Origin of the sequence: Marinospirillum sp. (assembly GCF_035271045.1) — a bacterium.
Taxonomy (GTDB): domain Bacteria; phylum Pseudomonadota; class Gammaproteobacteria; order Pseudomonadales; family Halomonadaceae; genus Marinospirillum.
In genome coordinates this window covers 1-55,811 of record NZ_DATESC010000003.1, presented here as the reverse complement: position 1 = coordinate 55,811, position 55,811 = coordinate 1, and the positions used below count along the sequence as shown (strand labels likewise).

Sequence of the window (55,811 nt, the reverse complement as noted above, 5' to 3'; positions counted from 1 at the left end):
TGGGATAGAGTTAACGACTATTTAACTGAACAAGGTCGTTTTGTATCAGAGTTACACGTTGGTTCTGATCCAAAACACTACTTACCCGTGCGTGTTAATACTGAAACTGCTTGGCATAACCTGTTTGGTCGTACGCTGTTTATTCGTCCTAATACCTATAACCAAGATTCTAAAGATGAGTGGGAAGTTCTTAACGCCGCTAATTTTGTTTGTGATCCATCGCGTGATGGTACTAACTCTGATGGCTGCGTTATTCTTAACTTTGCTAAGCGTCGCGTTATTTTGGCAGGTATGAAGTACGCTGGCGAAATGAAAAAAGCCATGTTCTCCGCGCAAAACTTCTTATTACCTGCTGCTGATGTCTTGCCAATGCACTGCTCAGCCAACGTGGGTGAAGACGGCGAAACAACATTGTTCTTTGGTCTTTCTGGCACAGGCAAAACCACCCTTTCTGCTGATCCATCACGCTACCTTATTGGTGATGATGAACATGGCTGGGGTGTTGGTACCGTATTTAATATTGAAGGCGGCTGCTACGCTAAGTGCATCGACCTATCACAAAAGAATGAGCCCATTATTTGGGATGCCATACGCTTTGGTTCAGTGCTAGAAAACGTCGTACTCGATGACCGCCGTTGCCCTAATTATGCTGATGATAGCTTAACGCAAAACTCACGCGCAGCTTACCCTTTAGAACACGTTGAAAAGCGTGTCGCTAAAAACCTTGCAGGTGAGCCTAACGCAATTATTTTCTTAACCTGTGACATGAGCGGTGTATTACCCCCCGTTTCTATTTTATCTAAAGAAGCAGCGGCTTATCACTTTTTGTCAGGTTACACCGCTAAAGTAGGCTCTACAGAAATGGGTTCTACTTCAGGTTTAGAAGCAACTTTCTCAACTTGTTTTGGTGCGCCTTTCTTCCCACGTCCAGCGCGTGTTTACGCGGACTTATTAATTAAACGCATTGAAAGTTTTAATTCACGCGTTTACCTAGTAAATACCGGTTGGACGGGTGGTGCTTACGGTGAAGGCGGTAATCGCTTTAGCATTCCAACCACTCGCGCCATTGTTAATGCTGTGCAGCACGGTACTTTGGTCGATGCAGAAACACAAATGCTACCCACGCTAAACCTAGAAGTGCCTGTGTATGTTCCCGGTGTTGATAGCAGCTTGTTAAACCCACGCGAAACTTGGGCAGATAAAGATGCCTATGACCGTCAAGCCAAAGAATTAGCAGGGATGTTTGTTGAAAACTTCCGTAAATTCTCAGGTGTTGATGAAGCCATTATTGCAGCAGGTCCTAAGTTAAAATAGTCGTTGTTTAACTTATTACCAACTTAGTCTAAAGCACAAAACCCCACTTTTTAAAGTGGGGTTTTTTTATAGCTATCAAACTAAAACGGTACAATAAGGCAATTTAAACTTTACGTTATACACCTAATATAAAAAAAACTTATCTACTTAAGAACTAACTTAACTATCGTTTTACGGATGCTGCGATAAGCGCTATAGTCCGTTTAGCACTAAAAAAAACTAAATAATGATGATGAGGATGTAACCTATGTCACAAATCAGCCGTCGTGCGCTTCTAAAAAAAGGGCTTTTTGGTTTGGCTGCGTTACCTTTAGGTATGGGCGTTTTAACGTCTCAATCTTTTGCAGCTGGCCTACCCGCTTTAAGTGAAGATGCACCGCAAGCTAAAGCACTTAAATATGTAACTGATGCTACTAAAGCTGCTGGTAATGCTAAGTATCAAGCAGGTCAAGAGTGCGATAACTGCATGTTCTGGAAGCCTGCTAATAATGGTTGTGCATTGTTCCCACAGAACACTGTTGAAGCAAAAGGCTGGTGTCAGTCTTATGTTAAAAAGCCAGGTTAATCAAATTGGCTTTTCTGTTTTAAACGCTAAAAAATCCCAGCATTTAAGCTGGGATTTTTATGTGGAAAATAAAGTAATCAATTAGGTTTCAAAATGATCCAACTGTTGGTTAAGCTGGTTAATTTCGCTTTCTATTAACTGACTTGTACTGACTACCGTTTTAGCAGCTTGGCTGTTTTCATCAGCAATCAGCGCAATGTGTACCAAGCGCTGGTCGATGTCTTGTGCCACCTGATGCTGCTGTTCTGCTGCTGCAGCTATTTGTGTATTCATAGCACTAATCATATCAACAGCTGCAACTATAGACTCTAAAGCAATGGTTGCTTCATCAACTTGCTTAACATTACTAGCAGCAGCTTCTGAATAACCAACCATAACACGGGACGCCTTATCCGCTTCTGTTTGTAAATTAGCAATAATACTTTCTATCTCACCAATCGAATCACGCGTGCGACTTGCTAAATTACGAACTTCATCGGCAACAACAGCAAAACCACGACCGGCTTCACCCGCTCTAGCAGCTTCTATCGCCGCATTTAATGCCAACAAGTTAGTTTGCTCGGCTATCGCAGTAATAACATCTAACACCTTGCCCGCTGAATTAGTCTCTTCACGCAGAGTTTGTAAGTCTTTAGCACCCATTTTTAAGCTAGCCGATAAACTGTTTAACTGAACCGCTGTTTGCATGACTAATTTTTGTCCAGCTTTGGCTCTATCATCTGCAGCATCCGCAGCATTAGCAGCATTAGCAGCATGGTTAGCTACTTCAGCAACAGTTGCTGTCATTTCATTCATGGCTGTTGCCACTTGATCTAAGTCTTGGTGCTGTTGATAAACACCTTTGCCCGTTGCTTGTGCTGCTGCAACAACCTGCTTAACATGACGACTGGTAGCTTGACCAGTTTGTTTAGTTTGTGCCATTAAGCGCAGAACTTCTTCTTGCATACGGTTGTAAGCCGTAAACATTTGCCCAATTTCATCTTCTTTATATTTAATCTTTAAACGCGTCGTAAAATCACCCTCACCCACACGGCGCATACCAATTAATAGCACTTGGATATTATTCATTAGCTGCGCCATACCAAAAATACGCCCCAGCACTACCAAAAGCAAAATACTAATCACGCTACCAAAAGCTAACCAAACCTGTATTTTTTGGCTCACCTCAGCTTTACGGGTCATCATCACGACAGCAGCATTCATTTCTTTTAGTAAAGTAAGTGATTGATCTTGAAGTTGTTGAATGTTTTGCTGATTCTGTTGCACCAACACTTGTTCTAATTTAACTTTCATTTGTTGCCATAATTGATCCACTTTTTGCATCTGCTGTTGAATAAGCAGATCATTAAAAGCGGTGATATTTTTCTCTTGATTACCAACCAATAAATTTTGATGAGCACTTTCAAAACTGCTTATCGTTGCATCTAACTCCACTCGCGCTGCAGCACCTTGCATAATCAGTAAAGCTTCTTTAGTCATTTTTTGACTTAACATCCGCTGTGCCCCTGCCACATTAATAGTTTCAGGTGAAACGGACATACTCATATAAAGTGAAATAGAAGCGATCATTGCCAATATAAACATCAAAGCATAAGAAAAAATAAATTGTCGATCTAGCGTTTTTAAGCCCAAAGCCCTTAAAATTATCGTTAAAACTCTAGCAATAAGGTCATTCATAAAAAAATCCCCATGTAACTAATGCGCTCTTATCGAGTCGATTGATAAATATATCACTTATGAATTTTTTAAACGAAACCATTGCAGCGTGTTAGGCTAGTTGCTTTATTTTTAGAGGATAAAAGAATGGATTTTTTAGTCGATGAAGCAGGTAATTTACTGCCCAGTATTTGGGTGGCTATCAACACAATTTGGCCAGCACTAGTAATGCTGGTGGTCGGCTGGGTTGTTATTGGCTGGGTACGCCAGCTCGTTGTAAAAATTTTAACGCGCAAAATGGATGATGCATCCGCCTTTTTTTTAGGGCAGATTACTAGGGCATTACTGTTAATTATCCTATTTATTTCTGTACTTAGTGAGCTAGGCATTAATACAACATCACTATTAGCAGCCTTAGGTGCCGCAAGTTTAGCCATAGGTTTAGCACTTAAAGATTCACTAAAAAACCTTGCTTCAGGCTTTTTATTGGTTGCACTAAAGCCGTTTAAAAAAGGTGATTACATTGAAGTAGCAGGAACCGGTGGCAGTGTTGATCGGCTTACGCTGTCTCATACTTATTTGAAAACACCTGATAATAAAACAATAATGATTCCTAACTCTTCACTGATTCACAACAACCTAACCAACTACTCAACGGAATCTAAACGCCGTTTAGATTTGTTTGTAGGCGTAAGCTACGACGATGATGTGCGCGAAGTAAAAAATTTACTCTTAAAATTAGCCAATGAAGATGCGCGCTGCTTGCAAGACCCAGCACCTTTAGTGGGCATTCTTAACTTTGGTGATAGCTCGGTCGATTTCACCTTGCGTATGTGGGTTAACTCCAGCGATTTTTGGGCATTAAAGTGGCATTTAATGGAACAAATAAAAATCACTTTTGATGAACAAAAAATAACTATTCCTTACCCACAAAGAGTTATTCATCAAGCAGAATAATTATCAATTAATTTTTTGCTAAAGGTCAATGATTGCCATGAGTGTAAGAAGGCTTACGTTCATGGCTTTTTTTATACGCTGAATAGTTGCTAAAAATCAATCGGTTGAGGATCACCCAAAACACGGGGTTTGCGTTGCCAAATGTATAAATCACCTAAAGTTTTTAATCGTGCTGCCATTTCTCTAAACCAAACATTGCGCATTGCTGCCCATTCAGGCCCTTGAGCAATGCAACCTTCTGCTTGCAAACCCAAATGATCGGCAATAAATAAAGCCCTTGGTAAATGATAACCTTGTGTAATCAGCAGCAGTTGATTTAATCTATATACTTCTTGACTACGCTTTAAGCTGTCAAAAGTACTCACGCCTGCAGCATCTAAAGTCATCGCTTCTAAAGGTACACCACGTTCTAATAAGTCCTGCTGCATCTTGGCAGGTTCATTATAATATTGACTGCGATTATCACCAGATAAAAGTAAGTGTTGAACGTAGTCTTGTTGATACAGTAAAGCCGCTAGATCAATGCGTCCATAGTAGTGTGGGTTGGGTCGACCGGAACGTAAAAACTGGCTAGTACCAAATACAAGGGCAACCTTATAGTCACGACTACAACCATTTTCTAGCGCAACAATTCTTTTTGAAGTCATACTCACAAACCAAAGATTATTAAAAAAGAGCAATAATAAACCCAATATTATTAAAGCAAAAAATCGCAAAATCCAGCGGATGAGTCGGTGATACTTATTTGGCATTTTCACTCCCAACTCTATTTTTATACTGTATTCTAGCCAGCTAGCAACACAAGTAGTTTGTGTTTTTACTTAGAGAGTTAAACATGAGATTTAAGGTTGTTTCTTTATTGTTAACCGGCTTTTTAGCAAGTTTTAATTTACAGGCTCAATTAAGCGTTGGCATAGGGATTACACACGCTCAAAGCCCATACTCTAGTGTTTCATCTAATCCAAACTTTCTACCGGCTTACATTAGTTATGAAGGTAAAAGAGGCTATTTTAGAGGTATTGAAGGCGGTTTACACCTGTGGAGTCAAGGCGAAAAGGGTAAGCGGTTCACTATTTCTGCTTTAGGTGCGCTGCGTATGGAAGGCTATAAAGCTTCAGATTCCTACTATTTACAAGGCATGAAAAAACGTAAATGGTCACTAGATGCAGGGTTAGGCACTGCTTTATCCTTGGGTTATAACCGCTTTAGCGCCCGCGTCATTACCGACACGTTAGGGCGACATAAAGGCTATTCAGCGGGTGTGGGCTATGCGCGTATTATCCCTGTCACCCAAAAATTCATGCTAATACCTTCAGCTCATGCCACTTGGCAAAGCAACCATTTATTAGATTACTACTTTGGTGTTACCAATGACGAAACGAATACCGTCATTGGGCGCAACGCTTACAAGGTGAATGGTGATGTGCAACTTCGAACCAGTCTACTTGCCAACTATAGCTTTACATCCAACACCTCTTTGATGTTGATTGCTACGCTTCGCAGGCTGCCTAATAATGTAACCGACAGCCCGCTGGTGGACAGAAACTACGTAGGTGCGGTATTTGGCGCAATCACCTTTAGTTTTTAACTTTTAGCGTTGCTAAGGCTTCACCTAGCTTAACTTTGGTACCGTTTTGTAGATAATCATTCCACACGACAGCATCAGGTCCAAACACTAAAATAGCGGTAGAACCCAACTTAAAGCGTCCCATTTCTTGACCTTTTTCTAGCACAACAGGCTGTGGATCATTAAAATCTTTCAAAGTTACTTGGCGTGCAGGTGGTGCAACTTGACCATCCCACACCGTTTCGATGCCCGCGACTATCATGGCACCCACTAAAATTAGCGCCATAGGACCAGCAGGCGTTTCAAAAAAGCACACTAAACGTTCGTTACGGGCAAATAAATCTGGCACATTATCAGCCGTGGCTTGGTTAACTGAAAATAGCTTTCCTGGTACATAAATCGTTTCTAATAAGCGACCCTGCAACGGCATATGAACACGGTGATAATCACTGGGTGATAAATAGATAGTCGCAAAACTGCCGCCCATAAAAGGTTGTGCTTTTTCTAAATTGCCACCCAGTAAACGCGTTAAACTGTAGTTAATACCTTTAGCTTGTAGCAATTGACCATGCTGTAACAAGCCTAACTCACTAATAGCACCATCAGCAGGGCTAACTAACTGAGTAGGATCTGCTAGTATTTCACGCGCATCAGGTTTTAGTTCACGGGTAAAAAAGTCGTTAAAATTTGCATAAGCTGTGGGTTCTTCTTGTAAAGCTTCGCTCATATCAACATTAAAATGCTTAATAAACAGTTTAATTAGCTGATTTTTAACCCAAGCAATACGGCATTCCGCTAAACGACCGGTTAAGCGAGAAAGTAAATGTTGCGGTATCACATACTGCAGCAAGGAAAAAAGTTTGGATTTATTCACAAAGAACACCCTGTTATGTAATAGATTCCAGCATTGTAGCGGATCAGCCCTGCAAAAAGGTAAACTTACCCAAAGATCGAGCAAGGATATTTGAGATTATGTCACGCCCCAGCACCCTAGCCAGTTGGTATGCATTGCAACAAGAAGCTAAACAAACAGGCAATCGCCATTTACGCGACATGAGTAATGACAAACGCCGCTATACTCAATTAAGCCGCTCTTTTGATGGTTTATTGCTAGACTTTTCTAAACAGCGCATAGAACCCTTAACGCTGCAATTGCTGCTGCAGCTTGCCGAAGAATGCCAATTAACATCTAAAATCAATGACCTTTTAGGTGGTAAACCCATTAATAACAGTGAGCTTAGACCGGCGCTGCACACAGCCTTGCGCTTACCTGCCAAAGCTAAGCTTTTTGTAGAGGATGAAGATGTTAACCTTGCCGTGCAAGCCAGTTTAGAAAAAATGCAGCGTTTAGTTACCAAACTTCAAGCAGGGCAATGGCGAGGCATTACTGGCCTGCCCATTACGGATGTCGTTAACTTAGGGGTGGGTGGATCTGACTTAGGACCGCTAATGGTTTGCCATGCCTTGGCAGAATTCCGCCCTAAAAACATGGCTACTTTAAATATCCATTTTGCCTCAACCATTGATGGTTCACAGTTAGCCGAGCGCTTAAAGCAACTAAACCCTGCCACTACTTTGTTTATTTTTTCGTCTAAGTCATTTAGCACTATCGACACGCTGACCAACGCCAATACAGCGCGGCATTGGTTAACCGACAAGCTTGGCAAAGAAGCTTTAATTATTAAACAGCATTTTATTGGTGTGTCTGCTGCCACAGAAAAAATGACGCAATGGGGCATTGCTGAAGAACATCAACTGACTTTTTGGGATTGGGTTGGTGGACGTTATTCACTTTGGTCAACCATTGGCTTACCCATTGCCCTACAAATCGGTATGGATAATTTTCGGGAGTTATTAGCAGGCGCTCATGCTTTAGATAAACACTTTGCCAATAGTCCGCTAGTCAATAATTTACCTGTTTTACTGGCGCTAACAGGTATTTGGAATATTAATTTTTTAAACGTTCAGGCTCAAGCCATCTTACCTTACGATGGTCGCTTAAAATATTTCCCTGATTACCTAACACAATTAGAAATGGAATCTAACGGTAAAAGCACGACCCGTGAAGGTGAGCCGGTTGATTACGCCACCTGTCCAGTGCTGTGGGGTGAATTAGGCCCTAATGCCCAACACGCTTTTTATCAACTGCTGCACCAAGGCACAGAAGCAGTTAATTGCGACTTTATTGCACCCGTCCACCGCTACGATGAAATAAAAGACAACGAAACGCGCCGCCAATTTCAAGACCAGCACCGTCTATCGCTGGCTAACTGTTTTGCTCAATCACGTCTGTTAATGTTAGGCGATGCAGCAGTGCCTAAACTTGATGCTAGCGAACCCATGCCCCATATGCACTACCGTGGAAACCAACCGTCTACCACTTTGCTAATGAATGAATTAACGCCCTATAGCTTAGGTCAGTTAATTGCACTTTATGAACATAAAGTTTTTGTACAAGCCGCCATTTGGAACATTAATCCTTTTGACCAATGGGGTGTTGAACTGGGTAAAACCATTGCTATCGCTACCAAGCAAGCCTTATTAACAAATGACACACAAGCCATAGCTTTGGCGTTTGACCCTTCCACCAGCGGCTTATTAAACCATTGCCTAACGGTACAAAAAAAACTCTAGAGAAATAAATGCGTTATGGATCTTCTAAATGCTTTTTCACCCTTAACTTTATTTTTTATGGTGCTAATAGCCGTCATGACGATTTATTTTCATGGACCGGTTTACTCACTACGCACCGTAAATACTGCACCCTCCATTCTGACTAGCATTGGTATTTTTGGTACGTTTTTGGGCATTGCATTAGGCTTAATGAATTTTGATTCTGCGGATGTTGAAGGCAGCGTGCCACAGCTTATTGAAGGTTTAAAAACTGCCTTTTGGTCGTCCATTGTTGGTTTACTTGGCGCGATGACTATAAAAATGCGCCACATTCTTAATCATGTGCGCGGTATTGATAGTAGTGTGCAAGTCACTGGCGCAACAATGGATGATCTAGCCACACTTTTGGGTGACATTCGGCTGCTGCTAAACAATTCTGGACTAACCAAAATTGATGAATACCTAAAAAGCACGGATCAGCGCTTAGAAACCAACCTAAAAACGTTTGCTAAAGGCATAGGTGATTATCAGCAGCAGATGGCCGATGCTAATTCCAAAGCCTTAACGACTGCACTACAAAGCTTATTAGTTGACTTTAATCAGCAAATTGGCACGCAATACGGTGAAAATTTTAAACAACTCAACCAAGCCGTTGGACAAATGCTGCAATGGCAAGATAACTATAAAACCGAATTAGAATCACTGCTAAGCGAACAAAGAGCCAACGGCAAGCTATTAGACAAGGCAACCGAAGCCTATAAAACGATGGTCGAACACACCCAAGCTTTTAACCAAGTAGCAGAAACGCTGGGTAGTGTGATGAGTGGGTTGCAACAACAGTCCGAATCCTTGGGCAAATACCTCGACTCTTTAGCCAACCTAGTCAACAAAGCTGGGGGTGGCTTGCCCAAACTAGAAGACCGTATTCATACTTTAACCGATGGTTTAGCTGGTCAACTAGAACGCCAACATACCCAAATGCAGCGACTGATTGATGGCTCGGCTAAACGCGTTGCAGATAGCGTAGAAACCTTAAATGAAGTGCTAGGTTCGCGCCTAGACGAACAACTGGCACGTCAACAAAAAGTAACTGAACGCACTTTAGATAAAACTGAACAACAGCTAATACGCCTTGATGCTGCGCTAGAACATGAACTCACTCACTCACTGCAAACTTTTGGTAGTCAATTAGCAGCACTGTCAGAAAAATTTGTAAGTGACTATACACCGCTCACTGATAAGCTGCGTGACTTGGTTAAAATTGCTGAACAAGTTGATAGAAGTGGTCTGGATAGAAAGAATCTTGATAAAACCAGCAAGACTGGGAGCGCTTAAACCGTATGATGCGTAATGACAACCAAGAGGTTTTAGCCGATGAAGAAGGTGCACACTGGATTTCAGTCAGCGACCTAATGGCAGCATTAATGATGGTTTTTTTGCTGGTATCCGTAGTGTTTATGGTTATTGTACAAAAAGAAAGTGAACGAATGCGTGAGGTAGCAGAAATTTACCTTGACCTACGCCAAGCGCTTTATCAGGATTTACTGGATGAATTCGAGCAAGACTTGCCACGCTGGGGCGCACAACTAACGCCTGACCTCGTCATTAGCTTTCAAGACAGTGGGGTGCTGTTTGAGTTAGGTTCTTCTAAGCTACGTCCTGCGTTTGAAACCATTTTAAGTGACTTCTTTCCGCGCTATGTAAAAGTCATCACTTCAGCAGATTACCGAGAAGATATCGAAGAAGTACGCATCGAAGGGCATACTTCACGCGATTGGACCAACGCCCGTACCGACAACGAAGCTTATATTAACAATATGCGCCTTTCACAAGAACGTACCCGTTCTAGTTTAGAATATGTGATTAACCTGCCTAAAGTCATCAACGAGCAAGCATGGCTAAAGAAAAATTTAACCGCGAATGGCTTATCCTCTTCACAACCTATCTTTAATAGCGATGGTAGTGAAAATAACGAACTGGCACGGCGCGTAGAATTCCGAGTGCGTACCGATGCCGATTCACGCATTCGCACTATTTTAGAAAAGCAGCGCCGCCCCATTAACCTAGAATTAAACCCTTAAAATGAAGCTGCCAGACTTTACTGAATTTGAACCTTTTAAAGCTTTGCGCTTAACTATGGGCGCACGCAAAGCAGGGCATTTTGAATTATTTAATCCAGAACGCCACCTGAATGGACGAGAGCGCTCTGAACTTGATTTACAAGGTAAGCAACTCCCGCTGCACCGTTTAAAACAATTTGCTGACACTACTTGGGGCTTAAAAAATACCCGTCTGGTGGTTTATCTAGCCGAAGCCAATCACTATCACCTAGCACAATGTCCTATTACCCAAAGCTGGGCTTATAACCAAAACGTTTGGGTCACGACTCGGCGCACGGGGCATTTGCCTTTGGGTGATAAATCCACTTCACACCAAGTGTGCGCTGAGTGTCTACAACTGCTAAGTTACAAAGGCTTTGACCTACAGAAAAACCGTAAAATTACTTACAGTAAAAACCTGATTAAAACCTTTTCACGCGAAGAGTTTTTTCGTATTTATACGCTGTACCCAGTGCAAGGTTTAGCAGAAAAGTTCACCTAAACGCTGGCTTTAATTAACAACAGGACAATATATGTTTAGTTTACAAAACCTCGACCCAGCAGATTATCGCCAGCGCACGCGTAAAAGTAGCTTAATTTTAATATTAATATTTGCCGCATTAGGCATGGGGCTAGCTAGCCTTTTGGTTATTATTTGGGGTACACCCAATGGCAATCATTTTCGTTTAAACCTAACGGGGGTATTATTAGGCTTGGTTATTACACTGCTGCTGGTTAAACAAGTATTCAGCAAACAACCTTTTATGAAAGAAGCCATTTACGGTTGGCATTTAAAACGCAACCTAATGCGTGTCACTAACAAAATGCACCGTATTAAAGACTTAGCCGCAGTAAACCAGCCCGAAGCATTAAAACTACTACGTTTTTACCACTTAGCTTTAGAGCAAATGCACCGCTTAGAAGGCGATGACACAGCCTTGCTAGAACTAAAAGTAGACAAGCTGGCAACTGAAGAAAAAATGCTTAGCCTAGGCATGACCATTGATTACAACTATTTAGATCCAGCTTGGCTAGAAACCCTAAAACAACCAGTAATTTAACAACAGCAATTAATGGCAGGTTGTTTTATCTATTTGCAATTTTTTCTGCTCCATCATAATCGCAGTAACGTATTCAGCACGGGTTGCTGCGCTAACCGGCTTATCGCTTTTTTTGCACCAACTAATTAAATCTTCAACATCAACCGTAATTTGTTTAATTAAAATATTGCGCGTGGCAAATACTTTAATCATTTCTAAGCTTTTAGCTTCCCATTCTTGCCAAGTGGTTTCAAGGCTGGCTTGGTCTTCAGCTACTTCCAATAAACGTAACCACTGGTCTTCTTTTATCCAACATAAGCCAGCAACTTGTGGTGTAACATCAAGTATTTTTTTGGTCATATCATTTCCATTAAAACAATTAACAATAAAAATTAGCGCTATTAACTTAGCTTTTCTGCATAAGCATCTAATAAAGTTTCTTGGACACTTACTTCTGCTTCACCTTCAGCAGGTGAATTAAGTAAATAGTTGCCTTCACTTTGCAATTCCCAACTTTGGCAATTATCTAATAAGTAAGTTTCTAAATCTTTACGCACCCGATTAGCCAAGCGTGAGTCAACTAAAGGAAAACAGGTTTCTACGCGATGAAAAAGATTGCGTTCCATAAAATCAGCACTGGCACAATACGTTTCTTCTTTACCGTCATTATAAAAACTAAACACCCGTGTATGCTCTAAAAAACGGCCAATAATAGAACGTACTTTAATATTATCAGAAACTTCAGCAATACCCGGCTTTAAGCAACAGATGCCACGCACAATTAAGTCAATGGTGACACCCGCTTGGCTAGCACGGTACAGGGCTTTAATCAGCTTAGGTTCGGTAATCGAATTTAGCTTAATAACAATGCGTGCTTTTTTACCTGCTACTGCAAACTCTGCTTCACGGTCAATCATTTCTAACATTTTTTTATGCAACGTAAAAGGTGCGTGCAACAACTTACGCATATTTAAAACCTGTCCCATACCACACAGCTGCAAAAATACTTTATGTACATCTTCACAAATGTCTTTATTAGCAGTTAGCAAACCATAATCAGTATAAAGGCGTGCAGTTTTAGCATGGTAATTGCCGGTACCTAAGTGTGCATACGGACGTAATGTACCTTGTTCACGGCGCAGCAGGTGCATCATTTTGGCGTGTGTTTTATAAGCCACAACACCATAAATAACAATTGCTCCGGCTTCTTGTAAACGACTGGCTAAAATCAAATTATCAGCTTCATCAAAACGTGCTTGCAATTCAATAACAACAGTCACTTCTTTACCATTACGCGCTGCTTCCACTAAAGCATTAACGATATTAGAATCTGCGCCGGTGCGATAAAGCGTTTGTTTAATGGCAACCACATCAGGATCATTGGCAGCTTCGCGTAGCAAGTCTTCAACAGGCGAAAAACTTTCAAAAGGATGGTGCAACAACAAATCGCCTTGACGTATGGTGTTAAAAATAGAGCCTGCTTCTTTGCGTAATAACTTAGGTAAACCGGGTGTAAAAGGCTTGTAATGCAAATCAGGGCGATTAATTTGCCCCATAACAGCCATCAAACGATTGAGGTTAACAGGGCCGTTCACGCGATACAGCTCATCTTCAGTCAAAGAAAACTGTTTAAGCAAAAAGTGAGCTAAATCTTCTGGGCAATTATCAGCAACCTCTACTCGCACGGCATCGCCGTAACCCCTAGACAATAACTCGCCGCGTAAAGCACTAGCCAGATCAGAAATTTCTTCTGAATTCACAGCTAAATCAGCATTACGTGTAATCCTAAACTGATAACAACCTTTAACTTTCATGCCTGGAAAAAGTGATTTAGCATGAGCGTGGATCATCGAGGACAAGAAAACAAAATTATCACCACCGTCACACAGCTCATCGGGCAAACGCAGCAGGCGCGATAAAGACCGTGGCGCAGGTAAAATAGCTAAGCCGCCTTCTCGACCAAAAGCATCTTTACCTTCTAAAGAAACAATAAAGTTTAAACTTTTATTAACTAAGCGTGGGAAAGGATGAGAAGGGTCTAATCCTATCGGGCTAATAACAGGTAAAATTTCATTATTAAAAAATTCTTCCACCCAAACCGCTTGCGCTTTAGTCCATTGTTCTCGGCGAATAAAGCGTATTTTTTCAGCTTCCATAGCCGGAATAAGCACTTCATTTAGTACCGCGTATTGGCGTTCAATTTGCTCATGACACAAGCGTGAAACTTCTTTTAATACTTCAGTGGGGCGCATACCATCAGCCGCTGATTTTTCTCTATCCAAAGCCACTTGACGACGCAAGCTAGCAACACGAATTTCAAAAAACTCATCCAGATTGCTTGAAAAGATCAGCAAAAAAAACAACCGATTTAATAGTGGGTGACTTGCATCTAAAGACTGTTCTAATACCCGAATATTAAATTGGAGGTGAGAAAGTTCACGATTAAAGTACAAATCAGGTGCATCCAAATCGATACTGTCATCAGATTTACGCCGCCGCACGCCACTTTTATTTTGATTGGTTCGCAATGTAGCACGCGGTGCTCCCACTAAAGCCGTTGTTGCTGAGGGTGCAACTACCAAAACATCTTGAGTATTCATATTTGACTGCTTGACTGGTTCAACTTTAATCGCCATTATTTCCTACCTCCTTAAATTTACTGATTTAATAACTGTACAGCTCGCTTACCATAATAAGTTAAAATGCCATCTGCACCAGCGCGTTTCATGCACACCAAAGCTTCCATCATCACCGCTTCAGATAGCCAGCCTTTTTCAATTGCAGCCATGTGCATCGCGTACTCACCGCTGACTTGATACACCAAAGTTGGTACACCAAACTGAGTTTTTACACGGCGCACAATATCCAAATAAGGCATCCCCGGCTTAACCATCACCATATCAGCACCTTCAGCTAAATCTAGCGCAACTTCATGCATGGCTTCATCGCTATTTGCAGGATCCATTTGATAGCTAGCTTTATTAGCTTTACCCAAATTAGCAGAAGAACCCACCGCATCACGAAAAGGGCCATAGTAAGCAGAAGCATATTTAGCGGCATAAGATAAAATGCGCGTATTAATTAAGCTTTCTTGCTCTAATACCTGACGCAAAGCACTAATACGTCCGTCCATCATATCTGAAGGTGCTAATATATCGGCACCCGCTTCAGCATGAGACAACCCCTGCTTCACCAATGTCTCTACTGTGCGATCATTTAATACATAACCTTGCGTATTTATAATACCGTCTTGACCATGTGTAGTATAAGGATCAAGTGCTACATCAGTAATAATACCTAACTCAGGAACAGCATCTTTAACCGCTTTAATACTGCGCTGCACTAAGCCATTGGCATTGTAAGCTTCTTCAGCAAATTCACTTTTTCCTTCTTGCCCAACCACAGGAAACAAGGCGATGCCCGGAATACCTAAAGCCGCTAATTCACGCGCTTCTTTCACCAAAAGATCAATACTTAAACGATCAACACCTGGCATAGAAAGAATAGGATTACGTGCATTTGTACCTTCTTGCACAAAAATAGGCACTAAAAAATCATTAGGTGTTAATTCAGTCTCACGCATTAAACGGCGTGAAAAATCATCGGCACGCATACGGCGCATACGTGTAGCAGGAAATAAACGAGAAGTAGTTTGCACGTTTTAAGCCTCAAAAAAACAAAAAATAAAAAATAAACTTTAGCATCAGTATATCAGCCAAAAGTTACCTTGAGCGGCAAAAATTGGCTACTTGGCTTATAAACAACGGAATTTATGGAATGGTTTTAATATCAAGAAGGTATAAAGCAGGCATTTTAAGTGGCTAAGCAAAGTTTTAGCTTTAGCGTAAATAATAGCAAACAGCCCTACTAATCTGCAGGGCTGCTATTATCTGAGTAAGCATTCAATATCTGAACAAGCATTAAATTAAATCAGCAACACCTGACAAATCAGCATTATTCATACTGTTAACACGAATGGCTTGAATACCCCAAAGCGTTGCTGGGTTTATTTTCATTCGCTCACTCACATTGCAAGCAGTGCGAATAGCAAATTGATCCGACCCTGTATTACGTCGCCTAGGTGATAAAAATAAATCGCCATCGGTTTTTTTAATGCTAGCCACTAAAGGCGAACGCGGATCAGGCGTGCGTCCAATAACAACCGCAAGCTCACCGTTATTTAATCGGACATAAATACCTGGTGGATAAACGCCCAATTCATTCAAAAATAGCAACGTTAGCTTAGCGTCAAACTTACTGCCACGTTGAGTAAAAATATCACGCAATGAGTCTTTATGCTTTATTGGATTACGGTAAGGGCGATGTGTCACCATTGCAGTATATACGTCTGCTAAAGCCAAAATTCTAGCTTCGCGGCGAATCGCATTACCTTCAAGCTGCCGTGGATAACCCGTGCCATCAAGTTTCTCATGGTGCTGAGCAACCAGTTCTATCCATAATGCATCATCAATACCAGCGGCCTCAAGTTTTTGAGCACTCTGCAATGGATGACGGTTTATAACTTCACGTTGTTGATCGTTTAGTGGTGTTTTTTGTTGGTGCAAACGCTGCTGATAAGGATTCATAGCAATGTTGCCTGTTAAAGCGGCTGCTAAAACCGATAAGCGAACAGCTTGCTCAACCTGTAAACGCTCTAAAATCAATTCAGTTAATACCGCAATTTGCATCGGGTGATGTACATGATAAGGAAATTGATCGGCTAAATGCACCGCACCTAACAAAGCATCACTGTCATAACTCACCAACCCTTGAATGTGCGTTGATATATCGTAAACACGTTTTTTAATAACACTGCCATTGGGTGCTTCTGAGTCAATTAGCTTAAATACCTCTTCTAGCTTTAAACAAAGCTCATCAAATTCAGCAAAAGGGTTAACTTTGCGACGAAATTTAATAGGCTGAGGCAAAAGGCTTTCTGGATCAGGCAATATCTCCTCAGCAAATAAACCTACTCTAACAAGAATTTCTTTTTGCCTGTCCGAGCGCAAAATAGAACCCTTAGCCATCAATAGCTTACCAAACTCATCGTAAATCGACCAAGGAACTGGCTGATCTACTAAGAGGTGTTCAGGCGTTATTCTTGATAGTTCAAAATCACGCAAAAACATAGCTTATCCTTGCAGTCGGTCTGCAACCTAAAAAGGCTGATCAGCATAAATGGCTTTTAAATAATCGCCACCACACTGCAATTCTTCAAACCAAGCTAAAAATGCTTCAACTTGATCCCCCTGAAACATTGCACCATGTTGCGGTACAATCATTTTTACTTCTTTAGGTAAAGCTCTAATTCTAGCGACCCAATGCCTACACACCGCATTAGAGTGCATATAACGCTTATGGAAAGGTGCCATAAAAGCTTTATGCGCTTCAAAATCTTCAACAAATATCTCGCGCCCACCAGCAGGATAAATAGAAGCACCGATATCGCCGGTAAATAAAATACCCGAGCGCTCATCAAAAATACTAAAGTTGCCTTCGCTGTGCAAAAAGTGTGCAGGTAAGATAAGTAAATGATCGCCAGAAGGTAAGCGCAATTTAGCGCCTCTATCAGGAATAGGAACTACGCGTTCAGGTTCATCTAAACCAAAGTGCGACACAAAATGCAGCCACAAATTTGAAATCAGCAACTTAGCATCGGTTGCCTTCATCCAATAAGGTGCAGAAGAACAAACATCAGGATCTTGATGCGTTGCTATCATCGTATTGAGTTGACGAGGATGAATGTAGCGCGTTACTTGCTCTAAAACATGGTGGAACACATAAGTACCACCGGGGTCGAATAAATAACCCTGTCCACCATTAATAATTAAACATTGGTTGGTTTGCACAAAGGAATTAGACCCTTCGTCTTCTTCCCAACCAAACCATATAAATTGATGCTCGTCATCTTCATAAAGCAAACGATCATCATCTAGGTTTTTATTCATCTTGACAGGCTCCTATTGGTTTCTTCCTTATTTTTATTTTAACCACTCTAAAACAAATGCGTGCCTGTAAAACTGAGCCAGCTCAAAAGCCATAGAATTCATCCAGCAAATCAGTTCCACACTGTAAGTTTTCTAGCCAATCTAAAAATTTGGGAATGTGTTCTTTACCGATAATTGCGCCGTGCTGCGGTACGATCATTTCAATTGGGTATTGACGAATCATGGATACCCACTTACGCAAAGCAGCGTTATTACCCATGTAGCGCTTATGAAAGCCTTCAGTGTAAGTTAGGTGCTTTTCCCAGTCTTCTACCATTAAGTAACGCTCACCTTTAGGGAACACGGCAGCACCAATATCACCCGAAAAAAGAATTTTAGAGCGGCTATCATAAAAACTAAAATTTCCTTCACTGTGTAAAAAGTGAGCAGGCAACATAATGATTTCACCACCAGCAGGCAGCTTAATCATTTTACCCCGATCTTCAATGGCGATAAGACGACTGTTATCACTAAAACCAAAATGGGAAACAAAACGAACCCACAAACGCGACACCAAAAGACGCGCATTGGTTGCTTTTAGCCATAAAGTAACAGAGGAAAGTACATCAGGATCTTGGTGCGTAGCTATCAAATAACGAATTTGGTCTAAAGGTAAATACTTATTCACCTCAGCTGCAACCTCAGCAAAAATAAAAGCACCACCTGGATCAAATAAGTAGCCTTGATTTTGGTTAACAACCAGCACTTGGTTAGACTGTACCAAGCTTTCTTCTGTATCAGGATCTTCCCAACCAAACCAAACATACTGGTGATCATCATCTTCATATAAAACTTTACTACTTTCTACACTGCCTTCTACCATTTTCAACTCCATCTACTTTCTTTGGTATTCCATTTAGTTAATATATATCAAGATTCCTTAACTTAACAATTGATATAAAACAAAGAAACTACTCATAACCTTTAATTGTTGTTTAAAATTGTAAAGTCATCGCTCAATTTTTATATTTCGCTGTCAATACTACCGTTTTTATCCTTAGGTAAAAAACGTGAAATTAATATACCCACCTCGAATAATAGCCACATAGGAACAGCCAACAAAGTTTGTGAAAAAACGTCGGGGGGCGTTAGTAGCATTCCCACAACAAAACAACCTAAAATAACATAAGGACGTTTTTCTACTAGCCCTTCAACGCTGGTAATGCCTGCTAATACTAATAAAACAGTTGCAACAGGGATTTCAAATGCCAAGCCAAATGCAAAGAATAACTTCAACACAAAGCTTAAATAGGCGTTTATATCGGTCATAACCGTCACGCCTTCAGGTGCTGCTTTGGTAAAAAAAGCAAACAGTAAAGGGAAAACAACATAATAAGCAAAAATCATACCAGCATAAAATAAAACGATACTGGAGCCTAATAGCGGGAAAGCTAGTTTTTTCTCATGCTCATATAAACCTGGCGCTATAAAACTCCAGATTTGATATAAAATGTAAGGTACACTCACTAAAAAAGCAGTAAACAACGTCAGTTTAAACGGCGCGAGAAAAGGCGAAGCAACTTCTGTTGCTATCATTTGTGCCCCTTCAGGCAAAATGGAGCGTAGCGGCTCAGAAACAAACAAATAAATGTCATTGGCAAAATAGAATAAACTTAAAAAAACTACCAACACCGACAAAACAATACGTAATACCCGCGATCGTAACTCAATCAAATGCTCAACCAGTGGTGCATTACTTGCATTAGAAGGTTGTAATTCTGAATCACTCACGGGGTTATATCCTTAGGTTGGCTAGCAGAGACTTTATCAATAGAAAGCTTATTCGCACGCTTATCAATCAAAACTTGCGATGCTTCTTCACTGGCTAGCTGCTGCAAATCCATTTCTGTGGTTAGTTCTTTTTCTACATCCAATAAACCGCTACGCACTTTTTTCTCGTGCTCAGCCAAACGCTCACGCATTTCCTCTAGCTGCAACTGCTCATTTACTTCTTGCTGAATGCCAGATACCATTTTACGAATGCGCCCTATATATAAACCTAGGGTTCTAATTGCTTGCGGCAAACGCTGCGGGCCTAAAACTAATAGCCCCACAACAGCAAGCACCACTAATTCAAAAAAGCCAATATCAAACATAGACTAGGGCGCTTATTTGCGCTCCTGCTCCTGATTTACTTTGGTTGCGGTAACGTCAATCGTATCTTTGCTCGCTGCTTTTTTTTCTACGTTATCGGTATCACTTTCAGTGGCTTTTTCGCCATCATTCATCGCCGATTTAAAGCCTTTAACAGCGCTGCCCAAATCACTGCCTAGGCTACGAAATTTTTTAGTTCCAAAAATAAGTACCACGATACCTAACACAATAAGAAGCTGCCAAATACTAATGCCACCCAACATAATCATCCCCTGCTATAAATTAAAATCAGATTAACTGCTTATTATTTATTACGATTGGCTTTTTCATCCAAACCAGAAATACCGGTACGACGCGCTAACTCATTAAGCACATCTTGATGGCTAATGTCTAAGTGCGACAGCATCACTAAAGAATGAAACCAAAGGTCAGCAGTTTCAGCAATAACTTCATCTTTAAGACCCGACACTTGTGCATCTTTAGCCGCTAAAATTGTTTCAACGGCTTCTTCACCCACTTTTTCGAGGATTTTATTTAATCCTTTAGAATGTAGCTGAGCAACATAAGAGCTTTGTGGACTGGCTTGCTTGCGTTCTTGCAAAGTAACCGCTAACTGTTTAAGAATATCACTCATTAAAATAGCAACCTTGTTAAATCAGAAAATTATAATTAAGGATAATGAAAACTTACTCAATGCACCAGCATCCTAACGCCTTAGTAACACTAAAAGACCAACACCTACCAACACCCAAGGTTGCCAGTCACCGTCTAACAACGGCATCAATAGTTCACCAACCCCAGAAAGTAAACCTAGCGTTAGTAATAAACTCCCCACTAAAAACTGACCATTGCGTCGCCGACTACTCGCCATTTCATCCGCAATTTTAATCAGTGCCAAACGCTGTTGCAATTGGTCTTGCTGTAGATTACGCACCTGCGTTAAGCCTTCATGCGCTAACTGGGGTAGTTCTGGCACTATTTCTAACCAATCAGGCAGCTTTTCCTGTATTTTTTTAAGAATACCACGTGGACCAATGCGTTGTTTCATCCAGTTTTCTAAGAAAGGTTTAGCCGTCGTCCATAAATCTAACTCTGGATAAATCTGGCGACCTAAACCTTCGATATTTAGCAACGTTTTCTGCAACAATACTAGCTGCGGCTGTACTTCCATATTAAAACGACGCGCTGTTTGAAACAACCCTAACAGCACTTGCCCAAAAGAAATGTCTTTTAGTGGTTTTTCAAAAATAGGCTCGCACACCGCACGAATCGCGGCAGCAAATTCATTAGCGCGCGTACCTTCACCCACCCAACCAGACTCTATGTGCAGCCTTGCAACCTCATGGTAATCCTGTTTAAAAAAAGCTAACAAGTTACGCGCTAAATAGTTTTGATCTTCAACGCTTAACGAACCAACAATGCCGCAATCAATCGCTATATAACGTGGGCTTTCTGGCTTGCTGGTATCTAAAAAAACATTCCCTGGGTGCATATCCGCATGAAAAAAATTATCCCTAAAAACTTGGGTAAAGAAAATCTCTACGCCACGCTCAGCCAGCTTTTTCATATTCACTTTATGCGACCTAATAACGTCTAGCTCAGCAATTGGCACACCATAAATACGTTCTTGTACCATCAAATTTTTACGTGTAAACGACCAATGAATCACAGGTGCATACAACAAAGGTGAATTCAAAAAGTTACGCTTTAACTGCGAAGTATTTGCCGCTTCTTTTTGTAAATCCAACTCATCCATTAAACTAATATCGTAATCAGCCACCACCTCAACAGGGTGTAGGCGGTGAGCATCGGGGACTAGACGCAGCATTAAACGCGCCAACATATATAAAAGTTGCACGTCTTTTTTAATGATTTTTTCCACACCAGGACGAATCACTTTAACCACCACATTTTCGCCAGTATGCAATTTAGCAGCGTGTACTTGCGCTACCGACGCAGAGGCCAGTGCTTCACTTTCAAATTCTGCAAAAGCTTCTTCAACCGACATCCCTAAAGCTTTTTCAATGGTTGCTTTGGCTTGTGCTGCTGGAAAAGGGGCTACTTGGTCTTGCAGTTTTCTAAGCTCATCAGCGATATCGGGGGGTAATAAATCACGGCGTGTTGAAAGCATTTGCCCAAATTTAGTAAAAATGGGGCCAAGTTCTTCTAAAGCTAAACACAAACGTTCACCACGCGTGTAATGACCTAGCGGGAAAAGCTGTGCAGGGTTAAAACGCATTAACAAAGCCAGTGCAAAAGGCAAGCGCTCAATCGGAATTAAAGTATCTAAACGGTAGCGAAGAGCAATCCAACCAATACGAAAAGCACGGCGTAAGCGTCCCACTTATTCTTCTCCTGCTGTTGGTGCTGCGGTTGCTGCTGTGGTGACTGTAAGCTGTTTTTCTAGCAAATGAATGCGTGCCTCTAAACGGTCAACGTCTAACCTAAGGTCATGCAACTCATCTTCAGCAAGGTGCCAACTATTTTTACCTACTAATAAACCGACTTCATCATCAATATAAGATTTCACATCAGCACTGGCAGAATCGGTGAAGCGCTGCCCAAATTGTAGCAGCTGGCTAAAACCGGCTTGAATTGAAGCTATCGGCAAAGGTGCTGCAACACGGCTAATGAGTTCTTTAGTATCTAAACCTAAGCCAGCGATTAATTCTTGCAGCACTTCTAACAAATAAGTGTTGCCGCCCACAGTGACTTCTGAACCAAACAAAATACTATTAGCATCTTTGCTGGTTGCCATTTTTAAGTAAACTTGTGGTGATGCTAAAATCCAAGCATCGGCGGGCTCATCAGTTTGCCGATAAAAATAAAGACCATCATTGCTAATTTGTATTTTAAACTGCAAGTCTAAGCCACTCACTTGAAATTCAATGCAGTTACCCTGAAGGCTTTCTAACGCTGCCGCCGCAGCGCCTTCTTGAGCAACAGCTTGCTTTAACAAAGGATTAATTAAGCTTTCTAGCGCTGTTAATACGCTCAAAGGTAATTGCATAAAATATCAGCTTCCTTAAATTAGCTTGATTACAGCTTAATACCACGGTGCAGCGCAACAACACCCGAGGTCATATTGTGGTATTCAACGTCACTTAAACCTGCGTTAGTCATCATTTCTTTTAGCGTTTCTTGATCTGGGTGCATACGAATGGATTCTGCTAAATAGCGATAAGAGTCACTGTCGCCCGCCAATAACTTGCCCATCAAGGGCAAAGCAGTAAACGAGTACAAATCATAAGCTTTAGACATAATAGGATTAGTGGGCTTAGAAAACTCCAACACCAATAAACGTCCACCCGGTTTAAGAATACGTGCCATATCTTTTAACGCTTTGTCTTTGTCGGTGACATTACGCAGACCAAAGGCGATGGTAATCACATCAAAATAATTATCTGGAAAAGGTAAGGCTTCAGCGTTGGCTTGCACAAACTTAATGTTGCCGCCATAGCCTTTATCTAATAGACGGTCACGCCCTACTTTTAGCATGGACGCGTTAATATCAGCCAAAATCACTTCGCCTTCATCGCCCACTAGACGTGAAAACTGCAAGGTTAAATCGCCCGTACCACCAGCAATGTCCAGCACTTTATGACCTTTACGCACACCAGACAATTCAATGGTAAATTTCTTCCATAAGCGGTGTACGCCCATCGACATCATATCGTTCATCAAGTCGTATTTAGTGGCAACCGAATCAAATACGCCAGCCACACGCTTCACTTTTTCGTCCACCGGCACTTGCTGATAGCCAAAATGGGTCGTGGTATCTTGTCCCTGTTGCTTGTGTTGCTCATCAGTCATCATTTTTTTCCTGCATCAACAGTCAGTGGAATTAGTTTTGGCGCACGACTTTCGCCAGCAGCAGCTAACTGATCTAAATACTGCTGCCACTTTAACGCCTTATTAGTACCCAACTGCCACAAATAATCCCAAGTAAATAACCCAGTATCATGGCCATCATCAAAACTTAATTTCAGTGCATAACGCCCTACCGGCTCTATTTTCCAAATGCGTACGTCTTTTTTGCCCGTTTGCAGCTTAGGCGAACCGTGACCCTGCACTTCTGCTGAAGGCGACAGCACTCTTAATAACTCAGCGGAAAGTTCAATTAGCTTTCCGTCAGCATAATGCAGCGCTAAGCAATGACGACTTTTGCTGTAATGGATTTTTGTTGGCTGGGGTAGGGCCATGCTGCACCTTTAAAGAATGTAACGTGAAAGATCTTGGTCTTTAACCAGTGCGCCTAGCTGTTTATTAACATACTCAGCGTCGACCACTAACTTACCGTTAAGGCTTTCTGTTGCAAAACTGGCTTCTTCTAATAAACGCTCTATGACGGTATGCAAACGACGCGCACCAATATTGTCCGTGTTTTCGTTCACTTCGTAGGCTATTTCTGCCAAGCGATTAATGCCATCATCAGTAAAACTTAATTCAACGCCTTCAGTCGCTAACAGTGCAACCGCTTGGCGAGTTAAAGAAGCCGTAGGTTCGGTTAGAATGCGGCGAAAATCGTCGGTAGTCAGTGCTTTAAGCTCTACACGAATAGGCAAGCGGCCTTGCAGCTCTGGAATTAGATCTGAAGGTTTGGCTAGGTGAAAAGCACCTGAGGCAATAAATAAAATGTGATCGGTTTTAACCATGCCGTATTTAGTGCTAACCGTGCAGCCTTCAATCAGTGGTAACAAATCACGCTGCACACCTTCACGCGACACATCGCTGCCACCCGAACTTTCGCCACGCTTGCAAACCTTGTCTAGTTCATCTAAAAACACGATGCCATTTTGTTCAACAAGATCAACGGCTTCGCGCTTAATCTCTTCTTGATTAACCAAGCGTGCGGCTTCTTCATCACGCAGTTGACGCTGGGCATCACGAATTTTTAACTTAGTGGTGCGCCCTTTTTTCTGATCTAAGTTAGAGAACATACTTTGTAGTTGCTGGGTCATTTCTTCCATACCCGGCGGACTCATAATTTCTAAGCCAATTTGTGGCCCAGCCACTTCAATGTCTATTTCTTTATCGTCTAACTGACCTTCACGTAATTTTTTACGAAACATTTGACGCGTAGTTGAGTCTTCAGCAGGCACAGCAGCACCAGCATCTTGCCCCCTTGCGGGTGGCAAAAGTGCATCAAGAATACGCTCTTCAGCAGCATCTTCAGCTAACTGTTTATGCTTACTCATTGCTTCTTCGCGTAGCATTTTTACCGCTGATTCCATCAAATCACGAATAATGGTTTCTACATCACGGCCAACATAACCCACTTCAGTAAACTTGGTGGCTTCAACTTTAATAAAAGGTGCTCTGGCAAGCTTAGCTAAACGGCGAGCAATTTCTGTTTTACCCACACCGGTTGGACCAATCATTAAAATATTTTTTGGGGTAACTTCAGCGCGTAAATCTGGATCTAATTGCATTCTGCGCCAGCGGTTACGCAAAGCAATGGCAACGGAACGCTTGGCATCGGCTTGACCAATAATAAAGCGATCTAACTCACTGACGATTTCTCTTGGTGTCATGCTGCTCATTTCTTCAACCCTTCTGTATTCTTCAACCCTTCGATGGTTACTTGGTGATTAGTAAACACGCAAATATCACCCGCTAGCTGTAAACTTTTTTCAACGATTTCCTGTGCTGAAAGTTCAGTATTTTCAAGCAAAGCACGGGCTGCAGCCAATGCAAAATTACCACCTGAACCTATCGCTAATACGCCATGTTCTGGCTCGACAACATCACCCGTACCACTAATGCACAAGGTGGCGGTTTCATCGGCAACCACCAACATGGCTTCTAAACGGCGTAGCGCACGGTCGGTACGCCAATCCTTAGCCATTTCAACAGCAGCTCTTACTAGCTGACCATTATGTTTTTCTAATTGACCTTCAAAACGTTCAAACAAGGTAAAAGCATCCGCTGTACCACCGGCAAAGCCAGCCAAAATTTTATCATTGTAAAGACGACGCACCTTGCGAGCGTTGCCTTTCATAACCGTGTTGCCTAAAGAAACTTGGCCATCGCCACCGAGTACCACTTCATTACCACGACGTACACACACTATGGTGGTCATGCCGTCTCCTTACTTTTAAGTTATAGATTAAGGGGTTGCTTCGTCTTTCAAACGCAACAACATAAAATCAAGCCCAGATTTAGCTAAATCATTCTGAGCACGCGCCAGCAAACGTCTATCTTGGTAAGGGCCAACCTGAACACGGTACCAAGTATCGCCAGTAGCCGTTTCAGCTTCACTGATTCGAGTATTGTCATAATTCAACGCCTTCAAGCGTTCTTGTTGCTTTTTCGCGTCGGCATTACTACGAAAAGAGCCCACTTGTAACATAAAACGTGGCTGATTTTCAGCTTCACGTGGTGTTGACTTATAAGCCGCAACTTCAGGTGCAACCACTTCACTTTCGGGCAAAAGCGTATAAAAATCAAAACGTGGCGCAGATTGATCCACGGCTTTATCAGCCGGAGGAGTTACTGCTTCGCTGGCGCTATTACCGTTAGTGCTGCTCATTGGCTTATTAATGGTTGAGATAACCTGATTAGTAACAGGCTTGGGCGTTGATTTTTCTTCAACAACAGCCAAAGGCGGCTTTTCTTGCAAAGGCGTAGGCGCCGATGACTGACCTAAGTTTGCCACTAAAAAACCCGCGACTAAACCAATGGCTAGCCAGCCCCAGCCGGGCAAACGCGCCCAAAAATCTAACGCAACACTTGCTTCGTCCTCAACAACCGGATTAGGCACTGCACCGCGTGTTTTTGGCGTGGTTTTTTCAACCGATTCTGCGCCAGGTTCTGGCTTAATGCGTTTTCGCTGACGACTGGCATAGTCCTGCGCCATAGCATTTCTCCTACCCTTGGGGTGATTTATTACATCGAATCTGGCGCAGTGACACCTAATAAATCTAAGCCATTAGCTAACACTTGGCGTGTGGCTGCTGCCAGCATTAATCGTGCTGTTCTTACTTGAACATCTTCAACCAAAAACTGATTTGCGTTATACCAAGAATGCATGGCTGCTGCTAAATCGCGCAGGTATTGGGCAATTTGATGCGGCTCAAGTTCCCTAGCTGCTTTTTTAACCGTTTCAGGAAAACGCGCTAACAAATTAAGCACTGCTTGCTCTTGGTCGGTAGTAAGCTTTGCTAAACAATCAATAGCATCAGATGATCCACTATAATTTTTTTCTTTTGCTTGACGCTCAACACTGCATAAACGCGCATGGGCATATTGAATGTAATAAACTGGATTATCGTTGGTTTGTGAACGGGCTAAATCAATATCAAAGGTTAATTGTGAACTTGGCGCACGGGCGGCCAAGAAATAACGCGTCGCATCACAACCCACTTCATCAATTAAATCACGTAACGTAACATAACTACCCGCACGCTTAGAGATTTTCACTTCTTCGCCATCACGCATCACCGTTACCATCTGGTGTAGCACATAGTCGGGCCAACCTTCTGGAATATCAACCTTTAAAGCCTGCAAACCGGCTCTTACACGGGTAATCGTTGAGTGATGATCGGCACCCTGTTCGTTAATCACTTTTTTGAAGCCACGCTGCCATTTATTCAGGTGGTAGGCTACATCAGGTACAAAATAAGTATAACCACCGTCAGTTTTACGCATAACACGGTCTTTATCATCCCCAAAATCAGTGGTACGCAACCATAAAGCGCCGCCTTCTTCATAGGTATAACCGCTATCAATTAATTTTTTAACCGTTGCTGCGACTAGGCCTTCTTCATAAAGTGAAGACTCTAAATAATACACATCAAAAGCGACACCAAATGCTTTTAAATCTAAGTCTTGTTCACGGCGTAAAAAAGCTACCGCAAAACGGCGAAGCGCGTCTAAATCATCGGTATCTGTATTGGCTGTGACTTGTTGATCGTCAGCAATTACGGTATTACCTGCTAAAAAAGATTGAGCAACGTCATTAATATAATCGCCTTGATAGCCATCTTTTGGCCAACTGGCATCATCTGGGCCTAAACCCTTAGCACGCGCTTGAACCGATAACGCTAAATTATCAATTTGTGCGCCAGCATCGTTGTAATAAAACTCGCGCGTTACCTGCCAGCCAGTGGCTTCTAGTAATCGGCTTAAACAATCGCCCACCGCAGCACCACGACCATGACCAATATGCAGCGGACCAGTAGGGTTAGCAGAAACAAATTCTATTTGTACTTTTTCATTTTGACCCACATTGCTGCGACCAAAATATTCACCCGCTTTAAGTACCTGAGTCACGACTGAAGTCAGTGCATCTTGAGATAAAAAGAAGTTAATAAAGCCTGGGCCAGCTATCTCCATTTTGCTCACTTGCTGGCTAAAACCTGCATTAGCGGCTAACAGTGCAACAATGATCTCAGCTAATTCACGCGGCTTTTTACCGGCAGGTTTGGCCGCTATTAAGGCTAAGTTGCAGGCAAAATCACCGTGCAATTTATCTTTAGTGTTATCCATTTGAATGCGTGGCTGAAACGTTTCTGGTAGCAGACGATCCGACTTTAACTGCGTAACAAGAAGGTCTAGGTGTTCAGAGATAAAAGCTTTCATGTATTAAAATTGGCCTAGAAGTTGGTTCAATTAGGGATAATGAATAACTAAGCATTATCCAAGGAAGGGGCGCAAAAGTCACTATTCACCAGCATAGCCCAACTTAATTGCTAAGGCTTGTACCGCAGCGCTATTTTGTGCATCCATAGGTGAATCAATAAAAGTTAACACTGCATTTTTTTCAGCGGCTTTTGCTGCTAATAAATGCAATAAGCGCGTTGCTACACCTCGCCGCTGGGTTACTTTACGAACACTTAGGTGGCTTAATGACCAAGTGCCTGCTCGTTCATTTACCTGTTCAGTAACCAACACCGCACCCAATAAATGGTCATTAAATAAAGCACCCGCAAACCAGCTGTTAGGCTGTATTAAAGCGGTAGATACCAATGTTTGTGAATCTTCAGCAAAAATCTCAGTATAAATTTTGTGTAGATCCACTAACCAAGAAGGCTGATCCGCCAGTGTTTTAGCGTCAGCTTTAATTAGAAATACAGGCATACCTTCATCCTTATTCTTTAATCAATAAAAAACGAATTAAAAAAATACATTAGAAAACCATTTTAGCAAAAAACTATACACCGCATAAAAACCTCTGCACTGCCTTTCAGCGTTGCAACTGCTATAATCGCTTAAAATTATGCGGTTAAAGGTCAATTTTTAAAGGTTAAAATACCATGAACGCACGCATTGCTAGTGTAAGACGCGACACGTTAGAAACTAAAATTAAAGTTAAAATCAACCTAGATGGCACAGGTGTATTTATTTGCAACACCGGCATTGGCTTTTTAGACCATATGTTAGAACAGGTTGCTCGCCACGGTCAGATTGATATGGACATTGAGGTGGATGGCGACCGTCATATAGACGACCACCACAGTGTAGAAGATTTAGGCATTACGCTAGGTCAGGCTTTTGATAAAGCCGTGGGTGATAAAAAAGGCATGGTGCGTTACGGTCATTCTTATGTGCCTTTAGATGAAGCTTTGTCGCGTGTGGTTGTCGACTTTTCTGGTCGTCCTGGTTTATTTAAAGACGTTGAATTTACCCGTGCAGCCATTGGTGGCTTAGATACTCAATCGTTATGGGAATTTTTCTATGGCTTTGTAAACCACGCTAAAATTACGCTGCACATAGACAACCTAAAAGGGGTGAATGCTCACCACCAAGCCGAAACTATTTTTAAAGCTTTTGGCCGTGCGCTGCGTATGGCTTTATCAGCCGATGAACGCATGGCAGGTCAAATGCCTTCAACTAAAGGTGTGCTCTAAATATGGATCTAGTCATTATTGACTACGGCATGGGCAATTTGCATTCTGCCCATAAAGCCGTCGAAAAAGTAGCCGCTGGTCGTAAAACCGTGGCTATTTCTTCTGACCCTGACGTTATTCGTAAAGCAGAACGGGTTATCCTGCCGGGTGTGGGGGCGATGCGTGATTGCATGGCAGAAATGACCAACACGGGCCTGCTACCAGTAATTGCTGAATGCTTACAAAACAAACCGTTTTTAGGGATTTGTGTCGGTTTTCAAGCCCTGATGCAAAACAGCGAAGAAAACGGCGGTGTCGAGTGTTTAAATCACTTTCAAGGTGATGTTAAGTTTTTTGGTAAGAACCTTGTCGATGCTAGCGGCCAACGCTTAAAAGTGCCACACATTGGCTGGAATCAAGTGCAACCTGCAAAAGATCACCCACTTTGGCAAGGCCTTGCTGCTGCTGAGTATTTTTATTTTGTGCATAGCTACTATGTACAAGCCAAGCAGCGCGAACAACGGCTGGCAAGTTGTACTTATGGCGCAATCGAATTTGATGCAGCGCTAGTAGAAAACAACGTTGCTGCTGTACAGTTTCACCCTGAAAAAAGTGCAGCCGCTGGCTTACACCTCTTGAACAACTTCCTTGACTGGAAACCTTAACTTTACCCACGTCTAAACTTACTGATGCCTGACCTTTACTATTGGAAACCTGTCACCATGTTAATTATTCCTGCAATTGATTTAAAAGATGGCCAGTGTGTACGCCTAAAACAAGGCCGTATGGAAGAGTCCACCAGCTATGGTGATGACCCAGTTGAAATGGCAGCACGTTGGGTAAAAGAAGGCTGTCGTCGCCTTCACTTGGTTGATTTAAACGGCGCTTTTGATGGCAAACCCATGAATGGTAAAGCAGTCACCGACATTGCCCGTGCAAACCCCGGCTTACCGATTCAAATTGGTGGCGGTATTCGTTCTGCTGCCACCATTGAACACTACTTAGAAGCCGGTGTGCAGTGGGTTATTTTGGGTACTAAAGCGGTTAAAGAACCTGAATTTGTTACACAAATGTGCCGCCTTTTCCCTGGTCATATTATTGTTGGCCTAGATGCTAAAAATGGCATGGTGGCTACTGATGGCTGGGCAGAAGTGTCTAATTTACGCGCTATCGACCTAGCTAAGCGCTTTGCCGATGATGGCGTGAGCAGCATTGTTTACACTGACATTAGTCGTGATGGCATGATGCAGGGCGTTAACATTGAAGCCACGGTAGAACTGGCTCAGTTAGGCGGTTTACCTGTAATCGCTTCAGGGGGTGTAACCGACTTAGGCGATGTTGAGCGCCTTGTTAAAGTAGCCGACCAAGGCATTATTGGTGCCATTACTGGCCGCGCAATTTATGAAGGTTCACTTGATTTAGCCGCCGCACAAAAGCTAGCCGACCAAGGCTAAGGAAAAACTATGACCACAATTAAACCAACGACTCTAACAAAACGCATTATTCCTTGCTTAGATGTAGACAAAGGCCGGGTAGTAAAAGGTGTTAACTTTGTAGGTATTCGTGATGCGGGCGACCCTGTTGAAATTGCCAAACGCTATAACGACCAAGGCGCAGATGAAATTACCTTTTTAGACATTACCGCCAGCACTGAAGACCGTGGCACTACGCTAAAAATGGTTGAACAAATTGCAGGTGAAATCTTTATTCCGCTCACTGTGGGTGGCGGTGTGCGTAGTTGTGAAGACATTCGCCGTCTACTGAATGCCGGTGCTGATAAAGTTTCTATCAATACCGCTGCGGTGACTAACCCAGAACTGGTTAAAGAAGCCGCTGAACGCTTTGGTAGCCAGTGCATAGTAGTTGCCATAGATGCTAAAAAAGTATCAGCAGAAGGCGAAGCAGACCGTTGGGAAATTTTTACTCACGGTGGCCGCAACCCAACTGGACTAGATGCAATTGAATGGTCAAAGAAAATGGTCGAGCTGGGTGCTGGCGAACTTTTGCTAACCAGCATGGACAGAGATGGCACCAAAAATGGTTTTGATTTAGGTGTCACTCGTGCCATTGCCGATGCAGTGAGCGTGCCGGTGATTGCTTCTGGGGGTGTGGGTAACTTACAACACCTAGTCGATGGTGTTTTAATTGGTCATGCCGATGCAGTGCTTGCTGCCAGTATTTTCCACTTTGGTGAACACACCATTCCTGAAGCCAAGCAATTTATGGCCGATCAAGGCATTCCTGTTCGTCTATGACTTTTCAAGCATTATGATTCTTCAAACAAGAGCTACAAGCCAGCCGCCTGTGCTGGCTTTTGTCATTTTATGGTTAACAGGGCTTTATTTAAGACTGCCCATACTGGTGATACCGCCTTTAACCGCAGCCATTAATGACGACTTTAATCTACCGCAAACGCTCTTAGGCAGCCTAACCACCCTACCCATTTTAATGCTTTCGGTTGGGGCTATTTTGGGCTCATTGGTTATTGTTCATTTAGGCGCACGCAATACCCTAGCGATGGCTTTAACCCTTGTTGGTCTGGCATCTGCCGCCAGAGGCTTAACCGACCAATTGCCTTGGTTACTAATTTTTAGTGTAATCATGGGATTAGGCATTGCCATCATGCAGCCAGCCTTGCCTACGCTTTTAACCCGTTGGTTGCAGCCTACCCAACTGGCGCTAGGCAGTGCCGTGTATATGAATGGTATGTTAATGGGGGAATTTATTGGTGCAGGTTTAACCCTGCCGATTTTAATGCCTTTGTTAAATAACAGCTGGCAACTCACGCTTTTAGTTTGGTCTTTGCCTGCCTTACTGGTGGTTGCACTCTTGTTTTTACCTAAGCAACACCCCTTACCTGCAACCAACAATAAAGCGAACAAAAGCTGGATGCCTAACTGGTCAGATCCTTTGCTTTGGCGCATGGGCTTTTTACTGGCAGTGAGTGCTTCCTTGTTTTTTGGTGGTAATGCCTATTTAAGTAGCTTTTTAGAAGCCCGTGGTGAAAGCCATTTATTAGAAGCGGCTTTTTTCTGGTTTAACGTAGCGCAGATGTTCGCTTCAGTTTTAATGCTATTTATGGCAAGACGCTGGATAGCCAGACTACTACCCATTAAAATTAGCTTGATAGCAACCATTGCTGGTATGTTAGGAATGCTGTTATTTAATGGCTGGCTAAGCTTAATGTTCGGTTTTATGCTGAGTTTTTGGGCAGGAATACTACTGATTCTTCTGGTTGCTTTGCCGCCACAACTGCGTTCAGGGCACGAAGCTGGCAAGCTAGCCGCTGGTGCTTTTACAGTGTCTTACAGCCTGTCTTTCTTCTTACCCTTGGCAGGCGGTTTGCTAGCAGATGGGTTCGAGCAGGCTTCGCTTAGCCTATGGTTTTTGCTTGCTTTATCGCTACCAGCCATTCCTTTAGCTTGGGGTTTTCCCCTACAGAACAAACGCTAGAGCGTGCCACGAATATGTAGTTTAAAGGTATCAGGGTCAAGCAGGGTTTCTCGCAAGGGGCGACCCGGCTTGTACTTCACGTCATAGCTTAAAATACGGCTCACCTGTTCACGCGTTTCTCCACTCACATTCACCCCCAAAGTCACCGACAAGACCGCTTTGGCTGGAAAGCTATAAAAATGCACCAGCTTACCATTGGTTAACGGCTTACTGCTGCTAGCTTCATCTAAAGGGCGAATCATCCGAATTTCTTCTTCTTGGGCATATTCAGCTGGACGGTGAAATAAAGCGGGAAAAGGCTTCAACGGATGATCGGCGTGTGGGCGCTTTTTTCCATACACAATAGGGCGCAACACCTGCTTACTGCTGTTAAAGCCTGGGTAGGTGGTGTCTAGTTCCAACACCAAACCTCGGTGCTGATCGGCCCAACGCTCCCACAATAAAGGGTTATCGGGACGGGTAGAAAAACGTGCCAGCGCTAACTCTTGATAAGCTTGCGGATTAGGCAAAACAGGTGGTTTAACCTGCCGCCCTTTTTTCATTTGCTGCTCTATTTTAGGGCGCTTTTTTTGGGCTTCGGTTTGAAACATCTCCCAAGTCATTAACCCTTTAAGTTGCGCTGGTAACGACTTAAATTGGCGCTCTATTTCTTTTTGGAAATCCGCTTCACTAATCCGAATCGCTTGGCGCTGAATCATTCGCGCGTTATTTTGATAAGGGTCTAACACTTCACTTACTTCACTTAAATGCAAACGTGCATTGCGTAATACATCCAGCTGCAAAGGGTTTAGATAAAGGTAAACCTTCATCAGTTAGCATCCTTAAATTGATTGTCTAAAATAACCGCAGGCAGGTAAGCAGCATTAAATTCAGCAGGTAAACGGCGCAACTTTCCTGATGCTAGCGAAACACAAGCAAAGCGAGTCATGCAACGCATCAGCGTTTTTTGATCGCTGACTCGCATTAATTGAAAGCGCCTAGCCACCCGAAAACGCTGATCGTATTGCACAATCCAAGTGGCAACTTCTAATTCCTCACCTTCAAAAGCCGGTGAAATATAGTCAATTTCATGGCGAATAACCACCAGCGCTCGATCTAAGCGCTCGTAATCGTCTAGGGTTAAACCCAACGCATTAGAATGCTGCCAGCTAACTTCTTCAATATAGCGCAGGTATTCTACATTATTAACGTGCTGATAATGGTCAATCGCTTCAGCACCAACAGTCAAGCGCGTGGTAAAAGGCTGGGCTAAATCCCATTGCATTGAGTTCTACCTATTGAATGATTACAGGGTGTCTAACAAGGCTTCATAAGCTGCCGCATCTAGCAAAGTTTGCCATTCTTTATCTAGTTGAACGGCATCGGCCTCAAGTAGAAAAACCCAAGTGGTTAATGGCGCTTCATTTAAAACTTCAGGCGTGTCTTCTAGTTCTGTATTACAAGCAAGCAATTTGCCCGTTACAGGTGACTGAATTTCAGAAGCCGTTTTAACCGATTCAATACCTGCTAGCACTTCACCGGCGATAACTTCTTTACCCAACTCAGGCAGTTCGACATAAACCACATCACCCAAAGCAGCTTCGGCATGATGACTAATGCCAATCCTAACTTGAGTATCACTGACTTTTTCTGCCCACTGGTGAGTAGTGCTAAAACGCTGTTCTTTATTCATTCTAAAACTTTCCTATTAATCTTTTAGCTTTAACTTGTGCTGGCTCTTATCACGGTAATCAACCACTTTACGCCGTAAAAAAGCACCTAATTCATCAGCCGTTCGCTCTTCTTCAATCCGTGCAACAGGCAACCACATAGGGCCTGGATACACCAAAAAACCTTCTTGCGTACGAATAACCTGTTTAATTTGTGACCACTCAAGGACTTGCTCAGGTTTAGTATCCACTTGAATTTTAATCTGCTCTTCTTCAAGGTTATATTTAAGATTAACGCCTTCCATACCAGAACGCTTAAACGCTCGCACAAACATACGCGTCATTAATCTGCCACGCAGCGCATACCAACACAAGCCAGCAGCAACCAATACTAAATCCCAAACCGAATAACTAAACCCACGGTGCATTATATTGATAGCCAGTAAGCCAGTAAGGGTAATAATCACCAGCCACATGGTTGCTTTACCTCGACCACTACGCGGTCCTAATTCAAAATCATACAACGCAAGGCGAACGAAGTGATTTTCAGTCCAGCGGTAGTCAATGTTCATAGTTAACCTTTATTGTTATTAGAAAAAAAATTTAAACAGCAGGAAAAGGTACTTTATTAATCGCCACCCAAGCAATGTAAGCCACGCTTAACAAAGCTAAAGCATAAGCCCAAAACTTGCCGCGTTTAATCGCAATCGTGCCAAAAGCAATGTAAGCCAACAAACCAACTACCTTAGCCGTTACCCAAGCCGAGTTATAAAAAGGCCATTGATTTAAGTGATAACAAAGCCCTAACGCAGCAATCAGTAAAATAGTGTCATTACCGTGGGCAATAATTTTTACCCACTTGTTGTGAATCCACTGAGCGCCCATTAAAGCGGAAGCGCCGCGAATCATAAAAAACACCACGCTAATCGTGATGGTGAGCAGATGCAGATGCTTAAATGCGTCATAACCCATAACCGCAAACCCCTAATAAAATTCGTTAATAAAATAAAAGCAGCATTTTAGCAGATGCAAAATTAAATCGGCATTAAGCTTGGCAGGTTGCACACCAAACACTGGAACGTTGACCTAGTTTTACTTCCTGCAAAACAGTGCTGCAAACCTTACAAGGCAAACCGTTGCGGCCATACACATCTAACTGCTGTGCAAAATAGCCGGGTTTACCATCGCCACCCACAAAATCACGCAGCGTCGTGCCGCCTTGCTCTATCGCTGCGGCTAATACGTCACGAATAATTTCAACTAAACGCTGGTAACGCTTTAAGCTTACGGTACCAGCAGCGCTACGAGGGTCGATGCCCGCACGAAACAAGGCTTCACTGGCATAAATATTACCGACCCCCACTACTTGGGCGTTATCCATAATAAATACTTTAATCGCTAGCTTGCGGTTTCTAGAACGCTGAAAAAGTGCTTGAGCAGTAAAAGCAGCGCTTAAAGGTTCTGGCCCTAACTTCTTTAAAAGCGAATGTTCAAAAGCAGCACCTTGATAGTCTAATAAAGCACCAAAACGACGGGGATCATGGTAACGCAGCCGTAATGGTACTTCTGTATCGCTAGGCAAAGCAGCCACCGTTAATTCAACGTGGTCATGTTTTTTCCACGGCTCATCAGCGGTTACTAAACGCAAACTACCCGACATACCCAAATGCCAAAGAAAACCCCAGTTAGCTTCTTGTCCGTTATTTTCAAGCACCGGAAAAATTAAATATTTAGCCCGGCGCTGCAAAGGCGCTAACGTTAAACCGACAAGGCGCTGCGCTAAATCATCTGGAATCGGCCAGCGCAATTTAGGCTGACGTATATCTAATTTTTCAATCACGCGACCTTCTAACCAAGGTGTAATGCCTTTACGGGTTGTTTCAACTTCGGGCAACTCTGGCATAACGGCCTCCTAGCTAGCATTTAAAAACATAAAAAAACCCGGGCCACCTGCGCAGACCGGGTTTTTTCAACAAGAGAAGCTTATCAATTACTTGATTTTAGCTTCCTTGTAAATAACAACCTTACGAACAACTGGGTCATACTTGTTGCGTTCCAGTTTTTCTGGGGTGTTACGCTTATTTTTCATAGTGGTGTAAAAGTGACCAGTACCGGCACTTGAAACCATTTTGATTTTCTCACGCATCTTTATTGCTCCAGTAAATGTTTAAGCAGTACCTAAACTTTTTCGCCGCGCTTTGCGATATCAAGCAAAACTTGTTCGATACCTAGCTTGTCAATTGTACGGATACCCTTGCTGGATACACGTAGCTTAACGAAGCTTTTCTGTGACTCAACCCAGAAACGGTGAGTGTGCAAATTTGGCAGGAAACGACGACGCGTTTTACGCTGCGAGTGGGAAACATTGTTCCCGGCTAACGGCTTTTTACCGGTAACCTGGCAAACCATGGACATTATATGCCTCCAGTCGATATTAAGGGCGCAGGTGTTAGAAAAATGAAAGGCGCCTTTATACCAGAAGGGAAGCCCGCAGGCAAGCCGACAAACCATCTAGGTCAAAAAGCTGGCGCATTATAGCAGACCTCTGGCAGCAAAAGACACAGGTTCTCCATCACCAATGATAAGATGATCTAAAACACGTACCTCAACGCAAGCTAAAGCCTCTTTCAATCTCTTCGTAATCAACTCATCAGCGTTGCTAGGTTCAGCAATACCCGACGGATGATTGTGCGCCATTATGACTGCAGCAGCGTTATGTGCCAAGACTAACTTAACCACTTCACGCGGATAAACCGAGGCACCGTCTAAGGTACCGCGAAATAACACTTCAAAATGCAATACTCGGTGTTGATTATCAAGCAGTAATAAAGCAAACACTTCATGCGGCAAATCGCGCAGCTGTAACTTTAAATAACGCCCAGCTGCTTCAGGACTGGTTAAACCTTCACCGCGCTTTAATTCAGCTTCTAAATAACGGTGCGACATTTCTAGCATGGCTTGCAACTGGGCGAATTTAGCAGGTCCTAATCCTAAGTGGGCACAAAAGCTTTCTTGATTCGCTAACAACAAGGGTCTTAAACCGCCAAATTCTTGTAATAAATGCCTTGCAACATCAACCGCGCTTTTACCAGAAACACCGGTGCGTAAAAAAATAGCCAACAACTCTGCATCAGTTAAAAAAGCAGCCCCACGCTGCAAAAGTTTTTCTCTGGGGCGTTCATCTGCTGGCCAATTATTAATTCCCATTATCCACCTCCTTGTCTGATTACTCAGTTAAATACGAAACATGGTAAGGTTAGCGTCCTTATACCTAGGGGTTAATTGATCCATGACAGGACTTACTAACAAACGCCTATTGCTAGGCATCAGCGGCGGCATTGCTGCTTACAAGAGTGCATTTTTAGCCCGTTTATTAGTTAAAGCGGGCGCTGATGTTCGCGTGGTAATGACGCAAGGCGCACAAGCTTTTATCCAACCGCTGACGTTTCAGGCACTAACAGGTAATGCCGTACACACTAGCTTGTTAGACCCTGAAGCAGAAGCCGGTATGGGGCATATAGAATTAGCTCGCTGGGCAGAATTAATTATTATTGCACCCACCACTGCCGACTTAATGGCACGTTTAGCCAATGGGCAGGCAGGTGACCTATTAACCACTTTATGCCTAGCCAGCAAAGCGCCTGTTCACCTAGCGCCAGCCATGAACCAAGCCATGTGGCAGCACCCAGCCACCCAGCGCAACGCCAAATCATTAGCAGCGCTAGGTTACACCCTTATTCCGCCAGCAGAAGGCGAGCAAGCTTGTGGCGATGTTGGAGCTGGGCGTTTACCTGAACCCGAAGAACTACTGGCTTGGATAGAAAACTGCTTTCAAGCACATCAGCCTAAACCAGTCCAAAAATTAGGCGAAGGTTTACGCATAACAATCACTGCAGGCCCCACCCAAGAACCGTTAGACCCCGTGCGTTATTTATCTAACCATAGTTCTGGAAAAATGGGCTATGCCCTAGCGGCGGCAGCCGCAGAACTCGGCGCAGAAGTACAACTTATTTCTGGCCCTGTAAACCTAACCATTCCTGCTGGGGTTAATTGCACTCAAGTCATTACCGCAGAACAAATGCTAAAAGCCTGTGAAAAACTACGCAGCAGTACCGATATTTTTATTGCCTGCGCTGCGGTGGCTGATTACCGTGCCGAAACCGTTGCCGATCAAAAAATAAAGAAGCAAGCTAACCAAGATGAACTGATTTTAAAGCTAGTAAAGAATCCTGATATTTTAGCAACAATGGCAAAGGCGGCTGAAGACCCACAAAATCCACGCCCTTTTTGTGTCGGTTTTGCTGCTGAAACGCAACAAGTTGAAGCCTATGCTCAAGATAAATTAATGCGTAAAAACTTAGATGCCATTGTTGCTAACGATGTCAGCGACAGCAGCATCGGTTTTGGCAGCGATGAAAACCGTGTCATTTTATTGACACGCCAAGACCAAAAAACAAACCGCAAACCGCTACCGCAAAGCAGCAAACAAGTGTTAGGCAAACAGCTTCTATTAAAAATTCTAGCCTTTTATAAGGAACAACAAACGCCATGACAACAAATGAAATAAAACACCCAAAGATTGCAGTAAAAATCCTTGATGCAAGAATCGGGGTTAGCCTTCCTTTACCCACTTACGCAACCAAAGGTTCTGCCGGTATGGATTTGCGTGCGTTGCTAGACGAAGCCTTAGTGATTGAACCCGCCAGCACTCATTTAGTACGAACGGGCTTAGCGATTCATTTAGCCGATCCTAGCCTTGCTGGTATTATTCTGCCACGCTCTGGGTTAGGTCATAAACACGGTATTGTGTTAGGTAACTTGGTAGGCTTAATTGATTCTGACTACCAAGGCGAATTAATGATTTCTGTTTGGAATCGTGGGCAAACGGCTTTCACTTTAGAACCTGGCGAACGCCTAGCCCAATACGTTATTGTGCCTGTGATACAAGCAGAGCTTGAAGTTATCAGCGATTTTACTGCTACAGAACGTGGCGCTGGTGGCTTTGGTAGTTCTGGCCGCAACTAAACCTTATTTACGCTTAGAGGATTTATTATGAGCCACGCATCTATAAATAACGTACCTGCTTCTATTTTTCGTGCCTATGACATTCGTGGCATTGTTGGAAAAACTCTAACCCCTGAAACCGTGCAACTGATAGGTAAAGCACTGGGTTCTGAAGCTGCAGCACGGGGTGAAACCACGATTGTTGTAGCGCGTGACGGGCGTATTTCGGGCCTAGACATGGTGAATGCCCTTAAAAAAGGCATTCTTGAAACCGGCCGTGATGTGATTGATATTGGAATAGTGCCAACACCGACGCTTTATTATGCAGCGCTAAAATTAGAGGGAACTCACTCTGGCATTATGGTGACTGGCAGCCACAACCCACCCGATTACAACGGTTTTAAATGTGTATTGGCTGGCGAAACCCTGCACGGCGCAGCCATTACTGACCTTTATCGGCGCATTGTTGAAGCCGACTTTAAACACGGTCAAGGCTTTGAAAAAGCCGCTGATATAAAAGACGATTATATCAATACCATTCTTGCTTCCGTCAAACTAAAGCGCCCACTTAAAGTTGTCACCGACACGGGCAATGGCGTGGCTGGCGAACTGGCACCCCGCTTATTAAAAGCGCTGGGGTGTGAGGTTATTGCGCTGTTTGCCGAAATTGATGGCACTTTCCCTAACCACCATCCAGACCCTAGTAAAGCCGAGAATTTAAAAGATTTGATTGCTAATGTTAAATCTAATCAAGCCGATATAGGGCTAGGTTTTGATGGTGATGGCGACCGAGTAGGCGTTATTACACCATCGGGTCGACTGATTTTTCCTGACCATTTAATGATGGCCTTTGCTGAAGATGTGTTAAGCCGTAACCCTGCTGCCAAAATTATTTACGATGTAAAATGCAGCAGCAATTTAGGTAAAGTTATTAGCGCTGCTGGCGGCGAACCTGAAATGTGGCAAACGGGTCACTCGTTAATTAAAGCACGCATGAAAGCAACTGGTGCTTTATTAGGCGGCGAAATGAGTGGGCATATTTTCTTTAAAGAACGCTGGTTAGGTTTTGATGACGGCTTATACGCTGCAGCAAGATTACTCGAAATTTTAGCCGCCCAAGACTTAGATGCGGATGCTTTTTTTGACCAATACCCACAAGATTTAAGCACCCCTGAAATTAATATTGATGTCACCGATGACAATAAATTTGATCTTGTGCAAAAACTTGCTCAAGAGGGTGCATTTGGTGATGGACAAAAAACCACGTTAGATGGTATTCGTGTTGATTATGAAGATGGTTGGGGATTGTGCCGCGCGTCCAATACTACGCCCGTATTAGTCTTACGCTTTGAAGGTAAAACACCTGAAGCCTTGGCAAGAATCAGTAATATTTTTCGTGACGCTTTAGCTAAAATTGATGCCAGTATTAAACTGAATTTTTAATGAACCAACCTTATAATCGAGAAACCGACCATGACTACAACGCCGTCCACTACCAATCCACAAACGGTTGTTACCGTACTGTCTGAAGCCTTGCCTTACATTCAAAAGTTTTCTGGTAAAACGCTGGTGATTAAATACGGCGGCAACGCCATGACACAAGAAGACTTAATTGATTCTTTTTGCCGTGACGTAGTGCTGCTAAAAGAAGTGGGCATTAACCCTGTTGTTATTCACGGTGGCGGCCCACAAATTGGTGATTTATTAGAGCGCTTAAACATTGAATCACGTTTTGTGAATGGAATGCGTGTTACCGACAGTGCAACAATGGATGTGGTGCAAATGGTACTGGGCGGCCTGGTTAACAAAGAAATCGTTACTCAAATCAACCTTGCCGGTGGTAAAGCCATTGGTTTAACGGGTAAAGATGGTCAATTAATTCGCGCCAAAAAACTTAAAGTTAAACACCAAACACCTGAAATGCTTGCACCTGAAATTATTGACATTGGTCATGTTGGCGAAGTTGAATCGGTGGATATTTCGTTAATTGAAATGCTGACTAACCGTGATTTTATTCCCGTGATTGCACCGATTGGTGTGGATGCTAAAGGCGCTTCTTACAACATTAATGCCGACCTAGTGGCAGGTAAAGTGGCCGAAGCTTTACAAGCAGAAAAGTTAATTTTGTTAACCAACGTAGCTGGCTTACAAGACAAACAAGGCAAGGTATTAACGGGCTTATCAACGGCTGAAGTGGATGAGTTGATTGCTGACGGTACTATTTATGGTGGTATGCTACCTAAAATTAACTGTGCTTTAGATGCCGTTAAAGGTGGTGTGAAAACAGCACACATTATTGATGGTCGGGTTGCTCATGCCACGCTATTAGAGATTTTTACTAATACGGGTGTGGGTACATTAATCACTAATCAAAGTGATAGCTAAACGGCCAAGTTTGATCAAGTCTTAACAGGTAATCCAAGTGCTAGAAAAGCAACCCACTGAGCAAAAAAAAACGATACAACGTAAGGATGAGATTTTACAAGTATTAGCAAAAATTTTGGAAGAGCAATGTCAAGGACGCATTACTGCAGCCATGCTAGCGAAGGAAGTTGGCGTAAGTGAGGCGGATCTTTACATACATTTTCATAATAAAGCAGCGATGTACCAAGGCTTAATTCATTTTATTGAAGAAAGCCTATTTACTCGCATCAACATTATTATGAAAGAACACAGCACTACCTTAGTACGCTGTGAACATTTATTAATGCTGATATTGGCCTTTGCAGAACAAAACGCTGGCCTGTGTCGTATCCTTACGGGTGAAGCGTTAGTGGGTGAAGACGCTGAATTGCATTATCGGATTAACCGTTTATTTGACCGTCTTGAAGCACAAATCAAACAGGTTTTAAGGGAAGCTGAAATACGTGAAGGCCTTGAAATAGCGTTGCCTATTACTGCTACTGCAAGCTTGTTATTAGCCATTATTGAAGGCCGCATCGTACAATTTGTACGCAGCGGCTTTCAACGCAAGCCCACCCATGAATGGCGCATACAGTGGGAACACCTAGCCAGCAGCTTGGTGATCTAAATTTAACGTTGCTTAAAGCTGTTATTTAAAACCTAGATTTCCTCTTCATCGGCTGGCGCTGCTGCAACAGGGCGCGGGCCATGTTTACTGGCTCTGGCGATAACTTCCACATAAAATTCAGGCAATTGTTGCGCGACAGCAGCATCAATGTGTTCGTTGATTTCAGAAATATAAATAGTGATAGCTGCCGCTTCTGATGCACCAAAACGGCTATCAAAAGTCCAATAATCCATACCTTCAGGTAGCGTTTTTTTACGTTCTCTTTTAAGGTATTTTTTAATTTCATACTTAATTGAATCCACTAAACGAGCAGGCTGCAACTTAGGGTGAGTTAAAACAAAAATCTTTTTCATGGTGTTCCTACGAGTGTACGTTCAAATGTAAAAGCTGAGTTATGGCTAAAAGTGCATTCTACATGGATGTGAAAAAGTTAACTGCCAATTTTTAATGTTGGTAAATTTAATGGCAGTAAATATCAAACCATCTGTTTTGAGAGTAAACCATGCATTTATTGTTAGTCGAGGATGACCTACCGCTGGGCAATGTTTTGCTGCGATTGCTCAAACCTCATTACCGTGTTGATTGGGTGCGCTCTTTAACGCAAGCCAAAGCACATTTGCAAGCGACGGAGTATTCATTATTACTGCTGGATTTAGGCTTACCCGATGGTGATGGTATTGATTATTTGACTCGGCTGCGAAAAGACAAAAACACGCTACCCGTATTGATTGTCTCGGCACGGGATGCCTTAGATGAAAGAGTAAAAGGTTTAGACACTGGCGCTGACGATTATCTGGTAAAACCTTTTGAGCCAGAAGAACTCTTAGCCCGCATCCGCGTTTTGCTGCGCCGTGCTGCCGGTCAAGCAAGCCCCATACTTACCTGTGGTGAATTGTCGTTTGATCCATCCCAAGAAACCTTTCACCTTAACAACCAAGTTTTGTCTTTGCCTCGTAAAGAATACGAGTTACTCAGCGTGCTAATACATACCGCTGGCAAGCCTGTTTCCCGTGATCGTTTAATTCAACAACTTTACAGCCTTGGCAATGAAGCAGAATCCAATACCCTTGATGTTTATATCCATGCACTACGTCGCTTATTAGGAAAAGAACGAATAGAAACCCTGCGCGGCAAAGGATTTAGGTTGGTTAATCTATGAAGCCAAACTTTAAACGGCATTTTAAACTCAGTCAATTGGCTAGCATTTTGGGTCTTAGCATTGTATTAACAGGCTTTGCTGGCATTTTAGTGACTTGGTTGGCGGTTGATGATGAGTTAAGCGAATTGCTTTATGAAGACATTCAACAGCAAACACAACTGCTCGCTCGCTTAATTAATCAAGGTCATATAGCACCGGATGAATTAAAAGCTTTTCTTGGCGAGTCGTTTATTGATGATGCTGAAGATACCTTTTTAATCTCGGTAGAACACCTAAAAGAAGACTGGTATACCAGTAATTTTGGCTTTCCAAAAAGCTTTGGTAGCACACAAACAGGGTTAACTCAGGTCTTTCACCAAGATCATATCTGGAAAGGTTATCAACTGCGAGAAGGTGATCTTTTGGTTAAGCTATTACGCCGTGATGATCTAGCAGAAGACTTTAAATCAGATGTCACTGAAGATGTCATTATGCCCATTTTGATTGGCAATACTTTGAGTATTTTAATACTGCTGATATTGCTGATGGTTATTGTCCGTCCATTAAGCCGACTAGCAGGGCTACTGCATCAACGCGATGCAAAAGACCTAAGCGCCCTTCCCCAAACTAGCCCTGTGGCAGAATTACAGGACATAACCAACAGCCTAAACCATTTAATCAAAGGCATTGAACAAACTTTAAACCGAGAAAAACGCTTTGCTAGCGATGTCGCGCATGAACTGCGAACACCACTGACCACACTGAAACTGGAGCTTTCTTTGCCGGATTTAGATACACAGGCTATGCGACAGGAAGTGGATCGTTTAATTCGTGTTGTTGAACAACTTTTAACGCTGGCAAGGCTTGAAGCTTCAAACTGGCAGCAACACTGTGAAACTTTTAATCTAAAAGATCCGCTACAAAGTTTAAGTCACCGCCTTACATCAAAGTTTATCGCAGCAGGCATCACTTTTAACAGCAGCCTCGACGATACCTTGCTACAAGGCGACTCAACGCTGTTAACACTTTTGGTTGAAAACCTTTTACTAAATGCTTTGCGCCATGCAACAGGCGCAAGCCAAGTCACGTTAACCTTGGTATCAAAAGGTAAAAATTGGCAGCTAACTGTAGAAGATAACGGCTTAGGCATTCCACAAGATCAACAGCAACGGATGATGCAGCCGTTTACTCGTCAAGATCAACGCAGCAAAGGGCTTGGATTGGGTTTGTCGATTGTTACGCAAATTGCAGCATTGCATAGGTTGAAAATAGAGATGCACAACACAACGCCTGGGTTAAGTATAAAACTACAACCCATTACTCAGCTCACTTAATGCCCACTTAACCTCTACTTAATGCAAACTTAATCATTTGGCTTTCATACTGGGTGCATCAACTCATTCAGGTGCTAACTTATGAAATCAACCTATCTAAAACCCCTTGTAATGGCCGCATTATTACTGCCATCTTTTTCTATATTAGCAGAGGGTGGTCAACCTATGGGGCCACAGCAAGGTTATACCAGCATGACCTTAACCGAAGCGACATCAGCAGCCGATGACAGCCTTGTCAGTGTGCGTGGCTACATCGTTAAGCGCCTGTCTGATGATGAATACCTTTTACAAAAAAATACCGATTCTTTGATTGTTGAAATTGACGATCATCTTTGGCAAGGCATTCAAATTACCGATCAGCATGAGGTGCAATTACAAGGAGAAATAGATCAAGATTGGGACAGAACGGAACTTGAAGTGCGTTGGCTTAAAGTTTTAACGCAATAAATACTTTGACTCAATAAACTTAACTTTTAATGGAATTAAAAATGCGTAAATACCTTGCATTTACTTTACTTATTGCCTCACCTGCTGCTTTTTCTCAGACTTACCTACAGCTTGGTATGGGAATGATTGAATTAGATCACGAGACTGAAACTGTTTTCTCCGACAACACGCGATTAAAACCTGACAGCGGTGAAAGTGCTCTTCAAATCACTTTAGGTCAGCGTTATGAGGCATTCGGTTTTGAAGTCAGTTACAGTCAATACAAAGGCGATGCATCAAAAGAGTGGGAAACCTATACCCATATTCCAGCCTTACCCCTAGGCATTACTGGCGGCCTACCTAATGAATACGAGGAAGAGTGGAACAGCAGCCTAAAAGCGCAGCAGTTTTCAGTTAAAGGTATGTATTTTTATGACTTAAATGCACGCTTAACGCTTAAAGGTGGCTTAGGTTTAACCTACACCGATTACGAGCTTAACAGCTCACACACGCAATCGTGGGAAGAAGATAAAGTTGGACCTGATTGGGAATATGATTACCTTGTTAGTCACAATAAAACCACTGAAACCGCTTGGGGTGGCATCATTAGTTTAGGCGCTAATTACACGCTTATACCCCAAATTGCGCCCAATTTAATGCTGGGTGTTGAAGCAGCAATAGCCGTTGATGACTACAATACCGCTTCAACATTATTAGGCAATATTGGTTGGGTTTTTTAAAGCTTTTTGATCTCAATCAAAAACCCCTGAAAATTGGCGATCCAACGTTCAGGGGTCAGCTTATAAAAGTTTAAATATTATTTTATAGCTAAACTTTTTTGTTAGAAAACTCTGGGTAAGCTTCCATACCACATTCACTAATATCAGCACCTTGGTATTCATCTTCTGCGCTAATACGTAAACCAAAGAGTCTTTTTAACAACCACCACACAACGAATGAAATAGAGAAGGCCCAAACAAAAAGCGTTGCGGCACCCGCCAACTGACCTAAAAAGCTAGTACCTTCAGCACTAAGCGGTACAACCAAGATACCTAACAAGCCTGCTACACCGTGTACAGAAATGGCACCAACGGGGTCATCTAACTGCATTTTATCCATTAATAAAATAGAGAAGACAACCAGAACACCCGCTGCTAAACCAATAAGCACAGCTAATACTGGCGTGGGTGTATCGGGGCTGGCTGTGATAGCAACCAAGCCTGCTAAAGCACCGTTTAAAATCATGGTTAAATCAGCTTTACGAAACTTTAAGTAGCTAATGATAAGTGCGCCAATTAAGCCACCTGAAGCCGCTGCATTGGTATTTAAGAATACAACAGCCACTGCATGGGCACTGGTAATGTCGCTTAATTTTAGTACCGACGCACCATTAAAACCAAACCAACCTAACCAAAGAATAAAAGTACCCAGCGTAGCAAGTGGTAAATTGGCACCTGGAATAGCACGTGCTTCACCACGTTCATTATATTTACCTAAGCGAGGACCAAGTAAAATAACCCCAGCCAGCGCAGCACAAGCACCTACAAAATGCACAACACCAGAGCCGGCAAAATCTTTAAATCCTAAGTCATCACCAAGAGAAAACAAACCAAACACATCTTGACCACCCCAAGCCCAACTGCCACTAATAGGATAAATAAAGCTAGTCATTGCTAAAGTGAAGAATAAGAATATCCAAAGCTTCATGCGTTCAGCAATGGCACCTGACACAATCGACATACAAGTCGCAACAAATACAGCTTGAAAGAAAAAGTCAGCAGCAGGCGAGTAAATAGCCGCACCATTGAAGCCATCTTCACGCGTAGCAAATGAGGCAAGTACATCATCAACATTTAGCTCAGTAATACCAAAAAGAAAAAAACCACCGCCGTACATTAATTGATAACCTACGGCTAGATAAAGCGTGCAAGCCAGTCCATAAAGCACAATGTTTTTAGTCAGAATTTCTGTGGTATTTTTAGCACGTACCAAGCCTGATTCTAGCATGGCAAAACCTGCCGCCATCCACATTACAAAGGCTCCGCCGATCAGAAAATAAAAAGTATCTAGCGCATACTGTAAAGCAAAGAGATTGTTTTCCATTTTGGCCTCCTTAGACCGTGTGACTTACTTAAATAGCATCGGCACCCATTTCACCGGTGCGAATACGGATAACTTGATCTAAGTTAGTTACAAAAATTTTTCCGTCACCAATAACACCCGTGTAAGCAGCTTGCATTATCGCACTGATAATTGATTCAACTTTATCATCACCAACAGCCACTTCCACTTTAAGTTTTGGTAAAAAATCGACAACGTATTCAGCCCCTCGATAAAGTTCAGTATGACCTTTTTGTCGGCCAAAACCCTTAACTTCTGTGACTGTTATGCCCTGCACACCAACCTCGGAAATAGCCTCGCGTACATCGTCAAGTTTGAAATGCTTAATAACAGCAGAAATTAGCTTCATAGGTTGCTCCTTGTAGTAAAAATAACGGGTCTATCTACAATACAAATGGATATTTGCATTAGCTGTGCCAATAATTAAATAGCTATATATTTCAGTTAGTTAGTTAGTTATCAATGCATACATTGACGTAGCAATGCACCATTAAAGTGCAAACGCACAGCTGATGCACAAAGATTGCGTACCAATACGTAATCAGCCATTGCTATGTAAGGCTTTACACTAGGTTTTTAGACTAGGTTTAAGGTTGGCACACTTTTAGCTAAGTAGCTTTCTAACTAGCACTTTTTCTAATTCAACCGAATGGAGTCTTAAATATGAACACTTTTTCTATCCCTTTAACCTTTACCAAAATGCAGGGTTTGGGTAATGACTTTATGGTGCTAGATGCCACTCAAGCACCGATAAAACTAAAGCCTGAACAGATTAAACAACTAGCCGACCGTCACTTTGGCGTAGGCTTTGACCAACTTTTGCTAGTAGAAGCAGCAACACAAGCAACCGTTGATTTTAACTATCGCATCTTTAATGCTGATGGCAGCGAAGTTGAGCAGTGTGGTAATGGTGCGCGCTGTTTTGCGCTTTATGTACGCGACAAAGGTTTAACCAAGAAAAATCCTATTCGGGTTGCGACGCGTACCGGCATTATTGAGCTCAACATAACAAGTACGGGATTAGTTAAAGTAAATATGGGTATTCCAAAAACTCAACCCGTTGATATTCCTTTTATTGCGGATAAAGAAGCGAATTTTTATGCATTAGAAACAGGCAGTGAATCCATCAAACTTGCCGTGGTGAATATGGGTAATCCTCATGCTGTATTATCGGTTGCCAATGTTGAGAATGCACCAGTGCAGCGTTTAGGGGCATATTTAGAGTCGCACCCTCGCTTTCCTGCCAAAGTGAATGTCGGTTTTATGGAAGTGGTAGCGCGAGACACCATTAAACTTAGAGTATACGAACGCGGTACAGGTGAAACACTTGCCTGTGGTACGGGTGCTTGCGCGGCAGTAGTGGCAGGTCAACGGGCTGGCTGGTTAGATTCTAAAGTGACGGTACAGCTTAAAGGCGGCGAATTACAAATAGAATGGGCTGGTGACAAAATGCCCGTCTGGATGGAAGGCCCTGCGATTACCTTGTATGAAGGTGTATGGACTTTTACTCAATAGCGATCCTAATATAGCGGTCTAAAATAAAATGGCGGTAGAAAGTATCGACAATTAAATTATAAATCTTTTTGGTCGATAACCACGGCGTTATGGGCATGCAGGCTTTCTTGGTGCTCAACCTTGAACCAGTAATTCACTGCAAATGGCATAGACTCCAAAGCACTCTTGATGCGCCTTGCCACATCCTCACAGAACATCAAGTTTTGTGCATTGAGTCGGGCAAATTCCTGTTCATCAACTCGCTTTACCGCCGTTTGCACCGGCGTACCGATCACACTTTCTAATTGAGAAATAAGCTTAGGAATGTCTGGCCAATTGTGATCGCTTAGGCTAATTCGAATGTAAGCATAGGAACGCTGGCTATGAGGAGTAGCAATTGAACCTGCCTCAGATTGTACCCAAGCTAACAACGCCGCTTTATCGATTTTTGCATCACCAAATTGCGCGTCAATGGCATCACTGTATAGCTGGCGTGACAGCGATGCAGAGCAAGGGCAGGTGCTGGAATAAGGTATAACGATTTCCAGTTCTGTACTAAAAATACCTTTTCGCTTCTCAGTTTTGAGTTTAATCGGATAAGACTGGTAGCCTGATTCACCGCTAAGCAAAGCATTCTTATTTAACAGAAGTTCAAAATCTAAATTCACCCTCGCACTTTCGCTAATGTTCGCCTGAGAGTCCACCATGCTATCCAGCAATTGCTCTAGGGTTGCCCTATCCAGAGTTTTACCCGCCAACTGGCTATTCAGCAACAAATATAAACGCGACATATGAATGCCTTTAGCCGTGCTGCTATCCAAGCTTACAAATAAATCCGCCTTAGCCGCTATTTGCAAATATTCGCCTGCTAGGATGGCCATAGAAAACGGCACAGCGATGCCCTCCATGCCAACCCACTGCAATAACAATGGATTATCAGAATGATGGTATGAGGTAACATCCGGTAGGCGTTCAAAGTTGTACATAACTTTCCTTTCGATAATCAAGGACAAAAAAGTGGGAGGAGAGAGGGATTCTTTACAAACCAACTAGTGGCAACAGAATTATGTTATAACATAACAATCAGAATTGACAAATAATCCTGTGCCACAGCAAAAAATATATCTGGTTGGATGACGGCCTAGATCTGAGGGGAAGCCTTCACAGAACCATCACCCCTTCTTCCTGCAACATATCAATCAACCGAATCAAGGGTAATCCCTGTAGCGCTGTGACATCGTCACCTTGCATAGAACTAAACAAGGCAATACCTAGCTGTTCCCATTTGAAGCTACCCGCGCAATCCAGAGGCTTATCAAGCGCTACATAGCGCCTTAATGCCTCATCTGACAAGCACCGCATATTCACAGCAAAGGGCACCATATCCAGCTGGTACTTCTCGGTATGACTGTTATAAAGACAAAGACCTGTCATCAGTTGCAACGTTTTTCCATTCGCCTGCTGCAATTGTTTAACCGCATTTTCAACCGTATGCGGTTTGCCAATAATAGCGCCATCAAGCACCGCAGCCTGATCGCTGCCAATGATTAGCGCATTGGGGTAAAGAGACGCAATTTTGCGAGCTTTCTCAAACGCTAGGCGTTTTACGAGATGCTCAGCAGTTTCATTAGGCTTGGGGGTTTCATCAATCTCAGGCGATGCACATTGAAAGGCAAGGTGCAGACGCTCCAGCAGCGCCTTGCGGTAACTGGAGCTAGAAGCGAGTAGGATTTGCATAGATCGTTAATATTCTTAATTAGCGGAAAGATGTATGTCTAGCGTAAGTGTTCATTCTACGACGTTCTGCCAATTCAACCAATCTTATTAATTTACAGCCAAGTTTTATCGTTAAATCTGAGTCATTAAACACACGTTCCAATACTGCTTACTTCATTTACTACCTAGCGATTCTAAACCGACCATTCTTATTCCGGTGGCAATTAGGGCTATACCAGCAACCTTATTAATAACACTTACCACCCAAGTTTTTAGCTGCCTTCTTGCTAGTTGACCACCCGCATAACCAAACATACTGTAAACCAACAAGTCAGCCAGAATGCAGGTAAATCCCATAAGCAGTAGCTGGAATGCAAGGGGTTGGTTCGGGTCAATAAACTGGGGTAAAAGTGCAGCAAAGTACATCAGTGCTTTAGGGTTAGCTAGGTGAACAATCAAACCTTGAGAAAAAGCCTTAGTTGCTGTTGTTTTAGTGCGTTGCGCTTTAACTTTAATAACCGCTGTTTTAGAAAAAATTGCCGAAATTCCCAAGTAAAAAAGGTAAAGCACACCAAGCCACTTAATAACTGAAAATATAAGGTTTGATGCCACAATTAATGATGCAATACCTGTAGCAGATAAGGCAAAAAATAGCGCATCGGCACTAGCAACGCCTAGCACACTAAAAAATGCCATTTTAGCGTTACTTGAAGCGCCTTGAGTTGCAACCCTAATAGCTGAAGGCCCAGGCACCAAAACAAGCATAATGGTGGTAATAAAAAAGAAAATGTAGAGCTCTGTACTCATAAAAACCCTTAACTTGTAAAAGTTATTCTCCACCTCAGGGCGTGTTGTTATAAGCTGCTGCCGAGTGTCTTGTTATATTGTATCCGACTCAACTTTGAAGTGGATGAGCTAGTTTACCAAAAACTGCAGTGTACCTGAGGTTTGTTCAGTGTTTCTTTTACTCTGTATATTTCTAATTTTCAGCTTTTAATAAGCCTCTATTTATACGTAATTCTAATGTATTTTATGGGTTAATCAGCCCTTTTATTGGTTCAGCTTGCTCATCACCAAGTACTGTTTACAATACTGGCATTTTTCTGTTGCTAACTGGGCTGCCTTGCTTCTGGAGGCATAATGGTACGGGCACTATAAAGAGGATATCCGCAACGATGGGCATACAAAACCAGCTAGAGCATCTACCCAAAGACACCCTAATAGCTTTGATTGATTACTTGTCAGAATACTATGACGGTGTTGACGAAATCATTGCTACCTACCTAGCCCTTAGTGGCGAGCAGGGTTTTACTGGAGAAGCGGAAAATCATTCACAGCTAGCAAAACAGCTTGAAAGCCTGACGAAATCAGATAAATTTTTTCACTACCATGAAGCCCATATTTTAAATGCACAAGGTGTACATCTTTTGCAAGGCATAGCTACTTTGGCTGAAAATAATGCAGAGCAGGCGCTGGCACTGCTAGATAGATTGCTGGAACGCCATGATCGGTTGTTTGAGCGAGTGGATGATTCTAACGGTTATATTGGCGATCTGATGCATGAAGCTGTGCAGTTATGGTTACAGGTTGCTAGCCGTGTGCGTGAGAAAAAACCAGAGGCGCGGAACTGGGTTGACGTGGTTCTTGGCTACTACACCCATAATGATTACAGCTGCTTTGATAGCATCATCAGTGACAGCAGTTGCTTGTTAAGAAAAACTGAGTTGCGTGGTTTGGCTGAACGCTTCGAGCGTGACGCCCAGGCTACTTTGCGCACAGATATAACAGATCGATATAATTCATCATTATCGCATGCTTGCTTAGGTTTGAGTCAGGTGGCAAAGGCACTAGAGGATATTTCCTTGTATGAGCGCTCTGTATTAATTAGCAGTCCACAACCCAATAGTTTTCAGCTGGAGGATATTATTCATTATGCCTTAGAGCTAGAAAGATTTGATCGGGCAGAATACTGGCTGCAACAACCAGAGTGGCATACAAATCAAGGACTCCAAACCAGCCTAAAAAATTTACTGCTAGAGAAGCAGGGTAATATTGAACAGCTAAAAGAAAACCTGCTAAGCGAATGGCAAGACAAACCACGACATTTTACCTTAAGTGCTTACTGGTCTCATGCAGATAAAAATGAACAAAAAGACATTACGGCTGAGTTGTTAGCTAGAGCCAATGAACTTGATGACCCAGAGGAAGTGTTGGTTATGTTGTTATTTACCGAACAGCTAGATACTGCCGCTGAGTATTTAATAACCCAGCATGAAAGATTGACAAAAAGTTATTATGCAACGGTTCTATCTTGGTTGGATGTGTTTGAAGAAGCGGGGCAAACACTGGCAGTGATTGTTTGTTATCGTCTGTTGTTATTAGATGTGCTAGGGCGCGGCTACAGCAAAGCCTATCGTTATGCAGCACGTTATTTTAACACCTTACTAACGCTAGATAAGAAGAAAAACCCCGACTATCGAGAGCTAGAAAGTGCAGGAGAGTTTATTGCAACGCTGCAAGCCAAGCATGGGCTGAAACGATCCTTTTGGCGTGAGGCAGGGTATCCAGCTAAAGGTAGCAAAGCATAAATGCTGCAAATAATACGGTAGCCTCTAATCAGCAGTTGTGGGCTGGCCACCTTGCAACCTGTCCATTTTATTGTACAACTTACTGCTTCAAGCCTATACTTGTCCTGTTAATTGTATAGGTAGAGATCGTATGAAAATTGTTTCTTTTACAGAGGCTAGAAACAGCCTAAAAGCGGTATTAGATGCCGTAGTCAATGATGCAAGCACAACCATAATCACTCGGCGTGATGCTGAAAATGCAGTGGTTATGTCCTTAGATTATTACAACAGCCTAATGGAGACAGTGCATTTATTACGTTCGCCAGCCAATGCAGAACATTTGAATCGTTCTATTGAGCAGTTCAAAGCGGGTAAAGTTAGCCAAAGAGACCTAGTTGATGACTAGTCGGTTACTAGCATGGACTAATGAATCATGGGATGACTATTTATATTGGCAAACACAAGACAAAAAAACGCTTAAACGAATTAACAAACTTATCAATGAGGTTAAGCGTTCACCCTTTGATGGCATAGGTAAGCCTGAGCCTTTAAAAGAAAGTTTGGCTGGTTTCTGGTCTCGCCGCATTGATGATACCAACAGGCTTGTTTATGCCGTTAATGATAAGGCGATTACGATTATTTCGTGTCGTTATCATTACTAAATATTTTAAGTGGTTGTTTTATAAACTTTACTTCAGCTTCTGTCAGCTTTTACTTACTAAGGTGCGCTAGTATTGAAAAAAGTTATTATTCACCTCAAAGCACCTTGTTATAGACTAGTGAATACTTCTTCCAATAGGTCGTTTGTTTCAATCAGGTCAAATATTTCTGGATCAAAATAATCACCAGCCCATTCTTTTAAGTCTTCATGTTCGGGATGATTTTCATCAACCCACTTCTCGAGAAACTCAGCATAGCCCCAGACTCCACCAACATCTTCTGGTGGGCAACCTCGCTTACCCTTGATACAAAGTGGTAGAAACTGGTTTTTATCGTAAGGAAGGACTTTTTCTAATGTTATTTTGTGTTTCCAGCCATCACCAAAATCATATTCATAGACAAGAGTGTCACCTTCACTTTTCAGCAGGTCTTTTACTTTAAAATTGTTTTCATCTTGTAAATCATCATCCCAATCCATACCAAACTCTGGATTTACCCTCCCATATCTTGATGATCCAGATATAAACTGATGCAAATGAGCGTTTGTCCAACCCATTACAATTTGAATAGTGTGGTGAAATTCTTCAAGTGTAGAAGTATTGGTTACCAAAAATCGTCTCCAAACTGGAGGACGAATCCCTTTTAACTGGACTTTTAATTGATAGACTTCTCTTAAATTAATAACCATATTTATTTACTCTACTCCCTTTTTTACTCTTTAAACCAAGTGTTAACTTATTTAACAATACACTAAGCTGTTGCTGTTCATTTTCGGATAACACTGATAATGCTTTTTTTTCATTTTCTATATGTAAAGGCAGTACTTTATTAACCAACTCTAAACCTACTAACGTGAGGTGAACCTGCACGCTGCGTCTATCTAGCGGCGAAGGCTGACGTAATATCAACCCTGCTTTCTCAAGCCGATTTAAACGACTCGTCATTGCACCAGAAGTTAGCAATAAACTCTGATGCAACTCAGTCGGTGTAAGTTGGTAAGGCTTACCCGCTCGCCTCAAGGTAGCGATAACATCAAACTCTCCTTTTTGAAGATTATACTCAGCCGCCATTGGACTAAGCCAATAACGATCTAGCAAATGAGCCGTTTCTAGTAAATACCCCACTAAAGCCATAGCACGAATCTCTGACGGCGCTAATTCTTCGTGCCATTGCAACTCCATCTTGGCAATACGATCACTCATCCTGACCACCTCTTAACTTGTATCCATTAATAAATTGTAAAGCAGAAAGCTTGACTGAACATAAATCAAATAGCAATATGCCTTTACATCAAGATACTTCACATAAAGGTAAATGCATGCACCATCAACGCACTTCTCTAATACTAATTTTTATCATCATCGGAGTCGCACTTAATTTGCGCCCTGCACTAGCTTCCATCAGCCCTTTGCTTGACCTGATTGAAGCCGCTACAGGCATGACGCATACCACATCAAGCCTATTAACTACGCTACCTGTCTTTGCTATGGGTGTTT

Annotated in this window: 66 protein-coding genes (1 of these 66 running past the window's edge); 27 read left to right on the top strand and 39 right to left on the bottom strand. The window is 42.5% G+C overall.

All coding sequences use genetic code 11. The annotated features are described in order from the left end of the window. Together VJY63_RS02360 and VJY63_RS02355 are read left to right on the top strand one after the other, a co-directional pair. Positions 1–1,314: the 3' portion of a phosphoenolpyruvate carboxykinase gene (locus tag VJY63_RS02360; protein ID WP_324048139.1), read on the top strand. Its footprint begins 237 nt before the window's first position; only the last 1,314 of its 1,551 coding nucleotides appear in the window; the start codon falls outside the window, past its left edge; it ends in the stop codon at positions 1,312–1,314. A 247-nt stretch (positions 1,315–1,561) separates the two neighbouring features. Next, positions 1,562–1,879: a high-potential iron-sulfur protein gene (locus tag VJY63_RS02355; protein WP_324048130.1), complete on the top strand. Its 318-nt coding sequence runs from the start codon at positions 1,562–1,564 to the stop codon at positions 1,877–1,879. An 81-nt stretch (positions 1,880–1,960) separates the two neighbouring features. On the opposite strand, the gene VJY63_RS02350 is transcribed toward VJY63_RS02355, so the two are convergent. After that, a complete protein-coding gene (locus VJY63_RS02350; RefSeq protein WP_324048129.1) occupies positions 1,961–3,556 on the bottom strand; it encodes a methyl-accepting chemotaxis protein in 1,596 nt (531 codons plus the stop codon). A gap of 126 nt (positions 3,557–3,682) precedes the next feature. On the opposite strand from VJY63_RS02350, the gene VJY63_RS02345 reads away from it, so the two are divergent. Next, complete coding sequence (locus VJY63_RS02345) at positions 3,683–4,492, top strand: mechanosensitive ion channel family protein (protein ID WP_324048128.1); 810 nt, start codon at positions 3,683–3,685, stop codon at positions 4,490–4,492. An 89-nt stretch (positions 4,493–4,581) separates the two neighbouring features. Here VJY63_RS02345 and VJY63_RS02340 read toward each other — a convergent pair whose 3' ends face one another. Continuing rightward, positions 4,582–5,139, bottom strand: a complete 558-nt coding sequence (locus VJY63_RS02340; protein ID WP_324048127.1) for a SanA/YdcF family protein — start codon at positions 5,137–5,139, stop codon at positions 4,582–4,584. A gap of 188 nt (positions 5,140–5,327) precedes the next feature. Between VJY63_RS02340 and VJY63_RS02335 the strand changes: the two genes are divergently transcribed. Next, a complete protein-coding gene (locus tag VJY63_RS02335; protein ID WP_324048126.1) occupies positions 5,328–6,080 on the top strand; it encodes a MipA/OmpV family protein in 753 nt (250 codons plus the stop codon). Here the strand turns inward: VJY63_RS02335 and asd are convergent. Continuing rightward, on the bottom strand, positions 6,070–6,933 hold the full coding sequence (gene asd / locus VJY63_RS02330) for an archaetidylserine decarboxylase (protein ID WP_324048125.1): 864 nt from the start codon (positions 6,931–6,933) through the stop codon (positions 6,070–6,072). The genes VJY63_RS02335 and asd overlap by 11 nt on opposite strands. A gap of 98 nt (positions 6,934–7,031) precedes the next feature. On the opposite strand from asd, the gene pgi reads away from it, so the two are divergent. Genes pgi through VJY63_RS02305 form a run of 5 tightly spaced genes read left to right on the top strand, consistent with a single transcriptional unit; the run spans position 7,032 to position 11,832 of the window. Beyond that, positions 7,032–8,693, top strand: coding sequence for a glucose-6-phosphate isomerase (gene pgi, locus VJY63_RS02325; RefSeq protein WP_324048124.1), 1,662 nt, complete (start codon positions 7,032–7,034; stop codon positions 8,691–8,693). A 15-nt stretch (positions 8,694–8,708) separates the two neighbouring features. Beyond that, the gene (locus tag VJY63_RS02320) at positions 8,709–10,007 is read left to right on the top strand and encodes a hypothetical protein (protein WP_324048123.1); all 1,299 of its coding nucleotides are present in this window, start codon (positions 8,709–8,711) and stop codon (positions 10,005–10,007) included. A gap of 5 nt (positions 10,008–10,012) precedes the next feature. Continuing rightward, positions 10,013–10,753, top strand: coding sequence for an OmpA/MotB family protein (locus VJY63_RS02315; protein ID WP_324048122.1), 741 nt, complete (start codon positions 10,013–10,015; stop codon positions 10,751–10,753). A 1-nt stretch (position 10,754) separates the two neighbouring features. Beyond that, entirely contained in the window at positions 10,755–11,273 is a 519-nt protein-coding gene (locus tag VJY63_RS02310; RefSeq protein WP_324048121.1) for a hypothetical protein, read from the top strand. A gap of 31 nt (positions 11,274–11,304) precedes the next feature. After that, the gene (locus VJY63_RS02305; protein WP_324048120.1) at positions 11,305–11,832 is read left to right on the top strand and encodes a DUF3087 family protein; all 528 of its coding nucleotides are present in this window, start codon (positions 11,305–11,307) and stop codon (positions 11,830–11,832) included. A gap of 9 nt (positions 11,833–11,841) precedes the next feature. Here the strand turns inward: VJY63_RS02305 and VJY63_RS02300 are convergent, their stop codons facing one another. The 19 genes from VJY63_RS02300 to VJY63_RS02210 all read right to left on the bottom strand — a co-directional run bounded on the left by VJY63_RS02300 (position 11,842) and on the right by VJY63_RS02210 (position 28,973). After that, positions 11,842–12,171 (bottom strand): hypothetical protein, encoded by a 330-nt coding sequence (locus tag VJY63_RS02300; protein WP_324048119.1) that lies wholly within the window; start codon positions 12,169–12,171, stop codon positions 11,842–11,844. A gap of 41 nt (positions 12,172–12,212) precedes the next feature. Further along, on the bottom strand, positions 12,213–14,447 hold the full coding sequence (gene ppk1 / locus VJY63_RS02295) for a polyphosphate kinase 1 (protein WP_324048118.1): 2,235 nt from the start codon (positions 14,445–14,447) through the stop codon (positions 12,213–12,215). Positions 14,448–14,467: 20 nt separating this feature from the next. Then, positions 14,468–15,469 (bottom strand): porphobilinogen synthase, encoded by a 1,002-nt coding sequence (hemB, locus tag VJY63_RS02290; RefSeq protein ID WP_324048117.1) that lies wholly within the window; start codon positions 15,467–15,469, stop codon positions 14,468–14,470. Between the two features lie 262 nt (positions 15,470–15,731). Next, on the bottom strand, positions 15,732–16,940 hold the full coding sequence (locus VJY63_RS02285; RefSeq protein ID WP_324048116.1) for an HD-GYP domain-containing protein: 1,209 nt from the start codon (positions 16,938–16,940) through the stop codon (positions 15,732–15,734). A gap of 27 nt (positions 16,941–16,967) precedes the next feature. Then, entirely contained in the window at positions 16,968–17,759 is a 792-nt protein-coding gene (locus tag VJY63_RS02280) for an MBL fold metallo-hydrolase (protein WP_324048115.1), read from the bottom strand. Positions 17,760–17,841: 82 nt separating this feature from the next. Beyond that, the gene (locus tag VJY63_RS02275) at positions 17,842–18,633 is read right to left on the bottom strand and encodes an MBL fold metallo-hydrolase (protein WP_324048114.1); all 792 of its coding nucleotides are present in this window, start codon (positions 18,631–18,633) and stop codon (positions 17,842–17,844) included. A gap of 128 nt (positions 18,634–18,761) precedes the next feature. Further along, positions 18,762–19,529 carry a twin-arginine translocase subunit TatC gene (gene tatC, locus VJY63_RS02270; RefSeq protein WP_324048113.1) on the bottom strand — a complete coding sequence of 256 codons (768 nt, stop codon included), beginning with the start codon at positions 19,527–19,529 and terminating at the stop codon, positions 18,762–18,764. Next, entirely contained in the window at positions 19,526–19,894 is a 369-nt protein-coding gene (tatB, locus tag VJY63_RS02265; protein ID WP_324048112.1) for a Sec-independent protein translocase protein TatB, read from the bottom strand. Before tatB ends, tatC begins: the two co-directional genes overlap by 4 nt. A 12-nt stretch (positions 19,895–19,906) precedes the next feature. Beyond that, a complete protein-coding gene (gene tatA, locus VJY63_RS02260; protein ID WP_324048111.1) occupies positions 19,907–20,155 on the bottom strand; it encodes a Sec-independent protein translocase subunit TatA in 249 nt (82 codons plus the stop codon). Positions 20,156–20,196: 41 nt separating this feature from the next. After that, positions 20,197–20,526 carry a phosphoribosyl-ATP diphosphatase gene (locus VJY63_RS02255; protein WP_324048110.1) on the bottom strand — a complete coding sequence of 110 codons (330 nt, stop codon included), beginning with the start codon at positions 20,524–20,526 and terminating at the stop codon, positions 20,197–20,199. Between the two features lie 72 nt (positions 20,527–20,598). Further along, a complete protein-coding gene (gene ubiB, locus VJY63_RS02250; protein ID WP_324048109.1) occupies positions 20,599–22,236 on the bottom strand; it encodes a ubiquinone biosynthesis regulatory protein kinase UbiB in 1,638 nt (545 codons plus the stop codon). Next, entirely contained in the window at positions 22,237–22,902 is a 666-nt protein-coding gene (locus tag VJY63_RS02245) for a ubiquinone biosynthesis accessory factor UbiJ (protein WP_324048108.1), read from the bottom strand. It lies immediately after the preceding gene. A 29-nt stretch (positions 22,903–22,931) separates the two neighbouring features. Next, positions 22,932–23,708, bottom strand: coding sequence for a bifunctional demethylmenaquinone methyltransferase/2-methoxy-6-polyprenyl-1,4-benzoquinol methylase UbiE (ubiE, locus tag VJY63_RS02240; protein WP_414674801.1), 777 nt, complete (start codon positions 23,706–23,708; stop codon positions 22,932–22,934). Further along, positions 23,705–24,094: a DUF971 domain-containing protein gene (locus VJY63_RS02235; protein WP_324048107.1), complete on the bottom strand. Its 390-nt coding sequence runs from the start codon at positions 24,092–24,094 to the stop codon at positions 23,705–23,707. The genes ubiE and VJY63_RS02235 overlap by 4 nt, the downstream gene beginning before the upstream one ends. A 9-nt stretch (positions 24,095–24,103) precedes the next feature. Next, positions 24,104–25,435 (bottom strand): ATP-dependent protease ATPase subunit HslU, encoded by a 1,332-nt coding sequence (gene hslU, locus VJY63_RS02230; RefSeq protein ID WP_324048106.1) that lies wholly within the window; start codon positions 25,433–25,435, stop codon positions 24,104–24,106. After that, on the bottom strand, positions 25,432–25,974 hold the full coding sequence (hslV, locus tag VJY63_RS02225; protein WP_324048105.1) for an ATP-dependent protease subunit HslV: 543 nt from the start codon (positions 25,972–25,974) through the stop codon (positions 25,432–25,434). Before hslV ends, hslU begins: the two co-directional genes overlap by 4 nt. 27 nt (positions 25,975–26,001) lie before the next feature. Beyond that, positions 26,002–26,751 carry an SPOR domain-containing protein gene (locus VJY63_RS02220; RefSeq protein ID WP_324048104.1) on the bottom strand — a complete coding sequence of 250 codons (750 nt, stop codon included), beginning with the start codon at positions 26,749–26,751 and terminating at the stop codon, positions 26,002–26,004. Between the two features lie 29 nt (positions 26,752–26,780). Continuing rightward, positions 26,781–28,475, bottom strand: coding sequence for an arginine--tRNA ligase (argS, locus tag VJY63_RS02215; RefSeq protein WP_324048103.1), 1,695 nt, complete (start codon positions 28,473–28,475; stop codon positions 26,781–26,783). 81 nt (positions 28,476–28,556) lie between these two features. Further along, positions 28,557–28,973 carry an acetyl-CoA sensor PanZ family protein gene (locus VJY63_RS02210; protein WP_324048102.1) on the bottom strand — a complete coding sequence of 139 codons (417 nt, stop codon included), beginning with the start codon at positions 28,971–28,973 and terminating at the stop codon, positions 28,557–28,559. 176 nt (positions 28,974–29,149) lie between these two features. Here VJY63_RS02210 and hisB point away from each other — a divergent pair, with 176 nt between their 5' ends. Genes hisB through VJY63_RS02185 form a run of 5 tightly spaced genes read left to right on the top strand, consistent with a single transcriptional unit; the run spans position 29,150 to position 33,175 of the window. Further along, positions 29,150–29,743, top strand: a complete 594-nt coding sequence (gene hisB / locus VJY63_RS02205) for an imidazoleglycerol-phosphate dehydratase HisB (RefSeq protein ID WP_324048101.1) — start codon at positions 29,150–29,152, stop codon at positions 29,741–29,743. Positions 29,744–29,745: 2 nt separating this feature from the next. After that, a complete protein-coding gene (hisH, locus tag VJY63_RS02200; protein ID WP_324048100.1) occupies positions 29,746–30,387 on the top strand; it encodes an imidazole glycerol phosphate synthase subunit HisH in 642 nt (213 codons plus the stop codon). 57 nt (positions 30,388–30,444) lie between these two features. Continuing rightward, on the top strand, positions 30,445–31,176 hold the full coding sequence (hisA, locus tag VJY63_RS02195) for a 1-(5-phosphoribosyl)-5-[(5-phosphoribosylamino)methylideneamino]imidazole-4-carboxamide isomerase (RefSeq protein WP_324048099.1): 732 nt from the start codon (positions 30,445–30,447) through the stop codon (positions 31,174–31,176). 9 nt (positions 31,177–31,185) lie between these two features. Beyond that, positions 31,186–31,977: an imidazole glycerol phosphate synthase subunit HisF gene (gene hisF / locus VJY63_RS02190; protein WP_324048098.1), complete on the top strand. Its 792-nt coding sequence runs from the start codon at positions 31,186–31,188 to the stop codon at positions 31,975–31,977. A gap of 13 nt (positions 31,978–31,990) precedes the next feature. Continuing rightward, complete coding sequence (locus VJY63_RS02185; protein ID WP_324048097.1) at positions 31,991–33,175, top strand: CynX/NimT family MFS transporter; 1,185 nt, start codon at positions 31,991–31,993, stop codon at positions 33,173–33,175. On the opposite strand, the gene VJY63_RS02180 is transcribed toward VJY63_RS02185, so the two are convergent. From VJY63_RS02180 to radC, 9 genes are all read right to left on the bottom strand, one after another. Then, positions 33,172–33,984, bottom strand: a complete 813-nt coding sequence (locus VJY63_RS02180) for a hypothetical protein (protein ID WP_324048096.1) — start codon at positions 33,982–33,984, stop codon at positions 33,172–33,174. The two genes, VJY63_RS02185 and VJY63_RS02180, sit on opposite strands and share 4 nt — an antisense overlap. Then, positions 33,984–34,439 (bottom strand): thioesterase family protein, encoded by a 456-nt coding sequence (locus tag VJY63_RS02175; protein ID WP_324048095.1) that lies wholly within the window; start codon positions 34,437–34,439, stop codon positions 33,984–33,986. The genes VJY63_RS02180 and VJY63_RS02175 overlap by 1 nt, the downstream gene beginning before the upstream one ends. A 21-nt stretch (positions 34,440–34,460) precedes the next feature. After that, entirely contained in the window at positions 34,461–34,847 is a 387-nt protein-coding gene (gene gcvH, locus VJY63_RS02170; RefSeq protein ID WP_324048094.1) for a glycine cleavage system protein GcvH, read from the bottom strand. A gap of 15 nt (positions 34,848–34,862) precedes the next feature. Continuing rightward, the gene (locus VJY63_RS02165) at positions 34,863–35,396 is read right to left on the bottom strand and encodes a hypothetical protein (protein ID WP_324048093.1); all 534 of its coding nucleotides are present in this window, start codon (positions 35,394–35,396) and stop codon (positions 34,863–34,865) included. Positions 35,397–35,427: 31 nt separating this feature from the next. Next, positions 35,428–35,796: a SirB2 family protein gene (locus VJY63_RS02160; RefSeq protein WP_324048092.1), complete on the bottom strand. Its 369-nt coding sequence runs from the start codon at positions 35,794–35,796 to the stop codon at positions 35,428–35,430. 73 nt (positions 35,797–35,869) lie between these two features. Continuing rightward, positions 35,870–36,727, bottom strand: coding sequence for a bifunctional DNA-formamidopyrimidine glycosylase/DNA-(apurinic or apyrimidinic site) lyase (mutM, locus tag VJY63_RS02155; protein ID WP_324048091.1), 858 nt, complete (start codon positions 36,725–36,727; stop codon positions 35,870–35,872). Positions 36,728–36,814: 87 nt separating this feature from the next. Beyond that, positions 36,815–36,970 carry a 50S ribosomal protein L33 gene (rpmG, locus tag VJY63_RS02150; RefSeq protein WP_324048090.1) on the bottom strand — a complete coding sequence of 52 codons (156 nt, stop codon included), beginning with the start codon at positions 36,968–36,970 and terminating at the stop codon, positions 36,815–36,817. A gap of 32 nt (positions 36,971–37,002) precedes the next feature. Beyond that, a complete protein-coding gene (gene rpmB, locus VJY63_RS02145; protein ID WP_324048089.1) occupies positions 37,003–37,239 on the bottom strand; it encodes a 50S ribosomal protein L28 in 237 nt (78 codons plus the stop codon). Positions 37,240–37,356: 117 nt separating this feature from the next. Further along, on the bottom strand, positions 37,357–38,031 hold the full coding sequence (radC, locus tag VJY63_RS02140; protein ID WP_324048088.1) for a RadC family protein: 675 nt from the start codon (positions 38,029–38,031) through the stop codon (positions 37,357–37,359). Between the two features lie 82 nt (positions 38,032–38,113). On the opposite strand from radC, the gene coaBC reads away from it, so the two are divergent. The 5 genes from coaBC to slmA are packed head-to-tail and all read left to right on the top strand — an operon-like array spanning position 38,114 to position 42,859. Beyond that, positions 38,114–39,376: a bifunctional phosphopantothenoylcysteine decarboxylase/phosphopantothenate--cysteine ligase CoaBC gene (coaBC, locus tag VJY63_RS02135; RefSeq protein WP_324048087.1), complete on the top strand. Its 1,263-nt coding sequence runs from the start codon at positions 38,114–38,116 to the stop codon at positions 39,374–39,376. Then, positions 39,373–39,849: a dUTP diphosphatase gene (gene dut / locus VJY63_RS02130; protein ID WP_324048086.1), complete on the top strand. Its 477-nt coding sequence runs from the start codon at positions 39,373–39,375 to the stop codon at positions 39,847–39,849. The genes coaBC and dut overlap by 4 nt, the downstream gene beginning before the upstream one ends. 27 nt (positions 39,850–39,876) lie before the next feature. Beyond that, positions 39,877–41,271, top strand: a complete 1,395-nt coding sequence (locus VJY63_RS02125) for a phosphomannomutase/phosphoglucomutase (protein ID WP_324048085.1) — start codon at positions 39,877–39,879, stop codon at positions 41,269–41,271. A gap of 30 nt (positions 41,272–41,301) precedes the next feature. Next, a complete protein-coding gene (argB, locus tag VJY63_RS02120; protein WP_324048084.1) occupies positions 41,302–42,213 on the top strand; it encodes an acetylglutamate kinase in 912 nt (303 codons plus the stop codon). A gap of 37 nt (positions 42,214–42,250) precedes the next feature. Next, positions 42,251–42,859, top strand: coding sequence for a nucleoid occlusion factor SlmA (gene slmA / locus VJY63_RS02115; RefSeq protein ID WP_324048083.1), 609 nt, complete (start codon positions 42,251–42,253; stop codon positions 42,857–42,859). A gap of 32 nt (positions 42,860–42,891) precedes the next feature. Here the strand turns inward: slmA and VJY63_RS02110 are convergent, their stop codons facing one another. Next, entirely contained in the window at positions 42,892–43,212 is a 321-nt protein-coding gene (locus VJY63_RS02110; RefSeq protein WP_324048082.1) for a DUF6172 family protein, read from the bottom strand. Positions 43,213–43,361: 149 nt separating this feature from the next. Here VJY63_RS02110 and VJY63_RS02105 point away from each other — a divergent pair, with 149 nt between their 5' ends. From VJY63_RS02105 to VJY63_RS02090, 4 genes are all read left to right on the top strand, one after another. Further along, a complete protein-coding gene (locus VJY63_RS02105; RefSeq protein WP_324048081.1) occupies positions 43,362–44,018 on the top strand; it encodes a response regulator in 657 nt (218 codons plus the stop codon). Further along, positions 44,015–45,331 (top strand): ATP-binding protein, encoded by a 1,317-nt coding sequence (locus tag VJY63_RS02100; protein ID WP_324048080.1) that lies wholly within the window; start codon positions 44,015–44,017, stop codon positions 45,329–45,331. The genes VJY63_RS02105 and VJY63_RS02100 overlap by 4 nt, the downstream gene beginning before the upstream one ends. Positions 45,332–45,412: 81 nt before the next feature. Further along, positions 45,413–45,778, top strand: coding sequence for a NirD/YgiW/YdeI family stress tolerance protein (locus tag VJY63_RS02095; RefSeq protein ID WP_324048079.1), 366 nt, complete (start codon positions 45,413–45,415; stop codon positions 45,776–45,778). Between the two features lie 41 nt (positions 45,779–45,819). Beyond that, positions 45,820–46,497, top strand: coding sequence for an AcfA family outer membrane beta-barrel protein (locus VJY63_RS02090; protein ID WP_324048078.1), 678 nt, complete (start codon positions 45,820–45,822; stop codon positions 46,495–46,497). Positions 46,498–46,585: 88 nt separating this feature from the next. Here the strand turns inward: VJY63_RS02090 and VJY63_RS02085 are convergent, their stop codons facing one another. Further along, positions 46,586–47,860, bottom strand: coding sequence for an ammonium transporter (locus tag VJY63_RS02085; protein WP_324048077.1), 1,275 nt, complete (start codon positions 47,858–47,860; stop codon positions 46,586–46,588). Positions 47,861–47,888: 28 nt separating this feature from the next. Then, on the bottom strand, positions 47,889–48,227 hold the full coding sequence (locus tag VJY63_RS02080; RefSeq protein ID WP_324048076.1) for a P-II family nitrogen regulator: 339 nt from the start codon (positions 48,225–48,227) through the stop codon (positions 47,889–47,891). 314 nt (positions 48,228–48,541) lie between these two features. Here VJY63_RS02080 and dapF point away from each other — a divergent pair, with 314 nt between their 5' ends. Then, positions 48,542–49,393, top strand: coding sequence for a diaminopimelate epimerase (gene dapF / locus VJY63_RS02075; RefSeq protein ID WP_324048075.1), 852 nt, complete (start codon positions 48,542–48,544; stop codon positions 49,391–49,393). Positions 49,394–49,449: 56 nt separating this feature from the next. Here dapF and folE2 read toward each other — a convergent pair whose 3' ends face one another. The 3 genes from folE2 to VJY63_RS02060 form a co-directional block, all read right to left on the bottom strand. Then, the gene (folE2, locus tag VJY63_RS02070) at positions 49,450–50,358 is read right to left on the bottom strand and encodes a GTP cyclohydrolase FolE2 (protein WP_324048074.1); all 909 of its coding nucleotides are present in this window, start codon (positions 50,356–50,358) and stop codon (positions 49,450–49,452) included. A gap of 175 nt (positions 50,359–50,533) precedes the next feature. Continuing rightward, positions 50,534–51,109, bottom strand: a complete 576-nt coding sequence (locus VJY63_RS02065) for a nucleoside triphosphate pyrophosphatase (RefSeq protein ID WP_324048073.1) — start codon at positions 51,107–51,109, stop codon at positions 50,534–50,536. Between the two features lie 153 nt (positions 51,110–51,262). Further along, complete coding sequence (locus VJY63_RS02060) at positions 51,263–51,895, bottom strand: LysE family translocator (RefSeq protein ID WP_324048072.1); 633 nt, start codon at positions 51,893–51,895, stop codon at positions 51,263–51,265. A gap of 368 nt (positions 51,896–52,263) precedes the next feature. On the opposite strand from VJY63_RS02060, the gene VJY63_RS02055 reads away from it, so the two are divergent. The 3 genes from VJY63_RS02055 (at position 52,264) to VJY63_RS02045 (ending at position 54,317) form a co-directional block, all read left to right on the top strand. Next, positions 52,264–53,676, top strand: a complete 1,413-nt coding sequence (locus VJY63_RS02055; RefSeq protein ID WP_324048071.1) for a DUF6880 family protein — start codon at positions 52,264–52,266, stop codon at positions 53,674–53,676. A 130-nt stretch (positions 53,677–53,806) separates the two neighbouring features. Beyond that, positions 53,807–54,061, top strand: a complete 255-nt coding sequence (locus VJY63_RS02050) for a type II toxin-antitoxin system prevent-host-death family antitoxin (RefSeq protein ID WP_324048070.1) — start codon at positions 53,807–53,809, stop codon at positions 54,059–54,061. Then, a complete protein-coding gene (locus VJY63_RS02045) occupies positions 54,054–54,317 on the top strand; it encodes a Txe/YoeB family addiction module toxin (RefSeq protein WP_324048069.1) in 264 nt (87 codons plus the stop codon). Before VJY63_RS02050 ends, VJY63_RS02045 begins: the two co-directional genes overlap by 8 nt. Positions 54,318–54,424: 107 nt before the next feature. Here the strand turns inward: VJY63_RS02045 and VJY63_RS02040 are convergent, their stop codons facing one another. Further along, positions 54,425–55,003, bottom strand: a complete 579-nt coding sequence (locus tag VJY63_RS02040; RefSeq protein ID WP_324048068.1) for a plasmid pRiA4b ORF-3 family protein — start codon at positions 55,001–55,003, stop codon at positions 54,425–54,427. Beyond that, positions 54,993–55,517, bottom strand: coding sequence for a MarR family winged helix-turn-helix transcriptional regulator (locus VJY63_RS02035; protein ID WP_324048067.1), 525 nt, complete (start codon positions 55,515–55,517; stop codon positions 54,993–54,995). Before VJY63_RS02035 ends, VJY63_RS02040 begins: the two co-directional genes overlap by 11 nt. Positions 55,518–55,811 lie beyond the last annotated feature (294 nt).

Bases quoted from the DNA above. Each gene is read 5' to 3' on its own strand.
- VJY63_RS02355 (WP_324048130.1), top strand. From the start codon at position 1,562: ATGTCACAAATCAGCCGTCGTGCGCTTCTAAAAAAAGGGCTTTTTGGT.
- VJY63_RS02350 (WP_324048129.1), bottom strand. From the start codon at position 3,556: ATGAATGACCTTATTGCTAGAGTTTTAACGATAATTTTAAGGGCTTTG.
- VJY63_RS02345 (WP_324048128.1), top strand. From the start codon at position 3,683: ATGGATTTTTTAGTCGATGAAGCAGGTAATTTACTGCCCAGTATTTGG.
- VJY63_RS02340 (WP_324048127.1), bottom strand. From the start codon at position 5,139: ATGACTTCAAAAAGAATTGTTGCGCTAGAAAATGGTTGTAGTCGTGAC.
- VJY63_RS02335 (WP_324048126.1), top strand. From the start codon at position 5,328: ATGAGATTTAAGGTTGTTTCTTTATTGTTAACCGGCTTTTTAGCAAGT.
- pgi (WP_324048124.1), top strand. From the start codon at position 7,032: ATGTCACGCCCCAGCACCCTAGCCAGTTGGTATGCATTGCAACAAGAA.
- VJY63_RS02320 (WP_324048123.1), top strand. From the start codon at position 8,709: ATGGATCTTCTAAATGCTTTTTCACCCTTAACTTTATTTTTTATGGTG.
- VJY63_RS02315 (WP_324048122.1), top strand. From the start codon at position 10,013: ATGATGCGTAATGACAACCAAGAGGTTTTAGCCGATGAAGAAGGTGCA.
- VJY63_RS02310 (WP_324048121.1), top strand. From the start codon at position 10,755: ATGAAGCTGCCAGACTTTACTGAATTTGAACCTTTTAAAGCTTTGCGC.
- VJY63_RS02305 (WP_324048120.1), top strand. From the start codon at position 11,305: ATGTTTAGTTTACAAAACCTCGACCCAGCAGATTATCGCCAGCGCACG.
- VJY63_RS02300 (WP_324048119.1), bottom strand. From the start codon at position 12,171: ATGACCAAAAAAATACTTGATGTTACACCACAAGTTGCTGGCTTATGT.
- ppk1 (WP_324048118.1), bottom strand. From the start codon at position 14,447: ATGGCGATTAAAGTTGAACCAGTCAAGCAGTCAAATATGAATACTCAA.
- VJY63_RS02285 (WP_324048116.1), bottom strand. From the start codon at position 16,940: ATGTTTTTGCGTGATTTTGAACTATCAAGAATAACGCCTGAACACCTC.
- VJY63_RS02280 (WP_324048115.1), bottom strand. From the start codon at position 17,759: ATGAATAAAAACCTAGATGATGATCGTTTGCTTTATGAAGATGACGAG.
- VJY63_RS02275 (WP_324048114.1), bottom strand. From the start codon at position 18,633: ATGGAGTTGAAAATGGTAGAAGGCAGTGTAGAAAGTAGTAAAGTTTTA.
- tatB (WP_324048112.1), bottom strand. From the start codon at position 19,894: ATGTTTGATATTGGCTTTTTTGAATTAGTGGTGCTTGCTGTTGTGGGG.
- tatA (WP_324048111.1), bottom strand. From the start codon at position 20,155: ATGTTGGGTGGCATTAGTATTTGGCAGCTTCTTATTGTGTTAGGTATC.
- VJY63_RS02255 (WP_324048110.1), bottom strand. From the start codon at position 20,526: ATGAGTGATATTCTTAAACAGTTAGCGGTTACTTTGCAAGAACGCAAG.
- VJY63_RS02245 (WP_324048108.1), bottom strand. From the start codon at position 22,902: ATGCAATTACCTTTGAGCGTATTAACAGCGCTAGAAAGCTTAATTAAT.
- ubiE (WP_414674801.1), bottom strand. From the start codon at position 23,708: ATGATGACTGATGAGCAACACAAGCAACAGGGACAAGATACCACGACC.
- VJY63_RS02235 (WP_324048107.1), bottom strand. From the start codon at position 24,094: ATGGCCCTACCCCAGCCAACAAAAATCCATTACAGCAAAAGTCGTCAT.
- hslU (WP_324048106.1), bottom strand. From the start codon at position 25,435: ATGAGCAGCATGACACCAAGAGAAATCGTCAGTGAGTTAGATCGCTTT.
- hslV (WP_324048105.1), bottom strand. From the start codon at position 25,974: ATGACCACCATAGTGTGTGTACGTCGTGGTAATGAAGTGGTACTCGGT.
- VJY63_RS02220 (WP_324048104.1), bottom strand. From the start codon at position 26,751: ATGGCGCAGGACTATGCCAGTCGTCAGCGAAAACGCATTAAGCCAGAA.
- argS (WP_324048103.1), bottom strand. From the start codon at position 28,475: ATGAAAGCTTTTATCTCTGAACACCTAGACCTTCTTGTTACGCAGTTA.
- VJY63_RS02210 (WP_324048102.1), bottom strand. From the start codon at position 28,973: ATGCCTGTATTTCTAATTAAAGCTGACGCTAAAACACTGGCGGATCAG.
- hisB (WP_324048101.1), top strand. From the start codon at position 29,150: ATGAACGCACGCATTGCTAGTGTAAGACGCGACACGTTAGAAACTAAA.
- hisH (WP_324048100.1), top strand. From the start codon at position 29,746: ATGGATCTAGTCATTATTGACTACGGCATGGGCAATTTGCATTCTGCC.
- hisA (WP_324048099.1), top strand. From the start codon at position 30,445: ATGTTAATTATTCCTGCAATTGATTTAAAAGATGGCCAGTGTGTACGC.
- hisF (WP_324048098.1), top strand. From the start codon at position 31,186: ATGACCACAATTAAACCAACGACTCTAACAAAACGCATTATTCCTTGC.
- VJY63_RS02185 (WP_324048097.1), top strand. From the start codon at position 31,991: ATGATTCTTCAAACAAGAGCTACAAGCCAGCCGCCTGTGCTGGCTTTT.
- VJY63_RS02180 (WP_324048096.1), bottom strand. From the start codon at position 33,984: ATGAAGGTTTACCTTTATCTAAACCCTTTGCAGCTGGATGTATTACGC.
- VJY63_RS02175 (WP_324048095.1), bottom strand. From the start codon at position 34,439: ATGCAATGGGATTTAGCCCAGCCTTTTACCACGCGCTTGACTGTTGGT.
- gcvH (WP_324048094.1), bottom strand. From the start codon at position 34,847: ATGAATAAAGAACAGCGTTTTAGCACTACTCACCAGTGGGCAGAAAAA.
- VJY63_RS02165 (WP_324048093.1), bottom strand. From the start codon at position 35,396: ATGAACATTGACTACCGCTGGACTGAAAATCACTTCGTTCGCCTTGCG.
- VJY63_RS02160 (WP_324048092.1), bottom strand. From the start codon at position 35,796: ATGGGTTATGACGCATTTAAGCATCTGCATCTGCTCACCATCACGATT.
- mutM (WP_324048091.1), bottom strand. From the start codon at position 36,727: ATGCCAGAGTTGCCCGAAGTTGAAACAACCCGTAAAGGCATTACACCT.
- rpmG (WP_324048090.1), bottom strand. From the start codon at position 36,970: ATGCGTGAGAAAATCAAAATGGTTTCAAGTGCCGGTACTGGTCACTTT.
- rpmB (WP_324048089.1), bottom strand. From the start codon at position 37,239: ATGTCCATGGTTTGCCAGGTTACCGGTAAAAAGCCGTTAGCCGGGAAC.
- radC (WP_324048088.1), bottom strand. From the start codon at position 38,031: ATGGGAATTAATAATTGGCCAGCAGATGAACGCCCCAGAGAAAAACTT.
- coaBC (WP_324048087.1), top strand. From the start codon at position 38,114: ATGACAGGACTTACTAACAAACGCCTATTGCTAGGCATCAGCGGCGGC.
- dut (WP_324048086.1), top strand. From the start codon at position 39,373: ATGACAACAAATGAAATAAAACACCCAAAGATTGCAGTAAAAATCCTT.
- VJY63_RS02125 (WP_324048085.1), top strand. From the start codon at position 39,877: ATGAGCCACGCATCTATAAATAACGTACCTGCTTCTATTTTTCGTGCC.
- argB (WP_324048084.1), top strand. From the start codon at position 41,302: ATGACTACAACGCCGTCCACTACCAATCCACAAACGGTTGTTACCGTA.
- VJY63_RS02110 (WP_324048082.1), bottom strand. From the start codon at position 43,212: ATGAAAAAGATTTTTGTTTTAACTCACCCTAAGTTGCAGCCTGCTCGT.
- VJY63_RS02105 (WP_324048081.1), top strand. From the start codon at position 43,362: ATGCATTTATTGTTAGTCGAGGATGACCTACCGCTGGGCAATGTTTTG.
- VJY63_RS02100 (WP_324048080.1), top strand. From the start codon at position 44,015: ATGAAGCCAAACTTTAAACGGCATTTTAAACTCAGTCAATTGGCTAGC.
- VJY63_RS02095 (WP_324048079.1), top strand. From the start codon at position 45,413: ATGAAATCAACCTATCTAAAACCCCTTGTAATGGCCGCATTATTACTG.
- VJY63_RS02090 (WP_324048078.1), top strand. From the start codon at position 45,820: ATGCGTAAATACCTTGCATTTACTTTACTTATTGCCTCACCTGCTGCT.
- VJY63_RS02085 (WP_324048077.1), bottom strand. From the start codon at position 47,860: ATGGAAAACAATCTCTTTGCTTTACAGTATGCGCTAGATACTTTTTAT.
- VJY63_RS02080 (WP_324048076.1), bottom strand. From the start codon at position 48,227: ATGAAGCTAATTTCTGCTGTTATTAAGCATTTCAAACTTGACGATGTA.
- dapF (WP_324048075.1), top strand. From the start codon at position 48,542: ATGAACACTTTTTCTATCCCTTTAACCTTTACCAAAATGCAGGGTTTG.
- folE2 (WP_324048074.1), bottom strand. From the start codon at position 50,358: ATGTACAACTTTGAACGCCTACCGGATGTTACCTCATACCATCATTCT.
- VJY63_RS02065 (WP_324048073.1), bottom strand. From the start codon at position 51,109: ATGCAAATCCTACTCGCTTCTAGCTCCAGTTACCGCAAGGCGCTGCTG.
- VJY63_RS02060 (WP_324048072.1), bottom strand. From the start codon at position 51,895: ATGAGTACAGAGCTCTACATTTTCTTTTTTATTACCACCATTATGCTT.
- VJY63_RS02055 (WP_324048071.1), top strand. From the start codon at position 52,264: ATGGGCATACAAAACCAGCTAGAGCATCTACCCAAAGACACCCTAATA.
- VJY63_RS02050 (WP_324048070.1), top strand. From the start codon at position 53,807: ATGAAAATTGTTTCTTTTACAGAGGCTAGAAACAGCCTAAAAGCGGTA.
- VJY63_RS02045 (WP_324048069.1), top strand. From the start codon at position 54,054: ATGACTAGTCGGTTACTAGCATGGACTAATGAATCATGGGATGACTAT.
- VJY63_RS02040 (WP_324048068.1), bottom strand. From the start codon at position 55,003: ATGGTTATTAATTTAAGAGAAGTCTATCAATTAAAAGTCCAGTTAAAA.
- VJY63_RS02035 (WP_324048067.1), bottom strand. From the start codon at position 55,517: ATGAGTGATCGTATTGCCAAGATGGAGTTGCAATGGCACGAAGAATTA.